The sequence below is a fragment of the Nostoc sp. LEGE 06077 genome (genome assembly GCF_015207705.1).
Classification (GTDB): Bacteria; Cyanobacteriota; Cyanobacteriia; order Cyanobacteriales; family Nostocaceae; genus Nostoc_B.
On sequence record NZ_JADEWI010000051.1, the window covers coordinates 1 to 45,356 of the forward strand.

39 protein-coding genes and 2 pseudogenes are annotated in these 45,356 nt (G+C 41.1%); 23 read left to right on the forward strand and 18 right to left on the reverse strand.

What is annotated here, in order from left to right; genetic code table 11:
- Positions 1 to 250 (forward strand): annotated as a pseudogene (locus tag IQ244_RS24615) (IS701 family transposase); the annotation flags it as partial.
- A gap of 111 nt (positions 251 to 361) precedes the next feature.
- Here the strand turns inward: IQ244_RS24615 and IQ244_RS24620 are convergent.
- From IQ244_RS24620 to IQ244_RS24630, 3 genes are read right to left on the reverse strand one after another with little or no spacing between them, the layout of a single operon-like run.
- Positions 362 to 1,267, reverse strand: a complete 906-nt coding sequence (locus IQ244_RS24620; protein WP_193898855.1) for a M48 family metallopeptidase — start codon at positions 1,265 to 1,267, stop codon at positions 362 to 364.
- 19 nt (positions 1,268 to 1,286) lie between these two features.
- Complete coding sequence (locus IQ244_RS24625) at positions 1,287 to 1,706, reverse strand: DUF2358 domain-containing protein (RefSeq protein ID WP_193898857.1); 420 nt, start codon at positions 1,704 to 1,706, stop codon at positions 1,287 to 1,289.
- A gap of 12 nt (positions 1,707 to 1,718) precedes the next feature.
- Entirely contained in the window at positions 1,719 to 2,867 is a 1,149-nt protein-coding gene (locus IQ244_RS24630) for a glycoside hydrolase family 10 protein (protein ID WP_193898859.1), read from the reverse strand.
- Positions 2,868 to 3,031: 164 nt separating this feature from the next.
- On the opposite strand from IQ244_RS24630, the gene IQ244_RS24635 reads away from it, so the two are divergent.
- The 4 genes from IQ244_RS24635 to IQ244_RS24650 all read left to right on the forward strand — a co-directional run bounded on the left by IQ244_RS24635 (position 3,032) and on the right by IQ244_RS24650 (position 5,864).
- Positions 3,032 to 3,895 carry an alpha/beta fold hydrolase gene (locus tag IQ244_RS24635; RefSeq protein WP_193898861.1) on the forward strand — a complete coding sequence of 288 codons (864 nt, stop codon included), beginning with the start codon at positions 3,032 to 3,034 and terminating at the stop codon, positions 3,893 to 3,895.
- A gap of 308 nt (positions 3,896 to 4,203) precedes the next feature.
- Positions 4,204 to 4,665 carry a pentapeptide repeat-containing protein gene (locus IQ244_RS24640; RefSeq protein ID WP_193898863.1) on the forward strand — a complete coding sequence of 154 codons (462 nt, stop codon included), beginning with the start codon at positions 4,204 to 4,206 and terminating at the stop codon, positions 4,663 to 4,665.
- Positions 4,666 to 5,104: 439 nt separating this feature from the next.
- Entirely contained in the window at positions 5,105 to 5,341 is a 237-nt protein-coding gene (locus tag IQ244_RS24645; protein ID WP_193898865.1) for a hypothetical protein, read from the forward strand.
- A gap of 85 nt (positions 5,342 to 5,426) precedes the next feature.
- The gene (locus IQ244_RS24650) at positions 5,427 to 5,864 is read left to right on the forward strand and encodes a CAAD domain-containing protein (protein ID WP_193898867.1); all 438 of its coding nucleotides are present in this window, start codon (positions 5,427 to 5,429) and stop codon (positions 5,862 to 5,864) included.
- A gap of 96 nt (positions 5,865 to 5,960) precedes the next feature.
- Here the strand turns inward: IQ244_RS24650 and IQ244_RS24655 are convergent, their stop codons facing one another.
- The 3 genes from IQ244_RS24655 to petH form a co-directional block, all read right to left on the reverse strand.
- Entirely contained in the window at positions 5,961 to 7,061 is a 1,101-nt protein-coding gene (locus IQ244_RS24655; RefSeq protein ID WP_193898869.1) for an S-layer homology domain-containing protein, read from the reverse strand.
- 150 nt (positions 7,062 to 7,211) lie between these two features.
- Complete coding sequence (locus IQ244_RS24660) at positions 7,212 to 8,501, reverse strand: homoserine dehydrogenase (protein WP_193898929.1); 1,290 nt, start codon at positions 8,499 to 8,501, stop codon at positions 7,212 to 7,214.
- Between the two features lie 170 nt (positions 8,502 to 8,671).
- Entirely contained in the window at positions 8,672 to 9,994 is a 1,323-nt protein-coding gene (petH, locus tag IQ244_RS24665) for a ferredoxin--NADP reductase (RefSeq protein WP_193898871.1), read from the reverse strand.
- Between the two features lie 1,075 nt (positions 9,995 to 11,069).
- On the opposite strand from petH, the gene IQ244_RS24670 reads away from it, so the two are divergent.
- The 3 genes from IQ244_RS24670 to IQ244_RS24680 all read left to right on the forward strand — a co-directional run bounded on the left by IQ244_RS24670 (position 11,070) and on the right by IQ244_RS24680 (position 15,918).
- Positions 11,070 to 12,074, forward strand: a complete 1,005-nt coding sequence (locus tag IQ244_RS24670; RefSeq protein WP_193898873.1) for a phosphoribulokinase — start codon at positions 11,070 to 11,072, stop codon at positions 12,072 to 12,074.
- 300 nt (positions 12,075 to 12,374) lie between these two features.
- Entirely contained in the window at positions 12,375 to 13,637 is a 1,263-nt protein-coding gene (gene metK, locus IQ244_RS24675; protein WP_193898875.1) for a methionine adenosyltransferase, read from the forward strand.
- Between the two features lie 553 nt (positions 13,638 to 14,190).
- The gene (locus IQ244_RS24680; RefSeq protein ID WP_193898877.1) at positions 14,191 to 15,918 is read left to right on the forward strand and encodes a sensor histidine kinase; all 1,728 of its coding nucleotides are present in this window, start codon (positions 14,191 to 14,193) and stop codon (positions 15,916 to 15,918) included.
- Positions 15,919 to 16,116: 198 nt separating this feature from the next.
- Here IQ244_RS24680 and IQ244_RS24685 read toward each other — a convergent pair whose 3' ends face one another.
- The 4 genes from IQ244_RS24685 to IQ244_RS24700 form a co-directional block, all read right to left on the reverse strand.
- On the reverse strand, positions 16,117 to 16,629 hold the full coding sequence (locus IQ244_RS24685; protein ID WP_193898879.1) for an outer membrane beta-barrel protein: 513 nt from the start codon (positions 16,627 to 16,629) through the stop codon (positions 16,117 to 16,119).
- Between the two features lie 155 nt (positions 16,630 to 16,784).
- Complete coding sequence (murJ, locus tag IQ244_RS24690) at positions 16,785 to 18,389, reverse strand: murein biosynthesis integral membrane protein MurJ (protein ID WP_193898881.1); 1,605 nt, start codon at positions 18,387 to 18,389, stop codon at positions 16,785 to 16,787.
- A gap of 153 nt (positions 18,390 to 18,542) precedes the next feature.
- Positions 18,543 to 19,049: a pentapeptide repeat-containing protein gene (locus IQ244_RS24695; protein WP_193898883.1), complete on the reverse strand. Its 507-nt coding sequence runs from the start codon at positions 19,047 to 19,049 to the stop codon at positions 18,543 to 18,545.
- Between the two features lie 196 nt (positions 19,050 to 19,245).
- Positions 19,246 to 20,757, reverse strand: a complete 1,512-nt coding sequence (locus IQ244_RS24700; protein WP_193898885.1) for an LCP family protein — start codon at positions 20,755 to 20,757, stop codon at positions 19,246 to 19,248.
- A 117-nt stretch (positions 20,758 to 20,874) separates the two neighbouring features.
- Between IQ244_RS24700 and IQ244_RS24705 the strand changes: the two genes are divergently transcribed.
- The 5 genes from IQ244_RS24705 (at position 20,875) to IQ244_RS24725 (ending at position 26,003) form a co-directional block, all read left to right on the forward strand.
- Positions 20,875 to 21,939, forward strand: a complete 1,065-nt coding sequence (locus tag IQ244_RS24705; protein WP_193898887.1) for a mannose-1-phosphate guanylyltransferase — start codon at positions 20,875 to 20,877, stop codon at positions 21,937 to 21,939.
- Between the two features lie 84 nt (positions 21,940 to 22,023).
- Complete coding sequence (gene yidD, locus IQ244_RS24710; protein WP_193898889.1) at positions 22,024 to 22,308, forward strand: membrane protein insertion efficiency factor YidD; 285 nt, start codon at positions 22,024 to 22,026, stop codon at positions 22,306 to 22,308.
- A 31-nt stretch (positions 22,309 to 22,339) separates the two neighbouring features.
- Positions 22,340 to 23,986, forward strand: a complete 1,647-nt coding sequence (locus IQ244_RS24715) for an ABC1 kinase family protein (protein ID WP_193898891.1) — start codon at positions 22,340 to 22,342, stop codon at positions 23,984 to 23,986.
- 184 nt (positions 23,987 to 24,170) lie between these two features.
- Positions 24,171 to 25,151, forward strand: a complete 981-nt coding sequence (locus IQ244_RS24720; protein WP_193898893.1) for an ABC transporter ATP-binding protein — start codon at positions 24,171 to 24,173, stop codon at positions 25,149 to 25,151.
- A gap of 63 nt (positions 25,152 to 25,214) precedes the next feature.
- Complete coding sequence (locus tag IQ244_RS24725; RefSeq protein ID WP_193898896.1) at positions 25,215 to 26,003, forward strand: ABC transporter permease; 789 nt, start codon at positions 25,215 to 25,217, stop codon at positions 26,001 to 26,003.
- A 144-nt stretch (positions 26,004 to 26,147) separates the two neighbouring features.
- Here IQ244_RS24725 and rsgA read toward each other — a convergent pair whose 3' ends face one another.
- The 5 genes from rsgA to grpE all read right to left on the reverse strand — a co-directional run bounded on the left by rsgA (position 26,148) and on the right by grpE (position 32,002).
- Positions 26,148 to 27,227: a small ribosomal subunit biogenesis GTPase RsgA gene (rsgA, locus tag IQ244_RS24730; protein WP_193898898.1), complete on the reverse strand. Its 1,080-nt coding sequence runs from the start codon at positions 27,225 to 27,227 to the stop codon at positions 26,148 to 26,150.
- Positions 27,224 to 27,481 carry a sulfurtransferase TusA family protein gene (locus IQ244_RS24735; RefSeq protein WP_193898900.1) on the reverse strand — a complete coding sequence of 86 codons (258 nt, stop codon included), beginning with the start codon at positions 27,479 to 27,481 and terminating at the stop codon, positions 27,224 to 27,226. The genes rsgA and IQ244_RS24735 overlap by 4 nt, the downstream gene beginning before the upstream one ends.
- Entirely contained in the window at positions 27,481 to 28,611 is a 1,131-nt protein-coding gene (dnaJ, locus tag IQ244_RS24740) for a molecular chaperone DnaJ (RefSeq protein WP_193898902.1), read from the reverse strand. Before dnaJ ends, IQ244_RS24735 begins: the two co-directional genes overlap by 1 nt.
- Before the next feature lie 464 nt (positions 28,612 to 29,075).
- Positions 29,076 to 31,037 carry a molecular chaperone DnaK gene (dnaK, locus tag IQ244_RS24745; RefSeq protein WP_193898904.1) on the reverse strand — a complete coding sequence of 654 codons (1,962 nt, stop codon included), beginning with the start codon at positions 31,035 to 31,037 and terminating at the stop codon, positions 29,076 to 29,078.
- Between the two features lie 215 nt (positions 31,038 to 31,252).
- On the reverse strand, positions 31,253 to 32,002 hold the full coding sequence (gene grpE / locus IQ244_RS24750) for a nucleotide exchange factor GrpE (RefSeq protein ID WP_193898905.1): 750 nt from the start codon (positions 32,000 to 32,002) through the stop codon (positions 31,253 to 31,255).
- Between the two features lie 303 nt (positions 32,003 to 32,305).
- On the opposite strand from grpE, the gene IQ244_RS24755 reads away from it, so the two are divergent.
- The 4 genes from IQ244_RS24755 to IQ244_RS24770 all read left to right on the forward strand — a co-directional run bounded on the left by IQ244_RS24755 (position 32,306) and on the right by IQ244_RS24770 (position 37,475).
- Positions 32,306 to 34,318: a GspE/PulE family protein gene (locus tag IQ244_RS24755; RefSeq protein ID WP_193898907.1), complete on the forward strand. Its 2,013-nt coding sequence runs from the start codon at positions 32,306 to 32,308 to the stop codon at positions 34,316 to 34,318.
- A gap of 58 nt (positions 34,319 to 34,376) precedes the next feature.
- A complete protein-coding gene (locus IQ244_RS24760; protein ID WP_193898909.1) occupies positions 34,377 to 35,495 on the forward strand; it encodes a type IV pilus twitching motility protein PilT in 1,119 nt (372 codons plus the stop codon).
- A 105-nt stretch (positions 35,496 to 35,600) separates the two neighbouring features.
- The gene (locus IQ244_RS24765; protein WP_193898911.1) at positions 35,601 to 36,824 is read left to right on the forward strand and encodes a type II secretion system F family protein; all 1,224 of its coding nucleotides are present in this window, start codon (positions 35,601 to 35,603) and stop codon (positions 36,822 to 36,824) included.
- Between the two features lie 93 nt (positions 36,825 to 36,917).
- Complete coding sequence (locus IQ244_RS24770) at positions 36,918 to 37,475, forward strand: hypothetical protein (protein ID WP_193898913.1); 558 nt, start codon at positions 36,918 to 36,920, stop codon at positions 37,473 to 37,475.
- A 4-nt stretch (positions 37,476 to 37,479) separates the two neighbouring features.
- Here the strand turns inward: IQ244_RS24770 and bioU are convergent, their stop codons facing one another.
- Positions 37,480 to 38,484: a (S)-8-amino-7-oxononanoate synthase BioU gene (gene bioU / locus IQ244_RS24775; protein ID WP_193898915.1), complete on the reverse strand. Its 1,005-nt coding sequence runs from the start codon at positions 38,482 to 38,484 to the stop codon at positions 37,480 to 37,482.
- Positions 38,485 to 38,814: 330 nt separating this feature from the next.
- Between bioU and IQ244_RS24780 the strand changes: the two genes are divergently transcribed.
- The 6 genes from IQ244_RS24780 (at position 38,815) to IQ244_RS24805 (ending at position 42,958) form a co-directional block, all read left to right on the forward strand.
- Complete coding sequence (locus tag IQ244_RS24780; RefSeq protein WP_193898917.1) at positions 38,815 to 39,045, forward strand: DUF2281 domain-containing protein; 231 nt, start codon at positions 38,815 to 38,817, stop codon at positions 39,043 to 39,045.
- Positions 39,042 to 39,431, forward strand: coding sequence for a type II toxin-antitoxin system VapC family toxin (locus IQ244_RS24785; protein ID WP_193898919.1), 390 nt, complete (start codon positions 39,042 to 39,044; stop codon positions 39,429 to 39,431). Before IQ244_RS24780 ends, IQ244_RS24785 begins: the two co-directional genes overlap by 4 nt.
- Positions 39,432 to 39,720: 289 nt before the next feature.
- Complete coding sequence (locus IQ244_RS24790) at positions 39,721 to 40,848, forward strand: type I restriction endonuclease (RefSeq protein ID WP_193898921.1); 1,128 nt, start codon at positions 39,721 to 39,723, stop codon at positions 40,846 to 40,848.
- A gap of 120 nt (positions 40,849 to 40,968) precedes the next feature.
- Entirely contained in the window at positions 40,969 to 41,541 is a 573-nt protein-coding gene (locus IQ244_RS24795; RefSeq protein ID WP_193898923.1) for a Uma2 family endonuclease, read from the forward strand.
- A 22-nt stretch (positions 41,542 to 41,563) separates the two neighbouring features.
- Complete coding sequence (locus IQ244_RS24800) at positions 41,564 to 42,148, forward strand: Uma2 family endonuclease (RefSeq protein WP_193898931.1); 585 nt, start codon at positions 41,564 to 41,566, stop codon at positions 42,146 to 42,148.
- Between the two features lie 114 nt (positions 42,149 to 42,262).
- On the forward strand, positions 42,263 to 42,958 hold the full coding sequence (locus IQ244_RS24805) for a type 1 glutamine amidotransferase domain-containing protein (RefSeq protein ID WP_193898925.1): 696 nt from the start codon (positions 42,263 to 42,265) through the stop codon (positions 42,956 to 42,958).
- A gap of 119 nt (positions 42,959 to 43,077) precedes the next feature.
- Here IQ244_RS24805 and IQ244_RS24810 read toward each other — a convergent pair whose 3' ends face one another.
- The gene (locus IQ244_RS24810) at positions 43,078 to 43,542 is read right to left on the reverse strand and encodes a CYTH domain-containing protein (RefSeq protein WP_193898927.1); all 465 of its coding nucleotides are present in this window, start codon (positions 43,540 to 43,542) and stop codon (positions 43,078 to 43,080) included.
- A 41-nt stretch (positions 43,543 to 43,583) separates the two neighbouring features.
- Positions 43,584 to 45,221: pseudogene (locus IQ244_RS24815) on the reverse strand (PAS domain S-box protein); the annotation flags it as partial.
- Positions 45,222 to 45,356 lie beyond the last annotated feature (135 nt).

Consider the following 45,356-nt stretch of genomic DNA (forward strand, 5'->3'; position numbering starts at 1 on the left):
TAAATCTCTTAAAATTGAGACTGAGGTACAAAAAAATAGTGTTGTTGATTTTTCTAATCATAAACAATGGAATCATGAATGCGGATGGAAGAATACTTTAAATAATTTGCGTCTCATTATCCAACCATTCTTACTATTTTGATTGATTTATCCCTGGGTAGATATTTTTCCAAATTCCAAACTATTGCTGGGATTTAATCATTTAATTGCTGCAATGAATCAATTTAAACCCTGTTATGCTTCTGGATAATTTCACTTATTTATTACTTGCTTAATTCGGAAAGTGACAGAAGAGGGTTAGTTTAAAACTAAATTCTTACCTTGCTAAAGATTTAAAATTTAGGTTAGATTTTTTGATCACTTACCAAGAAGACATAAATTGCCAATCTTCAGAATCTGTAATTGGAGAATCTCCAGAATTTTCTATCTGCTCTAAATTTTCTGCTTGCATAAACTTTTCATATTCTCCAGAATCAACCCATTTCAATAATTCACAAGCTCGCATTACAGACCAAGGAAAGCGGTACTCCATAAAACTTAATATCTTAGTGAATTGATCCAAGTTATCCAGACTAATAGTCGAAAATTCTCGCGCCTGAGTTTGAAAATCAGCAATGGTATCTGCATTTAAATATTCAGATGGTAAACCTGCTAATTTCATCAGTGCGGTAATGGCAACATTAATATCTTGGCACGCTAACAAACCCACGCGATCGCAAGTGAATTTTGACATCATCATCCAATTAGCTAAAGCTACTTCGATTCCACCAGCCGCCAAGCCTCCCAAACCAAAAGTTGTACTGTTAATTACATTTTTTAACAGTGGCATAACATTTGCCATTTGCTGATAAGCAATATATTTACCTTTGATGCGGGCAATTTCACACCCAAATGCAAATAATAATTCGTCGGGTGAATACCATTCCATCGCTTCTAAATTCGCGCTGACTATAGACCTTTCCACACCAACAGCATTGGTTTGAATATGTCCTGTACCGCGAAACAAGTAAAGTTCTGGCTTTGGTGTTAAATCAAGAATTTGGCAACTTTCGGTAAACGCATCATCTAATTTGGGAAAATTTTGCGGTGTAACCCGAAATTCACTACCAATAATTTGCATTCTGAGTAAACGGTCAATGCCATACTCATTTACCTTTTTCAACAATAAAGGCAACCCTGGCATTTTATTTAAAGTTGCTAAAGCTTTTTGATCATAAGGATGCTGACATTTGACTGTATTGAGTCCGAGAAAAACTCTTTTTGTCATTATTCGTAAATAATAAAATTTATCCTTTTTTGGTGAATTGCTTTAAAATTTCTCCTGGCTTTCTATCCCAAGTATCAATATGTTCGTATATTAAATGATCAGAATTGAATTTGTAAGTTGAATAACCATTAAAAAATATCTTAGCTTGCCAAGGTACACGTAACACACCACGCACTGTCCATTTAGCTAAAATAGTATCTTCTGCTGATTGATACACTTCATGCACATCAAAGGCGATTTGGCTAAAAAATAATTGAGCGTGAAATCGCAATGTCCAAAAAATGATGCGATAGTTGAATTTATATTTAAATTTATTTACTGGGTCTTGAAAATAAATATCCTGTGTATATATGTTATATGAAATATCTTTTTCAAAGAGTGTGGGTAAATCTTGTTTGAGAATTTCAATTACCTGTTCTATTTGTAAAATGTCTGCCATACACCCTGTCCTTTAAAAAAGATTTTTCCAGAATCTCTGGATTCTCTGCCAAAAAGAGAAAGAATTACTCTTGCTGGTTCGCTGTAAATCAGCCAAAGTTGGAAACGCCGCAGGTGTAGCATACAGGCCATTTCGCAAAACTTGAGCAAGAGCATTGTTATTTTCTCGCAAACCTTCGTAAAAAAAGCAGACTTCGCCAGAAATTCCTAGTCGGCGGTTGTAGGTGATCGCCTGCACAAGATATTCTGGGCTGATGGAGTAATTACCAAGCTTGATCAAAATTCCCGGCGCTAACTTCGGCAGAGTTGCATCTGTAAACTGACAGCTTGTTATTTGATTAGCGATCGCTTTATAACTATGAAAGTCACGGCGATATATCTGCGGGTGAATGATATCCACTATGCCCAGCTTTAACCATGCAGCTGAGTCTTGCAGATATTCTCGCAATCCCCAATCATAAATATTGGGTGCCATCGACACCAACAAGTTGGGGTTAATTCTTTTCACTTCACCATATAAACGTGCCAAAAAATCTGTCAAAATATCAGCACGCCACTGTAACCATTGCCTATCTTGGTGGTTATTGGGTGGACGATGGCCAAATTGCTGTTGATAAAGAGCCATAGTTAAGGGATCATAACCACCTTCCGATGGTAAAGCGGGAAAGCGATCGTCTCCTTGAATCCCATCTACATCATAATTTTTCACTACTTCCAAAACCAAGTTCAACATAAAATCTTGCACCTGGGGATGAAAAGCATTCATCCACTCAAACCCATTTTTCTGTAACAAATTCCCCTGACAATCACGCGCCGCCCATTCTGGTTTTTGCTGTAACAGCATTCCGCCATTCAAGTTATAAGAACTCGCAAAACCGTATTCAAACCAAGGGATAACTTTTAACCCCACTCGTCGCGCCTCAACTATTACCTCCGCCAAAGGGTCACGACCAACAGACATCGGGTCAATCTCCACCCCAAAAGTCTGTTGCATAGTGTGGCTGGGGTACATAGTCACGGCTTTATTCCACACCACGGGGAACACCACATTAAATCCCGTCTCCGCCAACAAATCCATCGCTTGTGCAATCCGTTGCTTTGACCGGAAAACTTTACTATCGGTAGTGGTCAGCCAGACACCGCGAATCTCAATTGTTTTCATAGCTTTGAGGGGAGTATGAACTATAAATTTCCCACTTCATACTTCATATAAAAATTCTCTGACATTACTACTACCGTAAACACTGCCCTTTAACAGATGCTTGCTCTAGGCAGATGGTACATAATTCTACAAAAGTCAGGTTACTTCTAGATTAAATACAACAGATGTCGGAAATGCAAAATTCCTGGGAACACAAATATATAACTACTAACGGTGTCAAGCTTCACTATGTCACGCAAGGAACAGGCCCTTTAATGTTGATGTTACATGGGTTTCCTGAATTTTGGTATTCTTGGCGGCATCAAATACCAGAATTTGCGGAAAATTTTCAAGTTGTGGCGCTGGATTTGCGCGGCTATAACGATAGTGAAAAACCCCAAGAGCAATCAGCTTATATTATGGATGAATTTATCAAAGATGTTGAGGGAGTAATTAAAGGTTTAGGTCACGAAAAATGCATTTTATTGGGGCATGATTGGGGCGGTGCGATCGCTTGGTGTTTTGCTTATGCCCATCCAGAAATGTTAGAGAAACTAATCATACTTAATTTACCCCATCCCGCTAAATTTTCTCAAGGATTAGCCACTCCTCAACAGTTAATGCGTAGCTGGTATATGTTCTTGTTTCAACTGCCAGTTATTCCCGAATTACTACTACAAGCCTTTGACTATCAACCAATTGCCCAGACCATTCAAGGCACAGCAGTTAATAAAAATGCTTTTACTTCATCTGACCTAGAAGCTTATAAAAAAGCTGCGGCTAAATCTGGTGCTTTAACAGCAATGCTCAACTACTACCGCAATGTATTTTCCCACTTTTTACCCAACAAAAATTGGGGAATTTTGAATGTACCGACACTATTGATTTGGGGTGAAAATGATACAGCCCTTGGCAAAGAGCTTACTTATGGGACTGATGCCTATGTTAGCAACTTGCAAATTCAGTATATTCCCAATTGCGGACATTGGGTACAGCAAGAACAGCCTCAGTTAGTTAATCGCTATATCAGTGAATTTACTGTAACTTAATCCACTTCTTTCGTAATTACTTAGTGTTAATTAGTCCGAGAAAAATTTGGTTAAGAACTAATGACAAATAAAAATAAATACTTGAATTTCTTAAAAATATTTAACAAGATAAAAATGGGTCATTCTCTAGCGAGTTTTTCTCTACAAACAGCCCAAAACCAGCCTCAATACTCTTTTTTCGCTGTCTACCAAGATATTAATTATCACCTGCATTTTGTGAGTTAAATCAACATCGTCTAGAAATTTGGTGAGATAATAGAATCGTGAGGAAAAGAACGGATGAAAATTCAACAAAAAGGGGAAAGATTATGAAACTTAAACTATTTGCAGCTGTAGCCTTAGCAGCAACTCCCCTCATTTTTGCTAGTTCTGTGAAAGCAGGGAATTCGCAAGATTTACAAAGACTTATATCTACTGGGGAATGTCAGCGGTGTAATCTAGTCGGAGTTGACCTCAGTGGCGCTCATTTAATTGGTGCAGATTTACGTGGTGCTAACCTTTCTCAAGCTAATCTTGCGGGCGCTAACCTAGAAGGAGCAGATTTCACCAATGCTAATTTGAAAGGAGCTAACCTAGCTTCAACTTTTGTCACCAACGTTAACTTCAAAAAAGCCAATCTTAACGGTGTGAATTTTAGCCGCGCTCAGATTATCGACTCAAATGTATATGGCGCATCAATGGATAATCTGAATATTACTGATGCCGAGATTTTTAACACTGGCATCGGTGTTGGTGGTGAAGAAGGCGCACAAATGCCAGATTGGGACTAAGCTGAAGTTTAGTAAACTCGTTTCCCGAAACAAACAATAGAACTGGACTTACGCACGCTCGTTTAAGTTTTGCGGCGGGGTGGAATGTCTTGAATAAAAGGTAAAACCCTTGTAAGGACTGGGTGTAGGGGTGTAATCACAAGTGTAGGTTTTAACTAAGCAATGAGTCAGACTCTAAAAACCAAGAGAAAATCATTGTGAGGTTAATCCCTGCACTCTTACACCCGATTCATATAAATTTTTATTGCAGACACTTATGCAGTAGCCAAACCCATACCACAAAATATATATAAAAGCTAGGTACGTGAATACAGAAGAATTTTTATTAAGTATTAACATCAATGAGCAATAGATTCATTGACGAATCCGGCTGAAGATAGCTTTAATATTCAGTTAAAATCGGCGATTATCCTTGTATAAATGAGAGGTGATCTGATTTTTGCATGATTTGTACTTGAATGAGTACGATTATCAGCAACTGATACAGCATGGGATAATCTCATCCTTAAGGTTGCAGTTGATTAACAAACACAAAACTCAGATAGATTGGGCGATCGCATCCTACCGTTTTCTCGCTTCTTTCTTCCTACTGACTGTCTACCTTGGAGTTGATGCAGTAGAGATTAGAGGCATTTATGGTTATAGGGAATACAATGTGTTACCCAGCCAAGTCTGATAAACTTGTGCCTTGCCTAATCACAGCCTTTTGGTTGTAATTGTCCGGATTAAAAAACCCAACTGTCAAATTTATGGAAGTTAAAATGCAAGAACCGGAATTCGCAGAAACAAAATCCACAGAAGCAGCAGTGACAGATATCAACAGCCAAACAGGAACCATTACTAAACTCCAGCCTCCTGCTCAACCCCAAGAGGAATGGATAAAATACGGAGAACAGATTTCTGGCTTTTTAGCAACACTGCCTGAATACCTGGGGAGCTTCTTCAATAAATACAAGCAGCCCCTGGTTAGTGTTGGCTTAATTGTGACAGCACTGATCGCAGTTAAGGTACTTTTGGCAATATTAGATTCTTTGAATGATATTCCTTTGGTAGCACCTACCTTTGAGTTGATTGGTATTGGTTACTCTGCTTGGTTTATTTATCGCTATTTACTCAAGGCTTCAACCAGGAAAGAGCTAACTAACGAAATTACAACTCTTAAATCACAAGTGGTTGGCAGAAATGCTCCTGGCGCATAATAACTAACTCTCGCTGCAATTTAATTTAAAACACAGAGGTGAGGGCAGTGGTTTGTACTGCCCTCGCTTCTTAAAGACTACAATTTAGCGGCTGACTTACTGGGATGATAATTCGTTCGGGAATTTACCTGTGGATAATGAACTTTCTCCAGGCGATTGCACAATATTCTCAGAAGAAATCTTATCTAGCCTACCCAGCTTGACTAATGCTTGATGTACCATTGCCGCTACCTCTGCACGGGTAGCAGCTTGATTAGGAGCCAAGAATTGTGGATTAGCGTTGGTAATTACCAAACCATTAGCTGTGGCAGCCGCTACCTTAGCCACTGCATATTTAGGAATATTTTTAGCATCTTGATAAATACTTAACACCTGTGATGGTTTAGCTGATTGCTTCAGGTTCAACCCACTCACAAGCGCTACTAAAACTTGTACACGGGTAATCTTTTGACTTGGTTGAAAAGTTTTGTCAGGAAATCCTTTTAAAAAGCCTGTACCCACAGCGCGATCAATGGCTGGTGTTGCCCAATATGTGGTTGATATATCTTTAAACGGGACAGAATTTTTACTCAGTTCGGTGTCAAAAGCTTGCTGGAGAATAGCCGCAAATTCAGCGCGGTTCACAGGCTGATTTGGCCTGAACGTATAATCTGGAAAACCCTTGATAATGCCACGCGCCGAAAGAGCGTTAATAAACCGATTTGCCCAAAAATCAGTGGGTACATCGTTAAATGCGATGGGGGGTGGAATAATCGATTTTTGCTCTGCTGGGGTAACTAAAGGTAAAGGCGATGATTGAATTGACGAATCTGAGTTTCTGGATGTAGAAAAAGGTGCTGGCTTTGGTGATGAATTTAGCGGAGTTATGGGAACTGCTGGAAGTATCAGAGGTGAAGGGGGACTGGCTTCAGGAACTATGTCCTTTGGTGGTAACGGTACAGCCTCAAGTTGAGAATCTGCCTTTGGTTGCACCTGTGAAGCGGGAGAAGTGACTGCGGGACTTGGTTGAGGTTTACTTGTTGAACTTGGTGATGGCGACAAAACTAGATTGAAGTTCCAGCCAGTATCCCGTCGAGAAAATGACCACAACAGAATTCCCCCGATCGCGGCAAAGGCAACTAAAATAGCAATAAATTCATCAAAGCCAAGGGTTGTGTTGTCAGATGACTTTGGATCGGAAGGCGGTAGATTGGTCATCGTAATTTCCCTGAAATCGTACAGTTCCCGCTAAAAATTAACTTAAAAAATGAACCTTGAGCGACTGAAGTCGCTGGCTAGACAAACAAAACCCGCGCAGGCGGGTTTAACAGCTTAGTTTTCAGATATCAATACTTAACTCCATACTTCTTACAGCACTCTTAAGATACTGGCAATGCTATCAATTGCTTCCAGATTTTGAATTTCATCTAAAGCTTGGCGGAAGTCGCCTTCTTTGACATCATGGGTAACAACCACAATTTCTGCTAATGCTCCCTGAAAACCAGTTTGCACAACAGATTCTAAACTCACGCCATGATTACCAAAGCAAGTGCCTAATTTACCAATTACACCAGGGTGGTCTTTGGTGAGGAAGCGGGCGTAAAATCGAGTGACTAGTTCAGCGATGGGGGTAACTTGACAGTAATCCTCATGTCTACAGCTAAGTAGGGGATTTGGTACAGCAGAATTACTCTTGAGGGCTGCTACTAAACTTAAAATGTCTGAGGTGACGGCACTGGCTGTTGCACCTGCACCTGCACCCGGCCCAAAAAACATCACTTGACCAATAGGTTCGCCTTCTACAAGAATGGCGTTATAAACACCGTTAATAGTGGCTAATGGGTGAGATTTGGGAACAAAGGTAGGGTGAACTCTCACAGACAACTGAGTATGATCATCGCCTTGGTATTTAGCGATCGCTAATAATTTAATCACAAAGCCCAATTTTTCGGCATAGTTGATATCTGTCTTGCTGACTTGCCGAATTCCTTCACAATAAACATCTTGTAAATTAATGCGTCCACCAAAACCCAAAGATGCCAAAATTGCGATTTTATCGGCTGCATCTAAACCATCAACATCGGCTGTAGGGTCAGCTTCAGCATAGCCTAGGCGTTGAGCATCAGCTAAAACATCACCGAAGTCGCTGCCTTCAGTTTGCATCCGAGTGAGGATATAGTTAGTCGTACCGTTAACGATGCCAATAACAGTGTGAATGCGATTGACACTTAAGGCCTGCTTCAGGGGTTGAATTACTGGAATTCCCCCACCAACAGCCGCTTCCAGCATTACATACACACCAGCTTCATTGGCGGCGTTGAAAATTTCTGCCCCAAAACGAGCGATCGCCGCTTTATTCGCTGTAACTACGTGTTTACCATTTTTGATGGCTTGGAGAATCAGCGATCGCGCTGGTTCCAATCCCCCCATTACTTCAACCACTATATCTACCGCCGGATCATTGACAATCGCGGCTAAATCAGTAGTTATCGCTGACTCTGGTAATTCTACCGTACGGGGTTTGTCAGGCGATCGCACACCCACCCGATAGATTTCCACTTCCTCCAACAGCGGATGACGGCCAACAGCATCTTGTAGTAGTTGAACTGTACCCGTACCAACTGTACCTAATCCTAGTAATCCTAGCTTTACACCCACAAGCTTTTCATCCAATATTAGCTCTCAGTGCTGAGTGCTGAGTGCTGAGTGTTTAACCACCAGAACTTTTTACTCAGCAAGTATATATACAAAACAATTGTAGGGTGAGCATCGCCCACCCTACAGATTATCTTGTTTTAGTTGTCTGAATCTATTGACTAATGACTAACTTAGTAAGTCTCTACGTGCCAGCGGCCAGCTTTCTTGAGTTCCTTCTGGTAATCACTCCAAGTTACGCCTTCCTTACCAGCAGCAGCAGTTAAAGCCGCATCAATCCCATCTTCCATACCGCGTAAACCGCAGATATATGTATGGGTTTTTTCGTTTTTAATCAACTGCCACAGTTCATCAGCGTGTTCTGCTACGCGGTCTTGAATATACATTCTACCGCCTTGGGGATTCTGCTGTTCGCGGCTGATAGCATAAGTCAAGCGGAAGTTATCAGGATACTTTTGTTGCATTTCTTCCAATTCTTCTTTATAAAGAATATTGGGAGAAGTTGGCACACCAAAGATCAGCCAAGAGAATCCGTTAAATTGGTATTCTGGGTTAGCTGCTCTTTCTGCATCCTTGAACATCCGCCACAGATAAGCACGCATAGGCGCAATACCTGTACCAGTTGCCATCATGATGACGTTAGCTTCAGGGTCATCGGGTAACAACATTTCTTTACCCACTGGCCCAGTGATTTTTACTTCTGCGCCTGGTTCGAGGAAACACAGGTGTGTAGAACAAACACCATAAACTGTTTCGCCACTTTCTGGGTGCTTATATTCCAACTGGCGAACGCACAACGAAACTGTTTTGTCATCTACATCATCACCATGACGAGTAGAAGCAATAGAGTATAGTCTGAGTTTTTCTGGTTTGCCGTTCTTGTCCAAACCAGGCGGAATAATCCCAATACTTTGACCTTCGATGTACTTCAACTCACTACCGGAAAGGTCAAATTTAATATGCTGAACAATACCAATCCCGCCTTCTCCAACTAACGGCTCATTAGATATACACTTACCAATAAATGGAGCATTGGGACGATAAGTGTTTACAGGAACGTCAGCGTGGGCTTTTTTGGCTTTCGCTTGAGTCATGGTGTTGCCTTGGTTATCCTTATTCTTTGGCTGTTCTTCAGCTGGTGGTTTAGCAAAGCCTTTAGCTTCACTTTTCACTTTCACAGGTGTGGCTTGACCATTCCCCCCACTGTTAGCAGTCTCTACAGGTGCAGCATTCACAACTGGAATTTGGCCATTGAGTTGCTCTAGAACACTTGCAGGTTGAATGCTAACAATTGTGCCGCCTAGGCGAGTGATACGTCGCATTTCTTCATTCATGCGGTTGTAAGGCACTCTGATGAACACACTGCCACTTTTACGAATTGGGTAGTTCGTTTGATCAGTTTCTTCGTTCTGACGCAGACCCACCACTTCGTAAACGAAGATGCGGCTACCTGATTCTGTGTTGGCAGCACCCTCAACAGCACCTTGATTGTACATTCGTTCTATCACTCCGATATTTACTTAACCGTTTTTCAAAAAAAACTATTCCCATCACTAGCCAGATTTTAGTGTATCGGATTTTTGGGTACCAAAACTAGCTTGTTGGGAAAGAGGCATCACAAAATGATACCTTGCTAAGTACACTCACCTTCAGACAAGCAGGTATTGCAATAAACACACCTGTTCATCCTTTAAAATAGTGGATAAGTCCCTGGCAGAATGTTAACCATGCGTCAATTTAATCTTTTTTTCGTGAATCGTCTTGGATGACAATTACTGCTGGAAAGTTCAAAAAACTTGATGCAAATACTTTTAGCCACTATTAAGTAATGCTTAATGAAGACAACTTTTACTCAGTATTATCTGGTATTTAAATTGATGGTTTGTTCAGGGCTAATGATACATTGTATGATATATGAATCTATCCATAAATGATGGAAAATTCAAGATAATAATAAACCACTACAGTCAGTTTCACTTGCGATGAAATTTCTGTCACCCTTGATCAAAAGCTGGTTATAAGGTTTATATTGATACTTGTAATCTTCCCCAAAAATTACTGCTCAGTTGATGATACTGAAAATTAAATCTCTACTCATTCTTTAGGTAGATTTTTACACTGTATGTAGAAAGTGTTGAGTAACTACCAATTAATCAGCAGGCACACCCCAAAATTGCCTTTAAAAGCAAAAATAAACCTACTCATCTTTCGAGTATAGGTATATCACGGGGAAGATAGTTAAAAACAAAAGTTGTGCTGTATCTAGAAAAGCTGCAATGAAACCATTAATCCGACAGTAGCACCACAAGATTCTTGCTGATATTAAATCTTGTATAGGATAACCCCTTCTGTTAAAATTAAGTATACCACTAGGATTAAATACTTACTAGCTGCAAAATAAGGCAATCTCAGACGAGTAACAGCCATTAATTTGGTTGTCGGCCCGTCTGATAATCGTTACGTGGCTGAGTAGCAAGAACACAGGAAAAACCAATGGGGTAAACTCCTGGCTTCAAAAATCTGCTGTGTGAAAAATTATTGAATGACACATTTAGTATTTAGAGGAGATTTATGACAAGTAAGCCGGAACGCGTGGTACTAATTGGAGTAGCCGGAGACTCCGGGTGTGGCAAATCTACTTTTTTGCGTCGTTTGATCGACTTGTTTGGTGAAGAGTTTATGACAGTTATCTGTTTAGATGACTATCATTGCCTAGATCGCAAACAACGCAAAGAAACTGGGATAACTGCACTTGACCCCAGGGCAAACAATTTTGACTTGATGTATGAGCAAATTAAAGCACTCAAAGAAGGTCAAGCCATTGATAAGCCGATTTATAACCACGAAACCGGCCTGATTGATCCGCCAGAAAGAGTAAAACCAAATCACATTATCGTGGTTGAAGGTCTACATCCTTTATATGATGAACGGGTGCGATCGCTGCTAGATTTCAGCGTTTATTTTGACATCAGCGATGAAGTTAAAATTGCCTGGAAAATTCAGCGCGATATGGCAGAAAGAGGTCATCGCTACGAAGATGTCTTAGCTGCTATCAACTCCCGCAAACCTGACTTTACGAAGTACATTGAACCCCAAAGAGAATTCGCTGACGTAGTTCTCCAAGTATTGCCCACAAACCTAATCAAAAACGACACAGAGCGCAAAGTTTTGCGGGTACGGATGTTGCAACGCGAAGGTAAAGAAGGCTTCGAGCCAGTTTACCTGTTTGATGAAGGTTCAACCATTCACTGGACTCCTTGTGGACGTAAGCTTACCTGTTCCTATCCAGGTATGCAACTGTACTATGGTTCCGATGTTTACTATGGCCGCTACGTCTCTGTCCTAGAAGTAGATGGTCAATTTGACAACCTAGAAGAAATTATCTACATCGAAAACCACCTCAGCAACACATCCACCAAGTACGAAGGTGAAATGACTCACTTGTTACTCCAACACCGCGAGTATCCTGGTTCCAATAATGGAACTGGTTTGTTCCAAGTACTAACAGGTTTAAAGATGCGTGCTACCTACGAGCGTTTGACATCAAAGGAAGCAAAATTAGCAGTTCAAGTCTAAAACAAAACAGCAGTGTTTGTGTCAAATTTTTTGGGGGTGCTTCCGGGGGTACCCCCTTTTTATTTGGGGGAATAAGGAGTAGTCGAAAGAAAAACAATTAACCATTGACCATTGACTATTGATATTTAATATCTTTAACTATTACTTTCTTTACAAATATCTAAACTGGATTATGTCTTTTTAAAAGATCAAATTACACTAACTACGGAATGTGTCAAGACTGGTATGATCCTATAAATAATTAGCTGAACTAAATAAAGTATTTAGTCAGTGATTATACTATTACAGGAGGAAATCTCTTTGTCTCGACGTTATTTATTTACCTCCGAGTCAGTTACTGAAGGTCATCCAGATAAAATCTGCGATCAAATCTCAGATACAATCCTGGATACCTTACTGACACAAGACCCCAGCAGTCGTGTAGCAGCGGAAGTAGTGGTTAATACTGGTTTAGTGTTAATTACTGGTGAAATCACCACCAAAGCTAACGTCAATTATGTGAATCTGGCTCGCAAAAAAATAGCCGAAATTGGCTATGTTGATGCAGATAACGGCTTTTCTGCTAACAGCACTAGCGTTATCGTAGCCTTAGATGAACAATCGCCGGATATTGCCCAAGGCGTTAACATTGCCCAGGAAACGCGCCAACAAGATAGTGATGAACTATTCGATACAATTGGTGCAGGCGACCAAGGTATCATGTTTGGTTTTGCTTGTAACGAAACCCCAGAATTGATGCCCTTACCCATCAGTTTGGCACATCGCATTGCCCGCAGACTGGCAGCAGTCCGCAAAACAGGCGAGTTACCATACTTGCGTCCCGACGGTAAAACCCAAGTAACCGTAGTCTACGAAGATGGTCGACCTGTAGGCATTGATACTATCCTGATTTCCACGCAGCACACAGCTATAATTGGGGAAATCACTGATGAGGCAGCAGTGCAAGCTAAAATTAAACAAGACCTCTGGACAGCGGTGGTCGAACCTGTTTTTAGCGATATTGACATTAAGCCTGATCAAGAAACACGCTTTTTGGTCAACCCTACAGGTAAGTTCGTAATTGGTGGGCCTCAAGGTGATTCTGGTCTGACAGGGAGAAAAATCATTGTAGACACCTATGGTGGCTATTCCCGTCATGGTGGTGGTGCTTTTTCCGGCAAAGACCCCACAAAAGTAGACCGTTCTGCGGCTTACGCAGCTCGCTATGTAGCTAAAAATATTGTAGCTGCTGGCTTGGCTGAAAAATGTGAAGTTCAGCTGAGTTATGCGATCGGTGTAGCTAGACCAGTGAGTATTCTTCTAGAAACCTTTGGGACTGGCAAAGTGGATGATGAAATCTTGTTGGAATTAGTCAAACAACACTTTGAACTACGTCCAGCCGGGATTATTCATGCTTTCAACTTACGTAAGTTACCCAGTGAACGAGGCGGACGTTTTTATCAGGACATCGCGGCTTACGGTCATTTGGGAAGACATGACTTAGATTTGCCTTGGGAGCAAATAGATAAGGCAGAATTGTTGAAGCAAGCAGTTGAGCAATTACGTTCAACGGTGATCGCCTAATACTCTAACAGAGTCAAAATCAAATTGGGAGATAAAATACAGCCCATACTCCCTCTATATATAGAATCTCCTCTGTCTTGTTGCTACTTTAGCAATATCAAGACAGAGGATTTTTATCTTTAAAGACCCTAAAACTAAAAAAATATTGGAGAATAATCCTAATTGATGCTAAAATCATGCATGGATTATTCTGTCTGACCTCTAAGCAAAAGTAAAGACAGGTAGTAACGTAGCTAATAGTTAAAATATACCTGTATACCTGCTAATAACTAGGTTTCAAAAACAGTAACGATAAAGATAAAATTCCAGAATAACCTTTACTCTAGAGAAGTATTGATTATATATAAACACAGACTTTTATAATTATCTAGTGTTTTTGTATACATTCATATCAAAATCCCCCAAATCCAATGAAGTCATGGCAATTATTTAAAGAATAATGATTTACGCTGCTTCTCAAAAAAAATTGTGTAGGTGTTAATCACCAGTTAATTTAATTTTAAAGATGAAATTGATATGGCGATTTTTGCGGAAGGGCGAGGAGATTTGAGGAATGCAAACTCACAAGCCTAACCCAATTGAAAGTAGTTTAGAAAGCAAAAAAGTGCCAGCCGAAGATTCATCAACCGAGGAACTCCCAACAATCGAATTCCCCTCCAGTGGGAAACTTAAGGCAAGTTCTTGGCGGATACACCAGAAAATTGGCTATGGCTACTTTGTAGCTATTGGTATTGGCTTTTTTGGTTCACTTACTGGTTTGGTAATTGCCAACTATTATCGAGGGCGAGAAATTAGGCAATTTAATCAAGCCCAAGAACAACGCCAATTACTAACTAACTATAAAAACGCCGTAGTTGGAGCGCAATTACATAGTTCTAATTTAGTGGCAGTATTAGAAGATTCCCCTCAACTGCTAACTAAAAAAACAGAATTTTTAAAAAATGTTAATAAAGCTCAAGACTTGGAGCAAAAAATTGACGGTTTTATCGAAAGAAAGCCGATGCAATTAGCTGCAACAAGTGCTAATTTACAGGCTTTATTAGAAGATTATACAATTAATTTAAAATCCTACGTTGACCAAATAGAAGCTGTCTTAAAAGAAATCGATCAGCAGCCTTTACCACCACAGCAACTCGCTGTAGTTAGAGAGCGGTTGTTAAAAATAATGCGTGGTGAAACCGCCATGCAGTTAGATAATCTTTCAGAGAAGTTAACAAATATTCTCCAAACTGCCGAAAATCAAGAGCAAGACAGACAAATAGATGTAGAGCAGGCGAAAGGAGTTGAAAGGTTAATTGTGATGGTGAGTATGCTTGTATCAGTAGCGATCGCTGCTATTATCGCATGGCGCACCAGTCGAGCGATCGCCGAACCAGTAATTACCGTCACCCAAGTTGCAGAACAAGTTGCGAGAAAATCTAATTTTGATTTACGCGCCCCTGTCACCACCGAAGATGAAATTGGCTTATTAGCCAAATCCCTCAATCGTCTGATTGAGCGAGTCTCGGAAAGTACAAAACAATTAGAACAAGCCAAAGAATTAGCCGAAGCCGCCAGCAAAGCCAAGAGTGTATTTTTGGCTAACGTTAGTCACGAATTACGTACACCCTTGAATGCGGTAATTGGACTCAGCCAACTCCTGCAAGATGACGCTACAGACTTAAATTTATCGGGAGACTTTATTACTGATTTAGAAACAATCAATTCTGCTGGTAGACACTTATTAGAATTGATTAACGACATCCTCGACTTGTCAAAAATTGAAGCGGGGAAGATGACTCTTTATCCAGAAACATTTGAAATTGCCAATCTCATTCATAATCTTGTTTTGACTATCAAGCCTTCCATCGAAAAAAATGGCAACGTTTTGGAAGTAGATTATGACGAACAGCTAGGAACAATGTATGCTGATCAGACAAGAATGCGGCAAGTACTGTTAAATCTGCTCAGTAATGCGGCTAAATTCACAACTAACGGCAAAGTCACACTAACTGTTAAAAGTGAAAAACCCAATTCATTATCAGAGTATCCTTTGGGTATGATTTCCTTTATGGTTGATGATACGGGTATTGGGATGACTCACCATCAACAACAACAGTTATTTCAACCTTTTATCCAAGGGGATAATTCAACCACTAAGAAATATGGCGGTACTGGCTTAGGTTTAGCAATTAGCCGCCATTTTTGCCAAATGATGGGCGGTGAGATTTCTGTCAAAAGTCAGCCAGGGATAGGCTCGACTTTTACTGTCCGCTTACCTTTGACTGTGCGGGAATCTTGAAAGAACGACTAGTATCACAGTGAAGTCAAAAGTCAAAAAGCTTAAAGGGCTAACTTTTTTGCAACTTGAAATAAGTGGTTTATTTACGCCGTACTGTACTAGAGAGTAACGCTCTTTTATCATTCTCCAGAGAATGATAAAAGAGCTAAAAATATTGTGCTGTCAAACAAAGTTCTGTTATTTCACACTTCAGACTTTCTAGAAACGATAGCCTAATCCTGCTTGGAAACTCACAGCATCAGCCTCACTATTTTTGTACGCATCAATGCCCCATTTAGCATCACCATAGGCAATAACGTTTTTGCTAACTTCCGATTCTACACCCAAGGTAACTACAGGTGCATTGCGATTACCTAAAGGGGTATTATGACCTTCATTAGCCAAAAACGAATAACCACCACCTAAGTAAACATTAGTATTTTTGGCAACAGGTGCATCGTAAGTCAAAATAGGCATAAAGGCAGTTGTATCACCACCAAATAACACGCTTCCCCGCAGTGATACAGGCGCATTGGGTACGGCGTAACGTCCTTGTACGTTACCACCAAATTGAGCATCATCATTTCTTTGTCCGCCACTAGTAGCCCCTGCTGCAACACCAGCGCCGATATAGCTACCGTTAGTACCAGCTGTTTGAGCAGCAGCAATTCCAGCTGAGAGGACGATAGAAGCAACTACAAGGGCAGAAGTAGTTAAAGTTTTGAGTTTCATAAGTTTCTCTCCACTAGAGTAGAGTGCAATCAATGCTCTCTACTACTAGAGTCGCTTTTTTAACCAGTTTCACCCTCCTGCACTCAGGTAGCCGAATGGGTGAAAAATCCTTCACCCAATTGGGTGAACTAGAGAAACAACTCAGATCATCAAAGCTATTTTTTTAAGAAACGCTGACGCATACGGATAACAAAAGTATTCACTTCTGGTATTTTCATAAGTGAGGCGATCGCAGCAAACACAACTAAACCCACTAAACCAGCAATTGATAACTCTATCAACTGAATAACTAAACCTTTTGTACCTAATAATTGCTGACAACCAAACAAAGTCCCATAGCTGGCTACCCCAGCAACAACACTACCCCCAGCCAAACCGAAAATTGGCAAACTCCACTCTCGCCAAGGTAAACCGTTAAGTTTGCGGTCTAGTAACCATAACAGCATTAACATCGAACTGCAATTAACACCAACAGTTGCTAACACCAAACCCGGTGCGCCAAAGGGTTGAACGAAAAAATAATCAAGTATAGCGTTCAAAACAATGTTAAAAGTGCTGATGCGAAAAGGTGTTTGCCCATCTCCCAAGGCGTAAAATACCCGCACCAACACATCACGCCCTAAGTAAACAAACATCCCAATACCATAAGCAACCAATAACGAAGACACTAACTGTGTAGCATCTTGCTTAAAAGCGCCGCGCTCATATACTATCTGCACAATTGGCACAGATAAAACCACCATTAAAGCCCCTAATGGTAGCATAGTGGCGGCTGTGAGTAATAAACCTTGGCGAATGCGTAATTTTAAATCAGGCCAATTGTCTGGTTCCGCTAGTTTGGCGAAGATGGGCAATAAAGGCAACAAAATAATATTAGAGATAATCCCTAAAGGTGTTTGAACTAGCAAATTTGCATAGTTAAAACCAGCCGCAGCACCAGGAATCGGGCTGGCAAAGTAAAGATCAGTAGCAACATTAATCGGCATCATCCCCGAAGAAATTGTTGCTGGAGTCATGATTTTAATCACTTCTTGAACAGCAGGGGCTTTAAAATCAAACCGTAATCGCAGTGTCCCCAGTCCTAATCGCCACTGCACAATTAACTGCACCAACCACTGAAGAATCGCCCCAGCTAAAGTTCCCCAAGCTAACACCATCCCGCCCATGAAGGCGTATTCGGGCAGAATAATGTTCTTGCCTAATTGCAAAGTTAAAATACCAATACCAGCAACTACAGTAATGCTCGATAATAAAGGGCTGATGGAAAGTAACCAATATTGATTAGCAGCATTGAGAGTACCGAAGCCAATGCCAATCAAACCGGAAAATAAAGCCATTGGGGCCATAATTTGCAGTTGTTGAATAGCGATCGCCCTTGTAGTCTCTGCCAAACCATGACCAACAATATCAACAATTGTATCTGCGAAGAAAACCTGAGCAACAGTTACCAATAACAGTACTCCACCTACCAGCGTTGTCACTGTCTCTACCACAGGCGCGGCTTCTTCTCGCTGGCGTTTGGCTAAAACACTCACAACAGCGCTGTGTAACGGCCCATTCACACCACCCAGTAATATCAATAAAAAGCCAGGAATAATATAGGCATAGCTATAAGCAGTAGCAGCTGCACCAACACCAAAAGCGGCAGCGATCGCCTGCTGCCGTACCAAACCAAATATCTTACTAATTAATGTGGCTGCGGCAACAATGCCAGCAATCCCAGCGAAAGAACGAGAGGATTTTTGTTCTTGATTAGTCACGAATAATACCTGACAACTCTTACAGAGTGCATATCTGACAATATTTAACCTGAAATCTTACAGTCTGTCAGGTAAATTTTCCTAGAAGCAGGAAGTTTAGATTAAATAGGGGAATCGGGTATGTCATCACCCAGAATTAAATGCCAATTCGACTTATCGGCAACCCAAACTATCACGGGTAGCCACACCTGTCACTGAATTTACACCATCAGCCCTTTCACATAACAGTGAAACTTGATAACGATCAATTAAAGCATCTGTAAAATCCGCGCCTGTAATCTCAGCATCGTAAAAACGACTACGGGTTAAAGTCGCTTCAGTAAAATTAGCATTCTTTAAGTTAGCACCATCTAAAGTCACACGATCTACTAAAGCACCGGTTAAGTTTGCGCCTTCTAAATTAGCTTTTAATAAAACACCCTTGGTAAAAATAGCGTTTGTTAAATTCGCTCCTTGGAAGTTTGTTCCTCGCATTTCTGCTGCAACAAAAGTTACCCCAGCTAAATTACTATTAGCAAAGTCACGGTTGTCTAAATTTGCATTGCTGTAGTTAATTGTATTAATTTGGGCAAAAGCTGGTCGCGGGCTAAGTATTACCCACAAACCAGCCAAAAGCAAAATCATAATTAAACTTAACAATTTCCGCCAAATCTTTTGCATAACTTTATGCACCTCACTAGTGAGTTATGAAGACTGAGTGAAGTTTGATTGTACTAAACTTAATAATCTCAGCCAAATCTTTTTCATAACTTTAGAGTCAAGAGTCAATAGCCTGTAGTCAAAAGTGAGGTATCAGGAGCAGCATCACAGATAATTAATAACTAACGACAATTGACTAATGACCATTGACTAATGACTATTTCCAATCTTTACCAATGCGAATGGTAATATCAGATTCCAAATCTCCCGATGTTGACACTTCAATTTGACCTAAGCCTAAGACTTTTTGCAAGTCAATTCCTGGCTGTCGGCTACCTCTTTGGACAATAATCTGAGTTTGGCGCTGGCTATCAGGCCAATCTGATACTGTGTATATATTTTTAAAGCCTTTCTCTTTAAGATAGGCAATAACTTTTTCGGTTACTTGTGGTTGATTAGAAGCGTTTTGAATAGCAATTTTGAGGTTAGAAACCGGACGTGCATCTGGTTTGAGGCCAGGCACATCTACCCCAACATAATTATTCAAGAGATTTGATTGTCCAGTCATATTCAGCCAGTAGCTATTGGGGTCTTTACTGAAACGACTGAAAGTTCCAGGTACAGTGGTCATTTGGAAATTATCCCGCTCGACATTCACGGAGAAATTCACCAAAGCCATCATTTCTTCTGTCTTTAAGTTGGTATCAAAATACTTCCGCATGATGCGGGTTAATTGAGGCAATTTAGGTACGACAGTAGGACTATTGAGGCGTTGAATCAATGCTGCCATGAGTGCTTGTTGGCGCTGTACTCTCGGTAAATCCCCTAATCCATCTTCTCGGAAGCGGGAAAACTGTTCTGCCTGTTCCCCATTGAGAGTTTGCCAGCCACTCACTAGATTAATGTTCAATTGACTGCTACTATCATGATATTCCATTGCTTTAGGTACAAATACTTCGATCCCACCCAATTGATCAACTAATTGCCTTAAGCCACTGGTAGAAATCCGAATGTAACGGTCAATTGGCGCATTGTTTAAAGTCCGGCTGACTACCCGCGCGGCCAACACTGGCCCGCCTTGGGGATTGGCATCCGATAGCTTAGTTAAGCCTTTTTCTGGGATAGCAATCATCGTATCTCTGGGGATTGAAAGCACCCGAATAGATTTATCACTGGGGTTGAGCCGGACTAAAAGCATGGTGTCGCTTTTCCCCGCAAAACTCTCAGGTGAGCCATCTACAGCCCCGTTAACTGGCTCAATCCCCATGATCAAAATATTCATGGGGCGTGATAGCTGGTATTGAGAGATTTTGCTCCATAATTCCCCAGGTAAAGGAACTTTTTGCTCGTCTTTACCAGCAAAACCCAGTTCCTCATCGGTTTTATCCAAATTGCTCCATAAAGGAGTCCAGAGAGCCAGAGTTGAGACTAGCAGCCCAGAGAGAATCACACCCATTACCACTGTCAGTATCCACAGTAGCCAGCGGGGCATACTTAAGCCCAATCTCTCGTACAGTTCGTTGGGAATTGCACTGACTGATTCCACGACAGTGCGAGTGGAACTGGCTGAAACTGCTTGAGATGTAGAGTCTAAGTCTGTATCTGCTACTGTTTGCAGGGTTCCTTGAGTTTCTACCCGTTGGATTTTACCAGGCTTGCTTTCCAAATCCAAATTCGGTATTTGCTGAGACTTAACTTGATTGTCTGATAATTGAACTTCTCTAATCACAATTTTCTCCCCACTCAACCACTTCCATAAAAGTTATGTTAATGCAAGCTACAAATCTTGCCAGAGTAAAAGCTGACTGTAAACTTGTAGTGTTCTTGCGTAGGTGTGTATGACAACATGAATAGTTCCTTGTTCCCCGTCATTCTTGCTGGTGGCAAAGGTGAGCGTTTTTGGCCTCTGAGTCGCAAAGACCGTCCTAAACAATTTTTAAGCCTAGATGGTAGTTCTAGAAGTTTACTGCAAGCAACCGCTGATCGGTTGCTCCCATTGGCAGACGGTTGGGATTCCTTATGGGTGATTACTTCCAGCCAGATAGCTGAAGGTGTCCGCCAGCAGTTACCTGAACTGCCATCGCCAAACTTACTAATTGAGGTAGAAGGAAGGGATACTGCCGCCGCTGTTGCTTGGACAAGTTTAGAAATTAAAAAGCGTTATGGAGAAGACGCTATCATCGGCTTTTTTCCGGCTGACCATTGGATAGCTGACCAAAAGGCGTTTACAGACACATTAAAGGCTGCTACTCAATTAGCAACAAGCACCAAAGCGATTGTTACTTTAGGAATTAAGCCCACTTTTCCATCAACTGGTTACGGCTACATTGAACAAGGCGAACAGATTGGTAGCTTTAATGAGTTGCCAGCTTATCATGTCAACCGCTTTACTGAAAAGCCCAACCGTGAATTAGCAGAAACTTTTTTATCTACGGGACGTTTTAGCTGGAATAGTGGAATGTTCGTCTTTCGGGCTGGAGTTGTTCTAGAAGAACTATACACCCATGCTCCAGAAATCATTAAACCCCTAGAACAATACGGCCCGGAAATTTACCCTGAGTTACCTAAAAAGAGTATAGATTATGCACTCATGGAAAAGACAAATCTAGCATACGTCATGCCTGTTGATTTTGGTTGGGATGATTTAGGCGATTGGAATGCGATCGAACGTTTGTTTAAAAAAGAAGAGACTCCCAATGTAGAATTAGCTACCCATATAGGTTTAGATACGCAAGGAGCAATTGTTTATGCTACTAATCCAGAGGATGTAATTGTTACTATTGGTTTAGACGATGTGGTGATTGTGCGCGATCGCAATGTTACCCTCATCGTCAATAAAGAACGCACCCAAGAAATTAAACAGGTTCTCAAAATCCTGGAAAATGACCCCCGCTTTACTGACCTACTGTAATTCTCAAAGTTAAAACCCTTGACAGAGGCTTGAAAGCTAGTTTTTCTATTATAACTTGACTGTCTGTTGTTTTTACTGACAGTTATGACTACCCTTAGCTTTGAGCCTCTGGCCAAGACAATGGCAATTAACTCTATCACTGCTTATCAAAAATATATTTCTCCGGTGAAAGGGTTCTCTTGTCCTCATCGTCAATTACATGGTGGAGAATCTTGTTCTACTTATATTAAAAGAATATTAAGTGAGCAAAACTTGATAGAAGTTGTAAAATCATCCCAAAAAAGATTTCAAGACTGTGCTTTTGCCAGTAAAACCTTAACTAAAAATAGTTCTGGCTGTATTGTCATTCCCTGTTGTCTACCCCTTTAACTTCTCTGCGTCCTTGCAGTTGTTTACCACAATGTTCCTAACCCAAACTGTTCCTCGTCAACGAGAAATTATTGAAGTAGTGCTGCGTAATGGCTGGGATTATATGCGAAGGCTACTGACTGGTGGCAAAGCTGATGAACCCCAACTACCTACCCCAGCGGTGTTAAAAAATATTTTGGTAAATTTGGGGCCTGTTTATATTAAGCTTGGTCAGTTGTTATCTACTCGTCCAGATTTACTAAGTGCCGCTTATATTGAGGAACTGTCAACACTGCAAGACGAAGTACCCCCAGTTGCTTGGCCAGAAATAGAAGTCCTCATCCGTAAACAGCTAAAAAGTCCCCTGGAAGAAGTTTTTCAAAAGGTTAACCCCGTGCCAGTGGCGGCGGGATCAATTGCCCAAACCCATCGCGCCACACTAGCTGATGGTCGGGAAGTCGCTTTAAAAGTGCAACGTCCTGGAATTGATCTCACTATTGCCCAAGATATTGTTTTAATTCAGGGGATTGCTGATTTAGTTGCCCGGACTGACTTTGGGCAAACTTACGAAATTAAATCCATTGCTGAAGAATTTACCAAAGCCTTAGAGGCTGAGTTAGATTTTACGCGAGAAGCTGGTTTTACTGACCAATTACGGCGGAATTTAGCGAAAGGTCGTTGGTTTGACCCGCAACAAATTGTCGTAGCAGAAATTCACTGGCAGCTTACATCTGAGAAGTTATTGGTGATGGAGTGGTTAGATGGAGTGCCTTTACTCTCAGCCCAGTTGACCAGTGAAAAAAATGGTAAAGATATTGCTACCCAACGTAAAGATTTAACGACTTTGTTATTTCGGGCATTTTTTCAACAGTTGTATGTGGATGGTTTTTTTCATGCTGATCCCCATCCGGGAAATTTATTTTATCTGCATGATGGTCGGGTAGCAATTTTAGATTGTGGGATGGTGGGCAGACTTGATCCCCGCACCCAGCAGATTTTAACAGAAATGTTGTTGGCGATCGTAGATTTAGATGCGGGAAGATGCGCTCAGTTAACGTTGCAACTATCAGATTCGGCACAGCCGGTCATTGTGGCACGGTTAGAAAATGATTACGATCGCATGTTACGCAAATATCATAATGTCAGCTTGACAGAGATGAACTTCAGTCAAGTAATTTATGAAATTTTACAAGTCGCCCGTAACAATAAAATTAGATTGCCGAGCAATATGGGCTTGTACGCCAAAACCCTCGCTAACTTAGAGGGTGTAGCCCGTGCTTTTAATCCAGAGATTAATCTGTTTGATGAAGTTAAGCCGTTAATGACAGATTTGTTTCGCCGACAATTAGTCGGTGAAAATCCAGTGCGATCGCTGCTTCGCACAGCCCTCGACCTCAAAAGTTTATCATTACAATCACCCCGACAAATTGAACTGTTACTAGACCGTGTAACATCAGAAACATTACGCTGGAATTTTTCCTTGCATGGCTTAGACGGTGTACGCCGCACAATGGATGATGCAGCCAATCGCCTCTCTTTTAGTATCCTAGTAGGTTCAATGATTATGGGGGCAGCAATTATTTCCACCAAAGCACAGACAACGCAACTATCTGTTTTAAGCAGTGTGTTATTTGCTGTCGCCAGTTTATTAGGTTTGTGGCTAATTATCAGTATTTTGCGATCAGGGCGTTTGCGTTAGAGTTGATAGCTTTACCACTCTCAATCATAATACTGATAACTGAGGATACATATTTGATAATTTAAAACCGCAGGAGACGTGCAGCAGCTTCCCATCGGGTTGCACGCAGATGCACGCTGATAATTGATGCAAATTATTTATCTAGATATACATCACGTCCGTTGAAGGTTTTAAGATAAATTTTATGCCGAGTATTTTTGTCGACAATCTCAGTAAATCTTATACGGTGGCGATTAAAGAACCAGGTATTGCTGGGACAATTACCCACTTCTTCCGCCGCACCTACCGTTCAATTCAAGCTGTAGAAAATGTTTCGTTTGAAATTGCTCCTGGCGAGATAGTGGGATTTTTGGGGCCAAATGGTGCTGGAAAAACTACCACACTCAAAATGCTTACTGGTCTAATTCATCCTAGCAGTGGCTCAGTTAGGGTAGCTGGACACGTCCCATTTCTGCGCCAAGAAGCATTTTTACAAAAAATTACCTTGGTGATGGGACAAAAACAGCAATTGATCTGGGACTTACCTGCGATCGATTCGTTAAAAATTAATGCTGCTGTTTATAACATCTCTGATAACGAATTTCACGCACGGCTCAGAGAATTAACAGAGATGTTAAACCTCCAAGGAAAGCTTACTCAACCAGTACGCAAGCTATCTTTAGGTGAACGGATGAAAGCTGAACTGTTAGCAGCACTTTTACACCGACCGCAAGTATTGTTTCTTGATGAACCAACATTGGGACTGGATGTTAATGCTCAGGTAGCAGTGCGTGATTTTCTGCGTGACTACAATCAGCGTTATCAAGCGACAGTATTATTAACTAGCCACTACATGGCTGATATTACAGCTTTGTGCCAGAGGGTGTTATTAATTCACCAAGGAAAGCTGATGTATGACGGTAGTTTAGATGGGCTATTAGAACGCTTCGCACCATACCGAGAAGTTCATGTAGAGTTAGCCCAACCCTTATCTAGAGAAAAACTCAAATCTTATGGGGATGTGCAACTTTTAGACGGGCGAGCAGTATGTTTTATGGTACAGCAAGAAGCTCTCACCCTTACAGTGTCTAAGATTTTGGCAGATTTAGAAGTCATCGATTTAAAAGTAACCGAACCGCCAATAGAAGAAGTAATCGGCAAAGTATTTCAGGCGGGATTTGTTTAGAAAGTGCTGAGTCAATAGTCTATTTACTATTGAATATTGACCTTGACCCTTGACCATTAACCAATGAAAAAAACTATTAGAAAAGCGTTAACGTTACTGGCTGTACATAACACCTACATGATGGAGTTTCGTGCAGAACTAATTTTATGGGTTTTGTCTGGATCTTTACCAATAATCCTGATGGGTGTTTGGATGCAAGCAGCCCAAGGAGGTAAATTTGGTTTGTCATCAGTGGATTTTTCCCGTTACTTTCTCACAGTATTTGTTGTTAGGCAGATGACGGTTGCTTGGGTAATTTGGGAATTTGAAAAGGAAGTTGTCGAAGGTAAGCTGTCACCTAGGTTATTACAACCAATAGATCCTGCTTGGCATCATGTTGCATCTCATCTGGCTGAAAGAGTGACTCGGATACCATTTACGATATTGTTAGCAGCCTTATTTTTTGTACTTTATCCCCAGGCTTTTTGGCTGCCGAATTTAGGTCAAGTGCTTTTATTTACGTTAGCAGTAGTGTTAGCGTTTATTTTGCGATTTGTAATTCAGTATACCTTTGCGGTATTAGCTTTTTGGACAGAACGAGCTAGTGCTTTAGAAAATTTCTGGTTCTTGTTTTTTTTATTTTTATCGGGAATGATTGCGCCTTTAAATGTGTTTCCTGAATATGTACGAAATATTGTTTTATTTACACCCTTTCCCTATTTAATTGATTTCCCCGCCAGTATTTTGGTTGGGCTACCTGTAGATATAGGGCGGGGTTTTTTATGTATGATTGGTTGGATAATGGTGTTTTTAGGCGCAAATCGTTTGTTGTGGCGGGCGGGATTGAAGCGATATTCTGGGATGGGGGCGTGAGCTAATATAGCAGAAGGCAGAAGAGAAAGTCTTACTATTCCTGGCATTCAAACTTTTAAATAGTCCTAATATATCTGACTACCGCTATATCTTTTTATTTCACGCAGAGACACGGAGGAATTGAGAGTTTTACAATCAATAAGTTTATTCTTCGCTATCTTGATATAAATCCTGTAATGCTTGCAGTTGAGTTTTCCGAGAGACTCGACGGTATTTTTTACTTTCCAGCTTGGGTTCGTATTTACTCTCTCCTTTGCCTTTATTTTTTAACTTTAAGGTGGATTCAGGATCAGCTTGCTGGTTTAAGTGGGTTTGCCGAGCGATCGCTTCATCCAAAAACTCTAGATAATGTTCATAGCGTTCCCAATCTCCCCGCACAGCGCAATCAGGTTCGTCTCGATGCAAACAATCGCTAAATCGACAGTGATTAATTTCTATAAGCTTTCTTGCTTCAGGAAAATAATAGACTAATTCTTCTGGTTGGTAATCCAAGTCTGGTTGGTTAAAACCAGGGGTATCAGCTAATAAACCACCATCAGGTAATTCAAATAATTCTACATGGCGAGTTGTATGGCGACCGCGTGCCAGTTTACCCGAAATTTTCCCGACTCGTAGGTTAATATCAGGGATGAGGGCATTAATTAAGCTGGATTTACCCACCCCAGAAGGCCCAGCAATCACAGTAGTTTTATCAATAAGATAAGTTAATATTTGGTCAATATTGATACTACTTTGCACACTAATGAATAACGGTTGATAACCCCAACCTAAAAGGCGATCGCTAATTTCTTGTTGTTCTTGGGGTGAGATTAAATCGCTTTTATTTAAACAAAGTACGACATCCCAGCCAGTAGACTCAGCCTTCACCAAAAATCGACTCAACTGGTAAGGTTCTAAAGGCGGATCAGCAACCGCAAATACCAGCATAATCTGGTTGAGATTGGCGATCGCTGGGCGATCTAATTGTCCTGTGCGGGGTAAAACTTCAGCGATCGCCCCGCGTCCCCCAGCCCAATCGGGTTCTTCCACCACGACGCGATCGCCTACCATCACCTGCTGTCCAATTTTTTTCAATCGCGTTCTGCGCGTACACAACAGGAGAGAGAGATGACCCATCTTTTTCTCCTGCTCCTGTTGATCTAGCTGTACCCGATAAAAATTTGCTTGTACGGCCAAGACTGTACCGAGTAACTGTCCAGTAGTTGTAACAGTTTCCCCTATCATTGGTTAGCGATCGGACAGCGAACTAACAAAGAAAAATAACCAGTACAGTCTGTAATATTCTCTACCTGATAGCCTGCCATAGTTAAGCTATCAGGTACTTGCTCAATTGGTTCTCCTGGGTCGAGCCATACTTCCAGCAAATTTCCGGGCGACATTTTTTCTAAGTGGAGTTTTGTTCGCACAAAGTTAATCGGACAAGGAGTACCGCGCAAGTCGAGTTGAGCATCAGGAGTAGATATAGAAGATAGACTCATTATTTAAACAAATTTCCCAAAAATCCTTCTAAACCACCTTTACCAGTGCGATCGCCTTTAATTTTAGCCAGTTTCTCTAGCAATTCTCTCTCCTCTGGGATGATCTTTGTGGGGATATCAATTAACACTGTTAGGAGATGATCTCCCCGACTTACCGGATTACCTAAGCGAGGTACACCACGATTTTCTAGCTTCATGACTGTATTTGGCTGCGTTCCTGGCGGAATGATTAATTCCACTGGCCCATCGACTGTATTCACTTCTAGTCGACAACCTAAAATCGCCTGTAAGTAGCTAACTTTGATTTCCGAAAGCACATTAATTCCATCTCTTTGGAATTCTTCATCTTCGTTAACAAACAGGTAAACGTACAAATCTCCGGGCGGGCCACCACGTTGACCTGCATCCCCTTCTTGTCCTATACGTAAGCGTGTACCGTTATCTACCCCAGCCGGAATCGTAATTTTGAGTTTCTTGGTGATTTGATTTGTACCTCTACCATCGCAAGAATCACACTTATCTTCAATTACCGAACCAGTACCGTTACAAGTTGGACAAGTCGAAACTTGCGTAAAACTGCCAAAAGGCGTTCTCGTTACCCGTCGTACTTGACCAGAACCGCTACAAGTTGAACAAGTGCGTGGGCGAGTTCCTGGTTTTGCACCTGAACCACTACAAGCTTCACAAGTTTCTAGGTGAGAAATGCGAATTTCTTTTTCACCACCAAATACTGCTTCTCGAAAGTCTAACTTCAGGTCTAGCCGTAGATCATCACCCCTTACTGGGCCACTGCGCCGTCTTTGCGCTGTCTGTCCACCCACACCACCACCCGCGAAGCCACTGAAAATGCTTTCAAAGATATCGGCAAAACCACCCATATCGCCCATATCTTGGAAACCAACACCAGCACCGGAAACACCTTCTGGGCCAAAGCGATCGTAACGCGCACGGGTTTCTGGTTCTGAGAGTATCTCATAAGCGCGGTTAATTTCTTTAAACCGTTCTTCCGCACCTGCTTCTTTGTTCACATCTGGGTGATACTTGCGGGCTAAACGGCGGTAAGCTTGTTTGATTTCTTCTTTGTCGGCGTCACGAGAGACACCCAGAATTTCGTAATAGTCGCGGGCCATATAGCAAAGGTAAAAGATAGAAGGAAGGAACTAGAGGCTAGGGACTAGGGACTAGAGGCTAGAGGCTAGGGACTAGACTTTTTTACTCAGCACTCAGTACTTAGCATGGATTTTAGCCCCGCTACGCTAACAGCACTTTTGTCAGGTAGAAGGCATAGATTAATTTTTATTAATAATTGATTGTACCTTTTACCTTTTATAAAAATCACTAGCAAATATTGATTAATGAAAGTAACAGCAAAGTTAGCAGATGCCAGAGTCTTTGGCTGTCTCTTTTACAATTGTGCTACGTGTCAGGGAAAAACCCTGCTGATGAACTAGAGGGGCTACCCGCACCATTAGGTGTGGAAAACCCCCCATTTGTAATACATCGCATCTGTAGTCAGGCTCAATTTGCGGATAAAGGACAAAGTATTGAAGGTTTTAATTTCATACTTCATACTTTAGACTTCATAGTTTCTTATTTAGTCTATCGCCTCATAATCAGCTTGTGCAGTCATTTCCTCATCAAAATCAAAATTAAACTGTGGTATTACAGTCCCACTCGCCGGATTTTCTGATTGAGAAGTTAATACTGATTCTGAACCTTCTTCACCGTCATCAGTATTTTGACCGTTAGCGCGGTTATAAACATCAGCACCGATCGCAAATAGGGTTTGCTGGAAGTCATCTAGGCAATTTTGAAATTCTTGCAGCGAAATGCTGGGATTAGTCATCACAGCTTGAAGTTGGACAAATTTTTCATGAGCTAAACTCTTCATCTGCTCACCAATAAAGTTGCCATTATCCTTCAAGGTGGATTCGTAACTGAATACTAGATTATCTGCTTGGTTTTTGAGTTCAACAAATTCCTTGCGTTTTTTGTCTTCATCAGCAAATGCTTCAGCTTCTTGGCGCATCCGTTCAACTTCATTAGTACTTAAACCACCGGTATTAGTGATCCGAATGCTTTGCTCTCGACCAGTCCCTTTATCTTGTGCGCCAACCTTGAGGATACCGTTCACATCGATTTCAAAAGACACTTCAATTTGCGGTACACCACGGGGAGCCGGGGGAATCCCTGCTAACAAAAACTTACCCAGACTTTTATTATCCCGCGCCATTGCTCGTTCCCCTTGAAGAACGTGAATTTCTACCGAAGTTTGACCATCAATAGCCGTGGAAAAAACTTGGGATTTGCTGGTGGGAATTGTCGTGTTGCGTTCGATAATTTTCGTAAATACTTCGCCCAGGGTTTCAATACCCAAAGATAGGGGAGTGACATCTAATAACAAAAGATTATCAACTTCGCCACCCAGAACTCCAGCTTGAATTGCAGCGCCCAATGCTACAGCTTCATCAGGGTTAATTGAGCGATCGGGAGCTTTACCATTAAAAAATTTTATTAAAGCGTTTTGAACGGCGGGAATGCGGGTAGAACCACCAACTAAAATAATTCTGTCAATATTTTGTGGTTTAAGGTCAGCATCTTTGAGAGATTGAATCATCGGTTCGATGGTAGCTTCAATCAAACTTGCAGCTAGTTCCTCAAATTTAGAACGGCTAAGTTCCATTTCTAGGTGCTTTGGCCCGGTTTCATCAGCAGTGATAAAAGGCAAGTTGATCGAGGTACTAGCCATACTGGATAGTTCAATTTTGGCTTTTTCCGCTGCTTCCCGCAGACGCTGCAAAGCCATTTTATCTTGGGCGAGGTTAATTTTTTCTTGTTCCTGGAAGCGTTCAATCATCCAGCGCACAATACAGTTATCGAAGTCATCACCACCGAGTTGATTGTTTCCGCTAGTAGCTTTGACTTCAAAAACTCCATCGCCTAGTTGCAGAATGGAGACATCGAAAGTACCGCCGCCCAAGTCAAAAACTAGAATTAGTTGCTCTTGGTCTTGTTTATCTAACCCAAAAGCTAAAGCAGCCGCAGTAGGTTCATTAATGATGCGTAATACTTCTAAACCGGCAATTGTGCCAGCATCTTTAGTGGCTTGTCGTTGGGCATCGGTGAAATATGCTGGTACGGTAATTACTGCTTGTGTGACAGTTTCACCCAAAAAATTTTCTGCGTCCTGCTTTAGTTTTTGCAGAATCATCGCGGAAATTTCTTGTGGTGTGTAATTTTTGCCACGAATCTGGACATCAACAGTTTCATCTCGACCTTTGACACAGTTGTAGGGAACGCGATCGCGTTCTTGTTCTGTATCTTCCCAACGACGGCCGATGAATCGTTTGATACTATAGACTGTATTTTCGGCATTAGTTACGGCTTGGCGTTTTGCCAGCTGACCGACCAAGCGATCGCCACCCTTGCCAAATCCCACGATACTAGGAGTGGTTCGTCCGCCTTCAGAATTGGCGATCACAATTGGTTGACCACCTTCTAAAACTGCGACGCAACTGTTAGTCGTGCCTAAGTCGATCCCAATAACTTTTCCCATACTTACAGTATTTGTACTGAATGCTTTTCGCGTAGTGTTGTACGGGATATCTACGGGCAAGAAATCAAGCGTAAGGGTGTAGGTGAAAACTTGAACACCCTTACATCCTTTCTTCTAGAACATTAAAATCAAAAGTCAAAAGTTAAAAGCATGATTTGTTTGTTTTGACTTTTTACTTTTAACTTTTTACTTGAAGTAAGGCAAGCAAAGACAGTTTAACTGTTAGCTGGACTCGACTGATCTTCTTGTGCAGACGGTGTATCCTCCTTCGGAGCAGCCACCTTGACCATTGCATGACGTAGCACGCGATCGCCTATATAATATCCGCGTACTAACTCTTCTAACACTGTTCCTTCCGGATGTTCATCCGTAGGTTCGCGCATTACTGCTTCATGGAGGTTAGGATCGAACTGTTCACCTTCCGGTCGCATGGGTGATACACCTAAGCGTTTTAAGGAATCTACTAATTGTTTATAAACTCCTTGATAACTTTTGTGAATTGTCATCTCGCCATCGCTTTGGGGCTTCAGGTGCGCTCGCGCCCGTTCAAAATTATCTACCACTGGCAGTAATTCCAGAATTGTGTTCCGCTTCACTTGTGCGTCTAGCTCTTCTTTTTCTTTGCTAGTACGTTTGCGGTAATTCTCAAAATCTGCCGCAATCCGCATGTACTGAGTACTACGTTCCTCTACCTGCACCTTGAGAGACTCAATTTGTTGAGTCAATTCTGTCAAAGCTGCTGTATCTGTTTGTGTTTTATCGGTTGCAGCGAAGCCATCTTCTTGATTGAGCGCAGCCGTATCTCCTGATACATTGCTTGTGGCTGCCACTTGCTCAGTAACCTCGCTGCCAGATTCGTTGGAGTCTATTTGGGCTGGAGAGTCGCTCATCATTTCTTGCTTTACCTCTATTGGTTCACCCAATTGCTGGCTTGTATTGTTTACCTGTTTATTTTCGTCCATCATTGTCGCTTCCAGATACTATTGAGGACAATAAATCACCGCAAAGGTAGATTTTCTTGTCAACATTCTTCTGGAAGTGATGTCACCGTCATTTTATTGTGACAAATGGTGAACATCTTAGCGTATACACGCTGAGGACGGGAACCCGAACGACAAAGGATGAAGTGTGAATTATGAAGCCTGAAATTTATACTTCATAATTCACACCTCAGACTTCAATCGAAATTTTATTAAGTTTAAATGAAAATTCTGTGCCGTAGCTTGGGAATACTCTAATCAGAGGTTTTCCCCACTAATTGCTCACCTATGACTCAATCGTCACCACAACGGCGCAGTACCGCGCTCACGACCCGAACAGAGTTTTCGCCATTCGGCAGTAAGCTAGTGCAATCTGGCTATGTTAATAGCGAACAGATGAGACAGGCACTGATTGAAAGTCGCAAATCTGGCAGACCCCTGACGGAAGTGCTGGAGTCGATCACTGGGCGACAACTATCGCCTGAATTTCTTAGGCAGTATAAAAAACAACAGCTATTTGAACTTAAAATACTATACGGCGTTGAATCCCTAGATCCGGAAGTCAATAATATTGGCAATACGAATGTCGGGAGTCTTATTGAAACTCTCATCCCGGTAGATATTTGTCGTCGCCATCGCTTAGTACCCTTATCAAAAAGTGAAGACCAAAACCCACCAAGCGTTTTAGTGGCAATGGTCGATCCAGATAACTTAGAAGCTTCCGATGACCTAAATCGCATCTTGCGCCCCCAAGGCTTGGCATTGCAGCGGATGGTGATCACTCAGGAAGATTATCAGCAGCTAATCAACCAATTTTTGGATGAGATGGCTGTCAAGCAAAAGCATCTGGAACAAGAAAAGTTTACAGATATTAATCAGGATTTAGAAAATCTTGGCAATCTAGATATCCAAGATGCGCCGGATGAAATGGAAGCTGATCTGGGATCGGCGATGAAAGGAGCAGAAGATGCTCCAGTCATCAACTTAGTTAACAGAATCCTGGCGAAGGCTTTGCATGAGAAGGTTTCTGATATTCACGTTGAACCTCAAGAAGAAAACTTACGCATTCGTTTTCGTAAGGATGGTGTATTGAGTGAAGCCTTCGATCCCTTGCCGAAAAAAATTATCCCGGCGGTCACAGCCCGATTTAAAATTATTGCCAGCTTAGATATTGCTGAAAGACGGATGCCCCAAGATGGACGTATTCGTCGGATGTTTGAAGGTAGAAAGGTAGACTTTCGGGTGAATACCTTACCCAGTCGCTACGGGGAAAAAGTAGTACTGCGGATTTTGGATAACTCATCTACTCAATTGGGATTGAATAAGTTAATCACCGATCCGGAAACATTGGGTATTGTCCAAGAGATGGTGAGTCGTCCCTTTGGTCTAATTTTGGTGACTGGGCCAACTGGTTCTGGTAAAACTACTTCGCTGTATTCGGCATTGTCAGAAAAAAACTCACCTGGGATCAATATCAGTACGGTTGAAGACCCGATTGAGTATAGTTTGCCAGGGATTACCCAAGTACAGGTTATCCGGGAAAAAGGACTGGACTTTGCTACAGCACTGCGGGCTTTCTTACGACAAGATCCAGATGTGTTGCTAGTAGGGGAAACACGGGATAAAGAAACCGCTAAAACCGCGATTGAGGCTGCCTTAACAGGTCACTTAGTATTAACGACCTTACACACTAACGATGCACCAGGTGCGATCGCTCGTTTGGGAGAAATGGGCATTGAACCATTCATGGTTTCTAGTTCCTTAATTGGTGTTTTGGCACAACGTTTAGTGCGACGTGTCTGCTCTGAATGTCGCATTCCTTATACTCCAAGCACAGAAGAACTAGCTCGCTATGGCCTCTCTGCTGCTGGTGATGTGGAACTCACATTCTACAAAGCTAATACTTTAACTACAGAAGCCTTAACAGAAGCCAAAGCCAAAAATCATGTTTGCCCAACTTGTAATGGGATTGGGTACAAAGGACGCTGCGGTGTTTATGAAGTCATGCGCGTCACCGAAAACCTCCAAACCTTAATTAACCAAGAAGCACCTACAGAACGCATTAAAGAAGTGGCTGTAGAAGAAGGGATGAAAACCTTGTTGGCCTACAGCTTAGATTTAGTGCGTCAAGGAGCCACCACCTTAGAAGAGGTTGATCGGGTGACATTTACCGATACAGGCTTGGAGGCAGAATTAAGAGCCAAACGTAAGAGTGGGCTGACTTGTCGAACTTGCAGTGCTGAACTTCAGCCGGAATGGCTGGATTGTCCCTACTGTATGACACCCAGATTTCAAGATTAATCAATGGTCAAGACAAATGACCATTGACAAAAACAAATAACAAAAAGGAAATAGAACGATGGAAATGATGATTGAAGACATGATGGAGCAAATGATTGAAATGGGTGGTTCGGATATGCACTTATCCGCAGGTTTGCCTCCCTACTTCCGCATCAGTGGCAAACTTACACCTATCGGTGATCAGATATTAACTGCTGATCAATGCCAAAGATTAATCTTTAGTATGCTCAACAATAGCCAGCGGAAAACTCTAGAACAAAACTGGGAGTTAGATTGTTCTTATGGTGTCAAGGGTTTAGCTCGTTTTCGGGTGAATGTTTATAAAGAACGCGGCGCTTATGCTGCTTGTTTACGGGCGTTAAGTTCCAAAATTCCTAACTTTGAAAAATTGGGTCTACCAGATGTAGTCAGGGAAATGGCAGATAAGCCTAGAGGGTTAATTTTAGTGACAGGCCCTACAGGTTCTGGCAAAACAACAACCCTAGCGGCAATCATTGACTTGATTAACCGCACTAAAGCAGAACATATTTTGACCGTAGAAGACCCAATTGAATTTGTCTATGAACCAGTGAAAAGCTTGGTTCACCAACGACAACTTGGTGAAGATACAAAAAGCTTTGCTAACGCCTTGAAAGCAGCTTTGCGGGAAGATCCAGATATTGTTCTGGTGGGGGAAATGCGAGATTTAGAAACGATTTCTTTGGCGATTTCCGCGGCAGAAACCGGACACTTGGTATTTGGGACACTACATACCAGTTCAGCCGCGCAAACAGTTGACCGGATCATCGACGTTTTCCCCCATGAAAGACAAACTCAGGTGCGGGTGCAGTTATCGAACTCTCTAGTAGCAGTATTTAGCCAAACTTTAGTGTCGAAGAAAAACCCCAAACCCGGAGAGTACGGCCGAGTTATGGCGCAAGAAATTCTGATTGTTACTCCTGCTATTTCTAACTTGATTAGAGAAGGCAAAACGTCACAAATTTACTCTGCTATTCAAACTGGTGGCAAATTGGGAATGCAAACTCTGGAGAAAGTTTTAGCAGATTATTACAAAGCTGGAACTATTTCTTTTGAAGCAGCTATGTCTAAGACTTCTAAGCCAGATGAAATTCAACGTCTTATCGGTGCGGCAACGCCCTCAGCCGGAGCCAAACCCGGCGCTGCTAAAGCTCACTAAAAATTACATCTGTAATCAGAACTTCCGTGATTAATAGTCAATCTAAATATTGACTATTAATTACTACTTAGTGACCAAATTTAAAATTTTGAATTTATTATATCTATGCCAACCTTTGTTGCCCGAATTCGGGATGCCCAAGGAAAATCTCGAACAGAAAAAATTGTTGCTGAATCTTTAGCACAAGCCCGGACTAATCTCAGAGATAAAGGTTTTGTCGTCCAAGAATTAAAACAATCTCAAGGCTTCGCAGTCAGTCTTGACTTGAAAAAAATTCAGAATTCCTTTGTTAAGGTTCCGATTAAAGAAAAAGCTGTTTTTTCTCGACAACTTGCTACTTTGGTGAATGCCGGAGTCGCAATTGTCAGAGGTTTGGGGGTGCTATCTGATCAGTGTACCAATCCTAAAATGAAACAAGCACTTATTGATATTAGCAATGATGTGCAAAGCGGTGTAAATCTTTCTGATTCTATGCGTAAGCATCCTGACTGTTTTGATGGTTTGTATGTCAGCATGATTCAGGCTGGGGAAGTAGGGGGGGTTTTGGATGAAGTACTCAATCGTTTAGCAAAATTATTAGAGGATGTAGCGAGATTACAAAACCAAATTAAATCAGCACTAGCTTATCCAACGGTGGTAGGTTTTATCGCTGTTAGTATCTTTGTTGGTATGACAGTTTTTCTTTTACCTATTTTTGCGAAAATCTTCATAGAAATAGGTACAGAACTACCTCCTTTAACGCAATTTTTGATGACGTGTAGTGAAATCTTAAGAAGTTGGAAATCTTTTTTCATCGTTGGTGCCTTTATTGCCGCAAAATTTGCTTATGCACAATACTACAAAACACGCGTCGGTAGAGAAACAATTGATCGTTTATCTCTGAAAATGCCTTTGTTTGGTGATTTGATTCAAAAATCTGCCGTAGCTAGATTTAGCCGGACTTTTGGTTCTTTGACTCGTTCAGGGGTGCCAATTTTGACTTCTTTAGAAATTGTGCGAGATACATCAGGAAATCAAGTAATTGCTAATGCTATTGATGCTGCTCGTGTAGAAATTCAACAAGGCGGGATGATTAGCATTGCTTTACAAAAAGCGAATGTCTTTCCAGCAATGTCCATACAAATGATTAGTATTGGGGAAGAAACGGGAGAATTAGATGGGATGTTAATGAAGGTTGCTGATTTCTATGAAGATGAAGTTGAGCAAGCAGTAAAAGCCCTAACTAGTGTTTTAGAACCAATTATGATTTTGGTTTTAGGCAGTATGGTTGGTACTATTTTGATGTCGATGTATCTGCCACTATTCAAAGTATTTGAAAAGCTGGGATAAAAGGCAAAGGGATGAAGTTATATCCTTCATCCTTTACACTAGCCGGTGGCAAGCCACCCAAAGGGTGTCTACATACTTCTACTTTATAAAATTATGCCTGTGCAAAAATCTCATTATGAAGCAAGCTTGGCAGAATATAGCAATCATCAAGCAGCGATCGCACTACTCAAACAACATCGACCATACTTAGAAATGATTCCGAGTTTGCGTCGTCCAGATGAAAGTGTAATTACTATACCTCTGCCGATTATTCGTCTGCGTAATCATGTTTCTGCCACAGTACAAGCAACTTGTTTACCCTGCGATGTGGCAATTTTAATGTGCGATCCAGAATGGAAAATTAAAACTGGAGCCGAAATTTTAATATTTATTCACCGTCCCCATGAAGACTTTTCTGATTTATTAGGACGCTGGCGACAAACCCAAGTTTGCTTAGATCAAGATTATGAATGGTTAATGCCGCCTCGCCATAGTCATGTATTAAGTGAAGGGGCAAATACTGTATATCCGTTGTTTGTAGTATTTAGTGAAACATCAGAACGCATTCAACGAGGTTTGATAGGTGCAGAATTACCATTTGTGATGCAAACATCATATTTATTGCTAGAAGAAGAGCGAAAAGATGAAGAGGGGCTAACCCATAGCCCCTAGCCGCTTATTTCACAAATTGAGGCATGATTTCGGCAGCGGTGAATATGCCGTAAATGCCACGTTGATGTAGTTGCATACCAGCTTTGAGATAACCGAAAGCAGGGCCGCAGACATTTGCTGCCATGCTGGTTTCATCGCCTAATGTAAAGGTATGGGTGGAAATCTTACCTTCAAAGGTGCGCCCAGTAACTTTAACGTTGGTGCTGAGGGGCTTTTTGGGATTGCGGGTATCAACTACACCGCCTACAGTCACGCGATCGCGTGATACTATTCCGGCTAACTCTAACATCACATCATCGGCGTGTTCCATGTTCTCTAAGGTAAGCACGCCGTTTGTTTTATCTAGTAATGCTTCTACCTCGGCATCAGTCATTGCCCTGGCTACTTCTACGGTATAACCAGGCATATGACCAATATCTTCCCGCACGGTGGCGCGGTAAGCTTCCCAGTTGGCAATACCGACACCAAAGGTAATCTCGACTTTGTGAATTTCGGCATAGCTTTGGGCGGCTAAAGCCGCAGCGGCGGTTAAGAGTCCTGGTGTTGCACCACAGCCTGTCATGTAGGTAATACCTGCGGCTTGCAGTTCAGCTTTCATAGCAATTAGCTGTTCTACCGCACTGGTGCGCTTGATTGCATCGACTAACACACCACGCCAACCAGATTGAATAAACTGTCGGGCTACGGATGGAATAAAGTCATTAGGTAAGTTGGGTAAAGCTAAAAAGTACCCATCTACAGGTTGGGCGCTATCGATTAAATCTTGAATACTATTGTTGGTTAATGTACCGACTGGTTCTAAATAACCTACCGAACCTTGAGATTGATAAGCGGCAATGTTTTCTTGAAAATTTAAACCTTCAGCAGCGTAGGCGTAGCCTTTTTGATCTGCCACTGCAACTAGTGTCATTTCTCGTTTACCAGCAAGTACCTTGGCGGCTGCTTGTCCGAGTCCACCGAAACCCAATACTCCCACACGTAGCGCTGGCGTAATATTTGCTGTACTCATAGTCAATTACTTAAGTTGAATCACAAGCTTTGAGTCTCAACCATCTTGGCTGATGGCGACTGCTCGAAGCTATAAAGGTTAATTATGCTTTATTATCCACCCAGATCAGTTTTTTCACCGTAAATTCTTACTGGGTAGGCGAGGCTTGAATAAATTTTCACAAACAAGTACATTAAAAGCGATCGCTAAAGAGCATGATTTAATTAAGAATGTGACTGAGTAAAACCCGATTATTATTTACTATTTAAGATATGTATCTCTGCTCATTGGGGTAGGTAAGCAATCTCCATCTAAATACCAAAAGTTTGATCAATCCACCAGAAACAAGCTATGACTGTTGATACAGAAATTTTACAAACACTAGAGCAAATGCCAGAGCCACTAAAACAAGAACTCTTGCATTATGCCAAATATTTAGTTGAGAATTATTCAAAAACTAGTTCTCAGGAAAGTTCATTACGAAAAAAGCGCCGTTCTGGCATCTTAAAAGGCACTTTTATTTTACCTTTACCGGATGATTTTGATGAACCTCTCCCAGATTTTCAGGAATATATGGAATGAGTAATTTTCTGTTAGATACTCATGCCTTTATCTGGCTGACTGAAAATGACTCTAACCTTAGAGATGATCTGAGGGCGATAATTGATAACGCAGATGTGGTTTATCTAAGCATAGCTAGTCTTTGGGAAATTGCTATCAAATTAAAACTTGGCAAATTATCATTGCAAAGTAGCTATGAAACTATAGTTTCTGCAATTGAAGCTTCAGATATTCTCATATTGGGAATCTCGTTTGATGATACAGTTTTAGTCCGCAATCTTCCGCTACATCATGGTGATCCATTTGATCGGATGCTAATCGCACAGGCGGTTAATCACTCCTTAATCATCATTAGCAGGGATACAAAATTTGATGCTTATACTAATGTTCACCGAATGTGGACATGAAGAAAGCGATCGCTAGAAATCAGGGACAGGCAATCGCTCAAAGCTATAAAGGTTAATTATGCTGGTGTATTCTCCCAGCAGATCCGTTTTTTCACCAGAAATTCTTGCTGATTGATCTAGGCTTGAGCAAATTTTCACGCGACATCACCTCACTAGAAAGCTCAAGACTCACAATATTAAGAGCATCAGCTTAAATCATGGGTTTAATTCAAAATTCTGTTATTTCTTAAGATTTTGTGTGAACTATAACATTACAGCCCACATTGCCATCATATTGGAGTGTCACATCATGGATTTTGTTGATCAAGTCAGAGCCTTTGCATCTACAATTCCTGCAAAATTAGGCAGCATCAAAACTGAGGAAGCGACAAAACACTTCCTCATCATGCCTTTTATTCAGCAAATCTTAGGGTATGATGCCTTTAATCCAGATGAAGTAATGCCTGAATATGATGCAAATGTGGGAGCTTCCACAAATTACAAACTAGATTATGCCATATTCCAGAACGGTCAACCAGCACTCCTGATTGAGTGTAAACGCTACGGTACTGATTTTAAGAATGATCGTGAATGGAGTCAGTTATTTGCTTATTTTATGGCAACTGACGCTCGAATTGGTGTATTAACAGATGGGGTAATATACAAATTCTATGCTGATTTGGAAAGGACTAATAAAATGGACAAAACTCCATTTTTGGAATTAAATTTGCTTAGTTTAAATGAATTAGCAATCCGTGAGCTTTCCAAGTTGACTAAATCAGCATTTAACATTGATGAAGCTATTATAGCCGCATCAGAGTTAAAGTATGTTGGTGGTATCAAGGCGCTGCTAAAAAAGCAAGTTGAAGAACCGAAGAGCGAGTTTGTCAAATATTTTTTTAAAGAGTTATGTCCTGAAAATAATTTTGTAGGTCAATTGAAAGACGAGTTTACTGGATATACACAAAGGGCTATTAAGGAATTTATTCGAGAGGAAATTGAAAGTCTTTTAGACGAAGCAACAGGACGTTCAAAAACAAAACAAGAAACTACCATCCCAACGGAACCACAAACAGAAACAGAACTGACAACCAAACAAACTGATTTTTCAGATGAAGAAAAAGAGGGATATTACATTCTTAAGTCGATTTTGTGCCAAGTAGTAGAGCCAGCACGAATAACATATAAAGACACAGCTAGTTATTGTAATATTCTGCTAGACGGTAATAGTTGGAGACAGATTGTTCGTTTGCATTTTAATAAATCTGATTCTAAAAAGTTAGAGATTTTTTCTCTAGATACCAATGGTACTAGAGTTTCGGAGAAAGTTTCTATCGATAATGTTAATGAAATTTATCAGTATGCTGATAAGTTCAAGGCAATTGTATCTGCTTATCAACAGCCCCAATTCAGTAACAAAAGTGCGGCTATAGTTTAATAGATGTGAACAGCGATCGCATCTTGGAAAAATCAGCCTTTAGCCTGACAGTTAGTTGAGCAAAGGTAATAATTTATAGTCAGGGCGATCGCAACTGGTCATCAAAGTTAAAATTAAACTATGACACAGGCACTTGAACCAAAAATCTACACATCCCAGGAATATCTTGAACTGGAAATTGCCTCCCAAACGCGTAGCGAGTATCGTAATGGAGCAATTATTCCCATGACTGGCGGTACTCCTGACCATAATGAATTAGCAATCAACCTTGCAGCCCTGTTAAAATCTAGTTTACGCGGCAAACCCTACCGTATTTTTGCCACTGATCAACGCCTTTGGGTTCCCAATCGGAATATCTATACTTATCCTGATGTCATGGTTGTAGAAAAACCTTTACAACTGCAAACAGGACGTAGCGATACAGTTATCAATCCTTGTTTGATTGCTGAAGTTCTTTCTAAATCAACACAAGATTACGATCACGGCGAAAAGTTTTCGGCATACCGTACCATTGAAAGTTTCTGCGAATATCTACTCATCGATCAATACAGTATTCATGTAGAACATTATGTGAAAACTGCTGCTAATCAATGGCTACTCTCAGAATACTATGATCCTCATATCACACTGTCTTTGAATACTTTTGATGCTCATATTCCAATTATCGATATCTATGAAAATATTGATATTTGATTCTCTGAAAAAGGATTAAATGATGGTTGCTTTACCCGATAGCATTTTAATAAGCGCGGAAGAATATCTAATTTGGGAACCTACCCAAGAACAACGCTACGAATATTGGGATGGTGAAGTTATCGCCATGAGTGGTGGTACGCGCAACCATAATCGGGTTTCTCTAAATTTCTCGAAGCTTTTAGATGATGCCTTAGCCGATCGCTCTTGTGAAGTCTACATTGTAGATGTAAAGGTGCAGGTAGAACCAGGAGAGAAGTATTTTTATCCTGATTTGGTGGTGACTTGCGACGATCGCGATGATGATCCACAATTCATAAACTTTCCCTGCTTAATTGTTGAAGTGTTATCACCATCAACGGAAGCAGCTGATCGAGGAAAAAAGTTTGCTGCGTATCGTCAATCTCCCACCTTGCAAGAATATGTCTTAGTGCAAGTAGCACAACCTGGTGTAGAAGTCTTTCGCCGCAATGAACAGGGAAAATGGGTATTATCGGATTATAATTTGGGCGACAGATTGCTATTAGAATCTGTGAATGTGGAAATAGCGATCGCTGATTTGTACCGACAAGTTGAGTTTGAAGCCGAAGCAACCGACAATGAATAGGCGATCGCATCTCTAAAATCTGTTTTCAATATAATACTTAAGTGTGGAAAGTGGATTTATAGCAGCACTTCTCGAATGCTGCGGAAATTGGGAATCACAACTTGGAGCAATTTTATGTCTAAAAAAGTTCTCATAGTGTTAACCAGTCACGATAAATTGGGCGATACTGACCAAGAAACTGGATTCTATTTACCAGAAGTTAGCCATCCAGTGGCGGTATTCGATCGCGTTGGGTTCACTGTTGAGTATGTTAGTCCTAAAGGTGGTAAAGCACCTATGACTGGAGTGGATTTAGATGATCCGCTGAATGTCGCATTTTTAAATAATCCTAACAAGATAGCGCAAGTCGAAAATACACTGCATCCAAAGGAGATTAATCCATCGGAATATGAGGCTATTTTTTATGCAGGTGGACATGGTACGATGTGGGATTTTCCCGATGATGTTGAACTTGCTCAAATTGCTGCCAAGATTTATGAACAAGGAGGTATTGTCGGTGCAGTTTGTCATGGCCCCGCCGGATTAGTGAATATTCAACTTGCTGATCAAAGTTATTTGGTTGCAGGAAAGATAGTATCCGCTTTCACCAATGAAGAAGAAGCCGCTGTTGGTTTAACGGAAGTGGTTCCCTTTCTGCTGGAATCTAAGCTGATTGAAAGAGGCGCAACGCTGGAGAAAGCACCTAATTTTCAAGCAAAGGTGGTATTATGCGATCGCTTAGTTACAGGCCAAAATCCAGCATCGGCTGGGGGTGTAGCAGAACAGATAGTCGCGCTATTAACAAATGCTAATGTCAAAGCTGTGGTGTAGAGGAAAATACGTGTAGATGGGTTTGAATAAAATCAAATCAAGCATTTCCAATGTTTCTATAGGTTGAGTTGAAGAAAAAACTCAACCTCATATTTTTTCCACCTTCAATGGCATTCAATTTACCATTGCGAAAAGGGAAATTTTGCTAAATTACTGTTGAAATACTTGCCATCAGTAGATACTTCTTCACCAATCCATTCGGGTAATTCAATTTGTTGCTGTTCATCAGTCAATTCTACTTCAGCCACTATTAATCCTTTATTATCACCATCAAACTCATCAATTTCCCAGATTAAATTACCCAATTCTACCTTGTATCGCACTTTTTCAATTAATGGGCGATCGCACAATGTCTCTAACATTTCTTCAGCATCAGCAAGCGGAATTTCGTACTCAAATTCTGAGCGCGAACAATTCACACTAGGGCTTTTAATTGTTAAATAACCTCGGTTGTTAGCAATACGTACCCTCACTGTCACTGCTTTTCGAGTGGCAATATATCCTTGACGATATACGCTACCTACACCGAGTTTTCTCCAACCATCTCCTTTAACTAAAAATTTCCGTTCTATTTCTTTAGCCATACTATTTCTTGAGTAATTTGTAATTGTAATATCCAGAAAACCTAATTTTGGTTTCTCAATACGTGCTGTAAACTGTTCAATAAATCTTGGGCTGTAAAAGGTTTTAGCAAAACTAGCTGAACATTAGCATTTCTCACTCCTGTCAAATTTTCTTGTGGATTAAACCCACTACAAGCGATGATTTGCACTTGGGGATTCATTTTTTGCAGGGTGCGAATTGCCGTCATACCATCCATTTCTGGCATAACCATATCCATTAATACAGCTTTAATTTGATGTTTATATTGGGCATAAAGGGCGATCGCTTCAATCCCATTACTAGCAGTCAGAATTTTATAGTTATAGTTTTCTAAGACGATGGTAGCAATTTCTAGAATTTTTGCTTCATCATCAACAACTAAAATTAATTCTCCTTCCCCTAAAGGTACAGCTAAATTTTCGGTTTTTATGGCTTGACGGCCTTCTACTGCTGGTAAGAAGAGTTTAAATTTAGTGCCTTTACCGATTTTACTAGATACATTAATAAAACCAGCATGACTTTTAATAATGCTTACCACCGTTGCCAGACCTAACCCAGTCCCTGTTCCGATTTCTTTAGTTGTGAAAAATGGCTCGAAAATTCTATCTAATATTTCTGGCGGCATCCCAATACCATTATCCGCTACAGTTATCTCAATGTAATGTCCGGCTTGAGCGTCGTCCAAATTCATTTGCGCGTAGGCTTCATCAATAAATCTATTTTCTGCGGAGATTTCAATTTTCCCGCCATCTGGCATGGCATCACGGGCATTAACTACCAAATTCATCAGCACTTGATGCAGCTGGGTAATATCCCCAGAAATAGCCCACAAATTATCGGGGATAGCGATCGCAAATTCAATAGATTTCGGAAATGTCTGTTTGGCGATCAACAACATTTCTGAAATTAAGTGCTTCATCAGAATAATGGTGTTATCCCCTTTAAATCCCCGCGCAAAAGATAATATTTGCTTCACCAACTCTGCACCACGTTTGGCATTATTTTCGATAATTGCCATTAGCTGATAATATCGCTCTTTATCTGGCGGAAATCTCAGTTGTAATAGTTGCGATGCTGCTAAAATCGGGGTCAAAATGTTGTTCAAGTCATGGGCAATTCCACCAGCCATAGTACCTAAACTTTCTAATCTTTGAGTGCGAAAAAACTGTTCTTCTAGCTGTTTCTTTTGGGTAATATCAGTATCAACAATCAAAATAGATTTTGGTTGTCCTGTACTATCCTGCATCAGTCTCCAACGACTGGCAACGATAATTTCTTTGCCAGATTTGGTAACTTTATGTAATTCACCTTGCCAAGCACCACTCTCAATTACTGTTTCTATCGCCGCCGAGATTTTTGGTGCAGATTGTTTAAATAAAATTTCATCAGCGTTTTGTTCTAAAGTTTCTTGTGCTTGCCAACCATACAGACGTTCAGCACCTTGATTCCAAAAGAGAATGCGATTTTGTAAATCTCGCACTAAAATTGCATCTGTGGCAATATTCAGCAAAGCTGCTTGTTCTTGAATTTTCTGTTCAGCTTGTTTGCGTTCGGTGATGTCTTCAACAATCCCAGTGTAATAACAAATATTTTCCTGTTCATCGCGGATTGCAAAGGTGCGATCGCAAACCCAACGCATCAATCCATCAGGACGTAGGATGCGATATTCGGGTGAACGAAAAAAGGTGTGGGGAAGAGCTTAGTTAGCGGATGATATCCGCTAACTAAGCTCTGAGTAAGATAAATTTTAACTTTCATCAGATTTTTGATATCTTGTAGCTTCTTCAACTAGGTC

Bases quoted from the DNA above. Each gene is read 5' to 3' on its own strand.
- IQ244_RS24785 (WP_193898919.1), top strand. From the start codon at position 39,042: ATGAGTAATTTTCTGTTAGATACTCATGCCTTTATCTGGCTGACTGAA.
- IQ244_RS24720 (WP_193898893.1), top strand. From the start codon at position 24,171: ATGCCGAGTATTTTTGTCGACAATCTCAGTAAATCTTATACGGTGGCG.
- IQ244_RS24650 (WP_193898867.1), top strand. From the start codon at position 5,427: ATGCAAGAACCGGAATTCGCAGAAACAAAATCCACAGAAGCAGCAGTG.
- IQ244_RS24725 (WP_193898896.1), top strand. From the start codon at position 25,215: ATGAAAAAAACTATTAGAAAAGCGTTAACGTTACTGGCTGTACATAAC.
- IQ244_RS24790 (WP_193898921.1), top strand. From the start codon at position 39,721: ATGGATTTTGTTGATCAAGTCAGAGCCTTTGCATCTACAATTCCTGCA.
- IQ244_RS24695 (WP_193898883.1), bottom strand. From the start codon at position 19,049: ATGCAAAAGATTTGGCGGAAATTGTTAAGTTTAATTATGATTTTGCTT.
- IQ244_RS24765 (WP_193898911.1), top strand. From the start codon at position 35,601: ATGCCAACCTTTGTTGCCCGAATTCGGGATGCCCAAGGAAAATCTCGA.
- petH (WP_193898871.1), bottom strand. From the start codon at position 9,994: ATGTACAATCAAGGTGCTGTTGAGGGTGCTGCCAACACAGAATCAGGT.
- IQ244_RS24620 (WP_193898855.1), bottom strand. From the start codon at position 1,267: ATGACAAAAAGAGTTTTTCTCGGACTCAATACAGTCAAATGTCAGCAT.
- IQ244_RS24755 (WP_193898907.1), top strand. From the start codon at position 32,306: ATGACTCAATCGTCACCACAACGGCGCAGTACCGCGCTCACGACCCGA.
- IQ244_RS24770 (WP_193898913.1), top strand. From the start codon at position 36,918: ATGCCTGTGCAAAAATCTCATTATGAAGCAAGCTTGGCAGAATATAGC.
- IQ244_RS24705 (WP_193898887.1), top strand. From the start codon at position 20,875: ATGAATAGTTCCTTGTTCCCCGTCATTCTTGCTGGTGGCAAAGGTGAG.
- rsgA (WP_193898898.1), bottom strand. From the start codon at position 27,227: ATGATAGGGGAAACTGTTACAACTACTGGACAGTTACTCGGTACAGTC.
- IQ244_RS24810 (WP_193898927.1), bottom strand. From the start codon at position 43,542: ATGGCTAAAGAAATAGAACGGAAATTTTTAGTTAAAGGAGATGGTTGG.
- IQ244_RS24735 (WP_193898900.1), bottom strand. From the start codon at position 27,481: ATGAGTCTATCTTCTATATCTACTCCTGATGCTCAACTCGACTTGCGC.
- IQ244_RS24805 (WP_193898925.1), top strand. From the start codon at position 42,263: ATGTCTAAAAAAGTTCTCATAGTGTTAACCAGTCACGATAAATTGGGC.
- grpE (WP_193898905.1), bottom strand. From the start codon at position 32,002: ATGATGGACGAAAATAAACAGGTAAACAATACAAGCCAGCAATTGGGT.
- IQ244_RS24795 (WP_193898923.1), top strand. From the start codon at position 40,969: ATGACACAGGCACTTGAACCAAAAATCTACACATCCCAGGAATATCTT.
- bioU (WP_193898915.1), bottom strand. From the start codon at position 38,484: ATGAGTACAGCAAATATTACGCCAGCGCTACGTGTGGGAGTATTGGGT.
- dnaJ (WP_193898902.1), bottom strand. From the start codon at position 28,611: ATGGCCCGCGACTATTACGAAATTCTGGGTGTCTCTCGTGACGCCGAC.
- IQ244_RS24715 (WP_193898891.1), top strand. From the start codon at position 22,340: ATGTTCCTAACCCAAACTGTTCCTCGTCAACGAGAAATTATTGAAGTA.
- IQ244_RS24680 (WP_193898877.1), top strand. From the start codon at position 14,191: ATGCAAACTCACAAGCCTAACCCAATTGAAAGTAGTTTAGAAAGCAAA.
- IQ244_RS24655 (WP_193898869.1), bottom strand. From the start codon at position 7,061: ATGACCAATCTACCGCCTTCCGATCCAAAGTCATCTGACAACACAACC.
- IQ244_RS24630 (WP_193898859.1), bottom strand. From the start codon at position 2,867: ATGAAAACAATTGAGATTCGCGGTGTCTGGCTGACCACTACCGATAGT.
- IQ244_RS24780 (WP_193898917.1), top strand. From the start codon at position 38,815: ATGACTGTTGATACAGAAATTTTACAAACACTAGAGCAAATGCCAGAG.
- dnaK (WP_193898904.1), bottom strand. From the start codon at position 31,037: ATGGGAAAAGTTATTGGGATCGACTTAGGCACGACTAACAGTTGCGTC.
- IQ244_RS24685 (WP_193898879.1), bottom strand. From the start codon at position 16,629: ATGAAACTCAAAACTTTAACTACTTCTGCCCTTGTAGTTGCTTCTATC.
- IQ244_RS24625 (WP_193898857.1), bottom strand. From the start codon at position 1,706: ATGGCAGACATTTTACAAATAGAACAGGTAATTGAAATTCTCAAACAA.
- IQ244_RS24640 (WP_193898863.1), top strand. From the start codon at position 4,204: ATGAAACTTAAACTATTTGCAGCTGTAGCCTTAGCAGCAACTCCCCTC.
- IQ244_RS24635 (WP_193898861.1), top strand. From the start codon at position 3,032: ATGTCGGAAATGCAAAATTCCTGGGAACACAAATATATAACTACTAAC.
- yidD (WP_193898889.1), top strand. From the start codon at position 22,024: ATGACTACCCTTAGCTTTGAGCCTCTGGCCAAGACAATGGCAATTAAC.
- IQ244_RS24670 (WP_193898873.1), top strand. From the start codon at position 11,070: ATGACAAGTAAGCCGGAACGCGTGGTACTAATTGGAGTAGCCGGAGAC.
- IQ244_RS24760 (WP_193898909.1), top strand. From the start codon at position 34,377: ATGGAAATGATGATTGAAGACATGATGGAGCAAATGATTGAAATGGGT.
- IQ244_RS24800 (WP_193898931.1), top strand. From the start codon at position 41,564: ATGGTTGCTTTACCCGATAGCATTTTAATAAGCGCGGAAGAATATCTA.